The organism is Pseudomonas sp. R25(2017) (genome assembly GCF_002112565.1).
GTDB classification, from domain to species: Bacteria; Pseudomonadota; Gammaproteobacteria; order Pseudomonadales; family Pseudomonadaceae; genus Aquipseudomonas; species Aquipseudomonas ekonensis.
In genome coordinates this window covers 110381-165926 of sequence record NZ_NEHZ01000009.1, presented here as the reverse complement: position 1 = coordinate 165926, position 55546 = coordinate 110381, and the positions used below count along the sequence as shown (strand labels likewise).

Sequence of the window (55546 nt, the reverse complement as noted above, 5' to 3'; positions counted from 1 at the left end):
GGTCGGTTCCGGGCGGCGCAGGTACACCGCCAGCGGCGCGTAATCGCGGCCCAGGCGGTTGCGGCAGGTGCGCACGTAGATCGCGGCGAAGGCGTCGATGGCTTCGAACGCCGGAGCCGGGTTGCCGGCGGGTACGTTCAGGCGGAAGCGGTAGCGGTCCTCGTCGCGGGTGAGCTCCAGCTCCAGGGCATCGCTGACCACCGGGTGATAGCGCACGATCCGCTCGAACACTTCCCGCAGGCTGCCGCTGGCCACCAGCGCATAGCCCAGGGCATGGAACGTCGTGGGGCTGACGAAGCGCGACACCCGCAGGCCGATGGCCGGGTCGCCGCTGACCTGCACGGCGATCTCCCACAGGCGCGTGGTGCCGGACAGCGGGTAGCGGGCGTTCGGATCGTCCATCAACTGCGGGTCGAGCCCCGCCTGCCGGCACAGGTCGGTGCTGTCGAGCCCCAGCGCGTCGAGTTGCTTGCGCAGGGCACGGGTCCAACTGGCGAGGGAGGTCGGTTCCTTCATGTCGATTGGCGCTTCCGGTCAACAGGTTGGCGTTCTCGGCTACCGCGTCCGGCCCCGCCCCAAGGCAGGATGCGGACATCGATAACCAGAGGATGGAAGCATGCACCGTACTTCTGCAAGTCCCCAGCGACACAATGACACCCAGCGCGCGGCGCACATTCGCCAGGTCGTGCTGGCCAGAGGCGCCGAACTGCGCGAGCGCTACCCCGTTCTGAACCGTCAGGACGCCCTCGGCGCCGGGATCCTGGCCTTCGCGCTGGTGGGGATGACCGCGTCGGCGGCGCTGTACATCACCGGCCACCTGGCCTGGTGGGCGTGCCTGCTGCTCAACGGCTTCTTCGCATCGCTGACCCACGAGCTGGAGCACGACCTGATCCACAGCATGTACTTCCGCAAGCGGCGGGTGCCGCACAACCTGATGATGGCGCTGGTCTGGCTGGCGCGGCCGAGCACCATCAACCCGTGGATCCGCCGCCACCTGCACCTCAACCACCACAAGGTGTCCGGCACCGAAACCGACATGGAAGAGCGGGCGATCACCAACGGCGAACCGTGGGGCCCGGCCCGGCTGCTGATGGTGGGCGACAACGTGATGTCGGCGTTCATCCGCATGCTGCGGGCCAAGACCTGGGCGCACAAGGTCAGCATCCTCAAGCGCTCGCTGAAGGTCTACGCGCCGCTGGCGCTGCTGCATTGGGGCGCGTGGTACGTGTTCCTCGGCTTCCACGGAGCCAACGGCGTCGCCTGGCTGCTGGGCTCGACCATCGACTGGTCGGCGACCACGCTGTCGGTGATGCAGGTGATCGACATCGCCGCCGTGGTGATCATTGGCCCGAACGTGCTGCGCACGTTTTGCCTGCATTTCATCAGCTCGAACATGCATTACTACGGCGATGTGGAGCCGGGCAACGTGATCCAGCAGTGCCAGGTGCTGAACCCTTGGTGGCTGTGGCCGCTGCAGGCGTTCTGCTTCAACTTCGGCAGCACCCACGGGATCCATCATTTCGTGGTCAAGGAGCCGTTCTACATCCGTCAGATGACCGCACCGGTGGCGCACAAGGTGATGCGCGAGATGGGGGTGCGGTTCAACGACTTCGGCACGTTCGGGCGGGCGAACCGGTTTGTGCGCAAAGAAGGCGCGGTGGTGCGGGAGGAGGCGGGTACGGCCAGGGCCTGAGGGGAGAACTCACTGGCGCCATCGCCAGCAGGCTGGCTCCCACAGGTACTGCGCAGATACACAGCAACGCAGATCACTCCGGAGCCCTGTGGGAGCGTGTCTGCAAGCGATGGGGCCGGTACGGCCAGCGCTTCCGGCATCTGACCCTCCGCCATCGCCAGCAGTGTGAGAGCGGGCGTGCTCCAGGCGCCCTCAATCCGGCTGGAACGGCGACTCGCTCAGGATCACTCCGGTCTCTTCCACGTAGCGCTGCCAATGGCCGATCAAGGCCTCAAGTTTCTCCGGCCGCTCCTGCGCCAGGTCGTGGATCTCCCCCGGATCCGCCGCCAGGTCATAGAGCTGCCAGGTCGCCGGCCCCACCGGGCCCGGGATGTAGACCGCTTTCCAGTGCCCCTGGCGGATCGCCCGGCGCCCGAACAGCTCCCAGCCGGTGACGGTGTGTTCGTCATGCACCTGCGCCGTCTCGCCGGACAGGAAGCCCAGCCACGATTTGCCCCGCAGCGGCGCCACCGGTTTGCCGCGCCACTGCTTGCCGGGATGGCGCACGCCGGCCAGGTCGAGGATGGTCGGGGCGATGTCCATGACCGTGCCGAAGCCGTGGCTGATCTGCCCGCCGACCGGCAGCGGCGGGTAATGCAGCAGCGCCGGCACGCGGATCCCGCCTTCGGTGGTGAAGGCCTTGAACAGCCGCGACGGCGCCGTGGCCACCTGGGCCCAGCTCGGCCCGTACCAGACGTAGGAGTTGGCGCGGCCGATGTTGTCCAGGCTGTTGTCGTAGTGCCGGTCGAGGAAGGTCAGCAGCTGCGGGCCGAATTTCGGGAAGGCCTCCAGCAGCGCGCCTTCGGCGCCGTTGTCGGACATGAACAGAATGAACGTGTTGTCGAGCTGCCCCTGCTGGCGCAGGTAGTCGACGACCCGGCCGATGTTCCAGTCCATGCGCTCGACCATCGCCGCGTAGACCTCCATGGCCCGGGCGGAGATCTGCCGTTGCCGGTCGCTCAAGGCGTCCCACTGCGCGTTCAGCTGGATCAGCGGATGCGGCTCGACGTCCGTCTCGATCAACCCCAGCGCCTTGAGTTTCTCTAGCCTTTCGAGGCGCAGGGCCTCGGGGCCGGCGTCGTAGCGGCCGCGGTACTTTTCGACGATCTCAGCCGGCGCCTGCAACGGCCAGTGCGGCGCGGAAAACGGCAAGTAGGCGAAGAACGGTCGGGTCTGGTCACGTTCCTTCAGGTAGTGCAGCAGCTTGTCGCCGAACGCATCGGAGGAATAGAAGTCCTTGGGCAACGCGTCGAGGAAGGTATCGTCCTCGATGTACAGCGCCGGGGTGGACTTGAGCAGGCGCGGCGTGTCGTCCTGGTACGGCGGCTCGAAACCGTAGTGGTTGGCCGCGCCCGGCAGCAGCGAGAACGAACGCTCGAAACCCCGGGCGTGGGGGGCCAGCTCGGCGGTCAGGCCCAGGTGCCACTTGCCGCTCATCAGGGTTTGGTAGCCCGCTTCGCGCAGCAGCTCCGGCAGCGCCACCACGCGGTCGTTGAGGTGGCCCTCGTAGCCGGGCTTGCCGATCAGGTCCGGCGTCAGCGCCTCGGCCATGGTGCCGATCCCGGCGATGTGGTGGTCGGTGCCGGTGAGCAGCATCGAACGGGTCGGCGAGCAGGTCGGCGCGGTGTGGAAATCGGTCAGGCGCAGGCCGTTCTCGGCCAGGGCATCGAGGTTCGGCGTGGCGATCTCGCCGCCGAAGGCGCCGATGTCGGAGAAGCCGAGGTCATCGGCCAGGATCACCAGGAAATTGGGGCGTTGCGGCATCGGCAGACTCCTGTTCAGTAGGCAATGAAAGACAGCGGCAGATCGCGGATCTGCACCGCCGGGGCAGGCAGGTAGTGACCGTCGCCGGTCAGTTCGTGCAGCAGTTCCTCGCGCAGTTGGTGGAAGTCGAAGCCGCTGCGCTGGCGCGGACGGGGCAGGGCGATGTCCACCACTTGCTTGATTCGTCCCGGCCGCGGCTCCATCACCACCACCCGGTCGGCCAGGAAGATCGCTTCCTCGACATCGTGGGTGACCAGGATGGTGGTGATCTTCGCCCGGTCGCGGATGGCCAGCAGTTCGTCCTGCATCTGCTGGCGGGTCAGCGCGTCGAGGGCGCCGAAGGGTTCGTCGAGCAGCAGGATCCGCGGGCTCGCCACCAGCCCGCGGGCGATGGCCACGCGCTGCGCCATGCCGCCGGAGAGCTGGTGCGGGTAGGCGCGGGCGAAGTCGCGCAGGCCCACCAGTTCGATGAAACTGTCGATGCGCCGCTGCTTCTCGGCGGCGCCGAGGGGCTCGTTGACCAGGCCCAGGCCGATGTTGTCGGCCACCGTCAGCCACGGGAACAGGCGGTGCTCCTGGAACACGATGCCGCGTTCGCTGCCGACGCCGGTGACGGCCTTGCCGGCCACGGTGATCTGCCCGCGGAACGCGGTGTCCAGGCCCACCAGCAAGCGCAGCAGGGTGGATTTGCCGCAGCCGCTGGAGCCGACGATGGCGACGAACTCGCCCTCGGCGATGTCGAGGTTGAATTCGCGGATCGCCTCCAGTTCGAAGCCGTCGACGTCAAAGGATTTGCCGACGTGGGTGAAGCTGACAATCGGTGCGTTCATGCGTGTCTCCAGCGGGTGGCGCGGATTTCCAGGCGTTGGCCGATGAGGTTGAGGAGGGCGCCGGTGAGGCCGACCAGCAGCATTCCGGCCATGATCAGGTCCATGCGCAGCAGTTGCTGGGCGCCGATCATCTGGCTGCCGATGCCGCCGTTGGACGGCATGAAATATTCGGCGCCGATGGTGCCGAGCCAGGCGTAGATCAGGCTCAGGCGCAGGCCGGCGAAGATGCCCGGAGCCGCGCCCGGCAGCACCAGCCGGCGCAGGCGCTGGCCGAGGTTCAGGCGCAGCGCCTGCGCCGCCTCGTTGAGCTGCGGCGACAGGTTGGCGATGCTGCGTTGGGTGGCGACGAACAGCGGGAAGAACGCGGCGAGGGCCACGAACACCCACTTGGCCAGTTCGCCCAGGCCGAACCACGCGGTGAGCAGCGGCACCCAGGCGAAAATCGCGATCTGCCGCAGGGCAGCGAGGGTCGGGCCGACCAAGCGTTCGGCGCTGTGCGACAGGCCCAGCAGCAAGCCCAGCGCCAGGCCGAGCCCGCCGCCGATCAGCAGGCCGCCCAGGGTGCGGCCCAGGCTCAGGGCCATGCCGCCGATCAGCGTGCCGTCGCGCAGGCCGTTACGGGTGGCCTCCAGCACGGTCAACGGGCTGACCAGGAGGTTGGCGTCGATCCACTGCCCGTCGCTCGCCGCCTGCCACAGCGCCAGCAGGCCCAGGGGCAGCAGCCACGGCTGCAGCCGTTGCCAGCCGCGGTAGCGCGGGCCCCGGCGGATTTCGGCGGTGGCCGGGTGCGGCCAGTGCACCAGCCGGCTGTCGAGCAGGCCGATGCCGCGGTCCATCGCCACGCCGAACAGGCCGATGACCACGATGCAGACGAACACGATGTCGAGCATGAACAGCTGCCGCGCCCAGACCATCAGGTAGCCGATGCCTTCGCTGGAGGCCAGCAGCTCCACCGCCAGCAGCGACGTCCAGCCGGCGGCCAGGGCCAGGCGCACGCCAGCCATGAACGCCGGCAGCGCAGCGGGCAGGATCAGGCGGCGGATCAGCAAGTGCGGCGGCAGGCGCAGCACGGTGGCGGCTTCGCGCAGCTTCGGTTGCGCATCGCGCACGCCGACCAGCGTGTGCAGGGTCACCGGCACCACGATGGCCTTGACCAGCACCACCAGCTTGAGCGTTTCGCCGATGCCGAAGACCACCATGAACAGCGGGATCCACGCCAGCGTCGGCACCTGGGCGAGCCCGGCGAACGTCGGGAATATCAACCGTTCGAGCGGCCGGCTGAAACCCAGTGCCGCGCCCAGCGCCGCGCCTATTGAAACGCCGGCCAGCAGGCCCCAGAGCAACCGCTGCAGGCTGATCCACAAATGGTTCCACAACTCACCCCGGGACAGTTCGAGCGCACTGCTCCAGACCAGCGACGGTGCCGGCAGGATCTGCTCGCTCATCCATTGGCTGCGCGCCGCCAGCCACCAGAGGGCGAACAGGCTGAGCGGCAGCAGCCAGGGCAGCAGGCGTTGGCTCAGCGTCGGCCAGGGCCGCCGGGGTTTGAGCGACGGCGCCGGCAGCGGCAGGCTGAGCAGGGAATCTCGGGCCATGGTTGACCTCCGTTGTCGGGTTGCATGGCAGACCGCTGCGTGTGCGGAAGCGGTGTATGCAAAATCGATATATAAACAACTGATTCAATGCTATCGGGAGATAAGCCAGACCATTTAAGGCCTCCAGCCCTGACGCATCCAATGCATTCGGAGAATATTTTCGATGCTGTTTTTGCATACGGGCCCAGGAGCCCCGACGCCGCCTGCTTAGCTTAAAAAGCTATAAAAATGTGCATTTATAGTATTTATGTGCAGAAGGCCATTGCGCCTACGTTCGGCTCCTCAATGCCCGCCGCAATCAGGAGCCGCGCCCATGAACCTTCCCTTCAAACGTGTCACCCGTCTGTTTGCCGCCTCTGCGCTGGCGGGGTTGTTCGCCTTCACCGCCCACGCCGATGAACTCAAGGAAATCCGCATCGCCGTGCCCGACCTCAGCGCCGGCACCCAGCACAGCGGCGGCGGCATCGTCGACGTGCTGCGCCATCAGCAGGTCTTCGAGAAGGCTTTCGCCGAGCAGGGGATCAAGATTCAGTGGAGCTTCTTCAAGGGGGCGGGCCCTGTGATCAACGAGGCGTTCGCCAACGGCCAGGTGGATCTGGCCTACCTGGGCGACCTGGCGGCGATCATCGGCAAGTCCAACGGTCTCGACACCCGCCTGCTCAGCGCGACCGCCCGTGGCGTGAAGCAGTACCTGGGCGTGGTGCCGGGGTCGGGGATCAAGACGCTGCAGGACCTTAAAGGCAAGCGCGTGGCGATCTTCCGCGGCACCGCGACGCAGCTGTCGTTCGATGCGGCGCTGGCCAGCCAGGGCCTGAGCGAGAAGGACGTGAAAGTCATCAACCTCGACTTCAACGCGGCGGTCGCCGCCCTGGCGGCCAAACAGATCGATGCGTCGTGGGGCAGCTCCGGGCTGACCGCGCTTCAAGCCAAGGGACTGGCCGAACTGCCGCTCAACACCAAGGACTTGGGCGGCGCCGGCAGCGTGCAGGCGGTGCTGGTGGGCACCGGCAAGTTCGTCGATGCCCATCCCGACGTCGTGGCCAAGCTGCTCAAGGCCCAGCAGCAGGCGGTAGACTGGCTGACCCAGGACAGCAACAAGGACGCCTATGTGCAGTTGGTCTCGGGGTTGGCGAGCTATCCGCCGGTGATCCTGACCCAGGACCTGAAGGATCAGAGACTGAGCGAAGTGTTCCCCTCGACGCTGGATCCGGTGTTCCTCGGCAAGCTGCAGGACGCGGTGGATCTGGCGGCGCAGCAGAAGCTGATCCGCAAGCCGTTCAAGGTCAATGACTGGGTAGCGCCGGGGCTGGCGGCTGCCGGGCTCTGAACCGGTGGCGGCAGGGCTGGCCTCATCGCCAGCAGGCTGGCTCCCACAGGGACGTGGATGACAGCCCTAGACCGCGACGCCGAGGGCCTGCCTGTCCAGCGTCACCAGCGTCTCGATCATCGCCCGCGCCGCCGGCGACAGGCGGAAGCCGGTGCGGCTGACGATCCCGCACCGGGCGTTCATGCTTTCCAGGTTCTGCGGCAGGTTGCGCCAGTGCAGCAGTGCCAGCGAGCCTTGGGCGATGTCCTGTTCGAACGCCTCTTCGGTGCCCACGCCGATGGCGTTGGACTGCAGTACCACCTTGACCAGCGCCGGGAAATGCTCGGTCTCGATGGTCGGTGAAAAGTCGACCCGGCCGCTGAGGTTCGCCAGCAGTTTGCGGATGCCCGGCGGGATCAGCGTGGTCGCCAGCGGGTAGTCGAACATGTCGTTGGTCGACAGGCTTTCCTTGGCCAGCAGCGGATGCCCCGGCCGGCAGAAGAATACCCCGCGCTTGGGCGTCAGCGCCTGGGTCTGGAAGTTGGGGTCGGCTTCGAAATGGCGGATGTCGGCGATGAAGAATTCGATCTCCTCGCGGCTCAGGGCGCGGCTGAGCTTTTCCCAGTTGTCCACCTGAAAGCAGGTGCGCACCTTGGGGTGCGAATTGACGAACTGCGCCACCGCATCCGGCACCAGTTTCACCGCCGGCGCAGGGCCGCAGCCGAAGCGCAGTTCGCCGGCGTCGAGCTTGGTCATCTGTGTCACTTCGGCGCTGAGCAGCGCCGCGCCCTGCACCAGGGTGAGGGCGTGCTGCAACACCACTTGGCCTTCCGGGGTGGGGCGCAGATCCTTGTTGCCGCGGTCCACCAGCACGCAGCCGAACTCTTGCTCCAGCCCTTGGATGCTGCGGCTGAACGCCGGTTGGGTGATCCCCATCGCGTCCGCCGCGCGGACGAAGCTGCGGTGTTCGTTGAGGGCGATGAAGTAGCGCAATTGGCGAAGATCCATATGCTTTTCCGGCATCCTAAAAATAGCGCGAAGGCATTTGCGACGAGGGTTGATCGAGGTTTTAAATGCAAGCTCTTATTCCGTCAACGAAGCACGTGAATATCTATTAGATGTAAATGGAATATAGATAGAGCGTTGCTTCGCTGCCGGCCAACCGCAAGCAGATGATGAGGGTCGATCCATGAGCAATGCCGCACTCGCTGTAAAACCCGCTGTCCAGGCGCTGGACATCCATCCGGTGGCCGGCCGCATCGGCGCCGAGATCCGTGGCGTGCAACTGTCCGGTGAGCTGGACGCCGCCACCGTCGAAGCCATCCAGCAGGCGCTGGTGCAATACAAGGTGGTGTTCTTCCGCGAGCAGACCCAGCTCGACGACCAGCGCCAGGAGGCGTTCGCCCACTTGCTCGGCGAACCGGTGGCGCATCCCACCGTGCCGTCCCGCGAGGGCACCCGCTACCTGCTGGAGCTGGACGGCGCCGAGGGCCAGCGCGCCAACTCGTGGCACACCGACGTGACCTTCGTCGAGGCCTACCCCAAGGCCTCCATCCTGCGTTCGGTGGTGGCGCCGGCCTTCGGCGGCGACACCCTGTGGGCCAACACCGCCACCGCCTACAGCGAACTGCCGGCGGAGCTGCGGGAGCTGGCGGACAAACTGGTGGCCGTGCACAGCAACGAGTACGACTACGCGGCGGTGAAGCCGCACGTGTCGGCGGAGAAGCTGGAGCGCTACCGCAAGATCTTCACCTCGACCGTGTACGAGACCGAACACCCGGTAGTGCGGGTGCACCCGGTCAGCGGCGAGAAGAGCTTGCTGCTGGGGCATTTCGTCAAACGCATCAAGGGCTATTCCCAGGCCGATTCGGCGCACCTGTTCGGGTTGCTGCAGAGCCATGTGATCCGCCAGGAGAACACCGTGCGCTGGCGCTGGAAGGCCGGCGACGTGGCGATCTGGGACAACCGTTCGACCCAGCATTACGCGATCGACGACTACGGCACCCAGGACCGGGTGGTGCGCCGCGTGACGCTCAAGGGCGAAGTGCCGGTGGGGGCTTCCGGGCAGCGCAGCCGGACCGTCAAAGGGGCTGAAAGCGTCGGTGCCTGACCCGACCCTTTCGCAGGCAAGTCGATGGGGCGGCCAACGAAGTGGCCGCCTTCACCACACGCCGATCTGCACGGCTTTCTCAGTGCCGGGCTCGCCGTAGCGGAACCGTTGCCCGCGCTCATCGATTTCCCGGTGGCTGATGGTGGTGCGCCGCTTCAGCCCGCGCAGCCACTCGAACAGATACCCCGCATGTTCCTCCCGCACCGCCGCGTACGCCGGATCCTCCCCTAGGTCGCGCAGTTCCTGCGGGTCGTTCGACAGGTCGAAAAGTTGCGGCCGGAAGCCGTCGTAGGCCAGGTATTTCCAGCGTTCGCTGCGCACCATGGTCATGCGGCAGCGGTCGATGGGCCGGCCCAGCCGCTCCCGCGCCGGGGCCTGGAAGGCGTAGTCGTATTCGCTGATCGCGTAACGGCGCCACGCGGGACGCTCGCCGTGCAGCAGGGGAATCAACGAGCGCCCTTCCAGCCGGTGCTCGGCACCCGGCAGGCCCAATGCCTCCAGGAACGTCGGCAGCGCGTCGATGGTTTCCGTCAGTCGTTCGTCCACCGAGCCCCGAGTGATGTCCGCCGCCGCGCGCGGGTCGCGCACGATCAGCGGCACGCCCACCGCCTGCTCCAGCAGGAACTCCTTTTCCCCCAGATAGTGGTCGCCGAGAAAGTCGCCGTGATCGCTGGTGAACACGATCAGCGTGTCCTCCCAGTGCCCGTTGCTTTGCAGGAAATCGAACAATCGGCCGAGGTGGTCATCGATCTGCTTGACCAGGCCCATGTACGCAGGAATGACGTTCTGCCGTACTTCATCCCGGGAGAAGTTCAGGCTTTCTTCGTGTTGGCGGAAGGCGTTGTAAACCGGGTGGTTGCTGGCGTTTTCGGGGGCGGCGCGCACCGGTTCGAGAATCGATTTCGTACTGTACAAGGCGTGGTACGGCGATGGTACGATATAAGGCCAATGAGGCTTTATGAAGGATAGGTGCAAACACCAGGATTGCCCGTTTTGTTCGTTGATGAAGTCGATGGCGCGATCGGTGGTGAAAGCGGTCTCCGAATGCCGTTCGGGGATGCGGGCCGGCAAGTGCGCATGGCGCATGTGCCAGCCGCTGAGGATTGCGCCGCTCTCGCCTTCGGCGGCGTTGGCCCAGTCGTGCCAGGGGTTGCGGCCGCCGAAGCCGTGGCTGCGCAGGTAATGGGTGTAGGGGGCGGATTCGCGCTTGTCGTCGAACAGCGGGTCGTCGGGGTAGATGCCGTCATGCCGCAGGTAAGGCTCGAAGCCGACTTCGTTGAGCGCCCGGGCATGGTCGCCGTCGGGATCGAGCGCCAGCCGCTGCAGGCCGTCCAGGTTCGGCGTCGCGTGGGTCTTGCCCACCAGCGCGGTGCGGATGCCGTGGGGGCGCAGGTAGTCGCCGAGGGTCAGTTCATCCAGCGGCAGCGGCACTGCGTTCCAGGCCACCTGGTGGCTGCTGACGTAGCGCCCGGTGTAGGCCGACATCCGCGACGGGCCGCAGATCGTGCCTTGGGTGTAGGCACGGCTGAAGCGCACGCCGGTGGCGGCGAGGCGGTCGATGTTCGGGGTGTGCAGGTGCGGATGGCCGTAGCAGGACAGGTAATCGCGGCGCAGTTGGTCGCACATGATGTACAGCACGTTGCGCACGGGTTTTGGCGGGTTGGGCATGGGGCTCACCGGTCAGAGGGACAGGCGGCTTTTTTCGCTGCGGTCGGGGCCGTTCGGCAAGTGCATTCGGGGAATGCCGGTCATGCAGGGATTGCATCGGCTCGGCGATCTTGCCCCGATCCTGCGGTGCCTTTACTGACGCCATCGCCTGCCTGCTGGCGATGGCGGCGGATCAGACCGCCAGCCCGTCGAGGGAGCACATCCCTTCGTCCAGCGCATCGATCTCGCGGATCTGCGCCACCATCGCCTCGGCCAGCGGTGACAGGCGATAGCCCGCCCGGCTGACGATCCCGTAGCGGGTGTACAGCTCCTCCAGGTCATCGGCCAACCCTTCGATCTTCAGGCACACCAACTCGTCCCGGGCCCGGTGCAGCGCGTCGGAGTATTCGCCGACGATACCCACCGCATCCGAGCGCAGCACCACGCCGAGCAGGCTGGCGCTGTTTTCGCATTCGACGTTCGGCGTGAAGTCCGGGCGGCCGCTGAGGTCGACGATCACTTTGCGCAGGTTAGGCGGGCGGATGCTCACCGCCATCGGATAACTCATCAACTCGGCGGCGCTGACCCGCTCCCGCGCCGCCAACGGATGCCCGGCGCGGCAGCAGAAATGCCATTTGCGCGGACGCAGGCGGTGGGTCAGGTAGTCCGGATCGGCCTCGAAATGCCGGGTGTCGGCGACGAAGAACTCGAACTCTTCGCTGTGCAGGCGTTTGTTCAGGCTCTGCCAGTCATCGACCTGGTAATGCACACGCGCCTTGGGGTAGCGCCCGATGAAGCGGCCGACGGCCCGGGGGATGAGCCCCGCCGCCGGCGCCGGGCCGCAGCCGAAGCGCAGTTCGCCCGCTTCGAGGCCGTTGAACTGGCTGATCTCGTTGGCCATCTGTTGCGCGCCGCTGACCAGCCGTCGCGCATGCTCCAGCAGCACCAGGCCTTGCTTGGTCGGTGGCAGATCCTTGCGCCCCCGGTCGACCAATTGGCAGCCGACGCTGTGCTCCAGCGCCTGGATGCTGCGGCTGAACGCGGACTGCGACAGGTTCACCGCCTGCGCGCCGGCGACGAAGCTGCGTTGTTCGGCAAGGGCGATGAAGTGACGTAACTGTCGCAAGTCGATATGCATTTTTCACATAAAAAATATCCGGGAAATGCATTGGATATGCATTAGGTCGACTCCTTATAAAGGCAATCTCTTATGCAGTAAAAGTTTGTAAATCAATATACAAATAACTTTGAAGAATATGCAGCGCCGGATCGGCCTGTGCGTTCTTTGACCAGGAGCCGCCTCATGAGTCCGTTGAACCCCGCCACTGCGCTGCCGCCCCGACGGCTCAAACGCTTGCCCTTGGCCTTGTTGCTGGCCGGGAGCGCCAACTGGAGCGCGGGCTACGCCGCCGATCCGCAAACCCCGGCGCCCGTTCCGGCCGGCAAGGGCGCCACTGCCGATTCACAGTTGGAAACCGTGACCGTCACCACCCGCCGCCGCGAGGAAAGCGCCCAGGATGTGCCGACGCCGATGAGCGTGGTCAGCGGCCAGACCCTGGAGACCCAGCGGGTGTACCGGATCCAGGATCTTCAGCAACTGGTGCCCAGCGTCAACGTCGCCTACATGCATGCGCGCCAGTCCAGCGTGTCGATCCGCGGCCTGGGCAACAACCCGGCCAGCGACGGGCTCGAAGGCAGCGTCGGGCTGTACATCGACAACGTGTACCTGGGCCGTCCGGGGATGGCGGTCTTCGACCTGATGGACATCGAGCAGCTCGAAGTGCTGCGCGGGCCCCAGGGCACGCTGTTCGGCAAGAACACCACCGCCGGGGTGATCAACATCGGCACCCGCGCACCGAGCTTCACCCCGGAACGCAGCATCGAGACCTCGGTCGGCGAGGATGGCTACTTCCAGACCAAGGGCACGATTTCGGGGCCGCTCAACGATCAGTTGGCCGGGCGCTTTTCCGCCTACCGCACCCGCAGCGACGGCGACATCAAGAACGAGTTCAACGGGCACGACCTCAACGGCGGTTCCCGCGACGGTTTCCGCGCGCAGTTGCTGTTCAAGCCCAACGAGTCCTTCAACCTGCGCTGGATCGGCGACTACAACGAAGAGGACTCCAGCGCCGGCACCCGCGTGCTCTACAGCACCGGGCCGACCATCAACGGCGTGAACGTCTATTCGGCACGGGCAGCGGCTGCGGGCGCGACCCTGGTCAACGGTTCGCACCGCAAGGTCAACCTGGACAACGACCAGCACGTCACCGTGCACCAGGGCGGCACGTCGGTGGAGGCCAACTGGACGCTGCCGAGCGATTTCACCCTGACCTCGGTCAGCTCCTACCGGTTCTGGAACTTCACCCCGCGCAACGACGACGGTCTCAATGTCCCGGCCACCTACAACGCCGGGGTGTCGGTGGAGGACAAGCAGTATTCCCAGGAATTGCGCCTGGCGTCGCCCAAGGGCGAGTTCTTCGATTACGTGCTTGGCGCCTACTACTTCGGCTCGGACCTGGACAACAAATCCTTCGCCTACTACGGCCCGCAGGCGGACATCTGGAACGGCACGCCGCGCGGTGCGCTGGCCAACGTCGACACGGTCGGCCACGGCCACATCAAGACCGACAGCTTCGCGCTGTTCGCCCAGGGCACCTGGCACCTGACCGAACGCCTGGACTTCACCGCCGGGGTGCGCGGCACCTACGAAGAGAAGAACGCCTGGGTCGACCGCGACGTGCCCCGTGGCGGCGCTGCGGTGACCGGCGCGGCGGCCACGGCGCGGCGCGGGCGGGTCGGCGCCTACGATTCCGGCGACCTCAACCAGTACAGCTCCAGCCCCTCCGGACTGCTCAACCTGAGCTACCGGTTCAGCGATGAACTGCTGGGCTACGCCACGCTGTCCCACGGCGAAAAGTCCGGCGGGGTCAACCTGGTGGTCGGATCGGCGCCGACGGCAGGTGCCGATTCGCTGCTGATCGGCACCGAACGCGCCAACAACGCCGAGCTCGGTTTCAAGAGCACGCTGTGGGATCGCCGCCTGCAACTCAACGCCAACGTGTTCTGGACGCAGGTCAACGCCTACCAGACCAACGCCTACGACGACGTCAACCGCGTGCAGTACCTGACCAACGCCGGTTCCGTGCGCTCGCGCGGGGTCGAGTTCGACAGCACGGTGATCCCGCTGCGCGGCCTGACGCTGAACTTCAACGGCTCCTTCAACGACGTCAGCTACCTCTCGTACAAGGATGCGCCGTGCCCGCCGGAAGTCAGCCTCGCGCCCGGAGCCCCGGCCTCTTGCGACCTCAGCGGCCACCAAGTGGTCGGCGCCTCGAAATGGATCGGCAACGCCAACGGCGAATACAAGTGGAACCTGGACAACGGCTTCGAACCCTATGTCACCGCCAGCTACGCGTTCCGCTCCAAGGCGGTGGGCACGGTGGAGGACTCGGACTTCGGCCAGATCCCGAGCTACGCGGTGGTCAACTTCTCCACCGGCCTGCGCGGCGACTTCAACCAAGGCCAGTGGGACGTGTCGCTGTGGCTGAAGAACGCCTTCGACAAGACCTACTACACGACCCTGTGGACGGGCGGCAACGGTGGCTATGAGGGCCTGCTCGGCACCCCGCGGACGTTGGGTGTGACGGGCCGTTATGACTTTTGACGGGGCGTGTCGATATGACAGTTATGACAGCCGTTATACATCGGCGGCAGGGGTGTAGAGGTTTGTCGGAGGAGGCTTAATACTTTGGTGCAAAGTATGCCGGGTGCTCATAGTTGTTATTGCGAATTCGTTGGTAAATAGCCCGTTATATGCGTGGACAATCGCTCATTCTCGAACCATCCTGAGTGCCGTGAGTTTCCAGGAGGAAACTTGCTCTCATCGGAAGATACTTAACCAACGATTAAGGAAATCTCGTTATGTCGAGCATTAATGGCACTTATGTAAACGCTAACGCTGGCGCCAAACTGACGATTACCGATGGCAACGACTCCAACGGCACCTTCAGCGGCCGGTTCAGCCAGAACGGCGTGAACTACGACATCGCATACGGGCACTACCACTTCCAGAACAGCACCGGGCAGCCTACGATCATCACCTTCGCGGCCCTCAACGACGGCACCGGCTATCAGGCCTGGACACTGTTCTCGCCAGACCACAACTACTCGAAAGTGCGCGCGGTGGGTTCGCGCAACAACTTTGACGGCGACGTGGTCGGCCTGGCCGGGGAGTTCGTGAAACAATAATGACGCCGCAGTAATAAAAGCCGATGCATTAACCTGCATCGGCTTTTTTGTTTTCTTTCATGAAACAGCAACTATTCATTTCGCATTAGTTGTCCCCGCTTCTTGGGTCGCCTGTAAAACACATGCCTTGGATGAATACTTTTCATGCCTCAAAGGCATGCGGTTTTCCATCCTCCGCTACAGCCCTTGCGGGACGTGGTCTTGGCGGAAATGACCGTTTCTTATATTCCATATAAGTCTATTCATAACATCAAAGATTACTTTCGGAGATAAGCGACTGGCCTAATGATGGGGCCGTCGATGGGCCGTGGGGGATTCAACAAGCGGTTGTCGGCAGCTTTGGCAGAACGAGAACGCAAAAGAGACCGCAGGGAGTGAATCAATGGGCAATGTCCAGACCGCCGCCGCACAGGAGGTGCTGTGGCGCCAGGCGCCGAGCGGCGAATTGGTCGGTCTCGGCCGGCCTCACCGGGTGCCGCTGGGGCAGTTGCGTCTGCAGCGCTCGCCCAAAGGCATCCTGAGCCGGCGCGAAACGATCCTGCTCGGCGTGCTGGCCCTGGTGGTGCATGGCGCGGTGATCTACTGGGTCGGCCGGCAGCCGACCCCGGCGCTGCCGGTGGTGCCGCCGCAGGTTCCGCCGATGACCATCGAGTTTTCGCGTCCGGCGCCGCCGGCGCCTCCTGTGGTCGAGCCACCGCCGCCGGCGCCCGTGGTCGAACCGCCTCCGCCGGTGGAAGACGAACTGGCGGTGAAGCCGCCGCCGAAAAAACCGGTGCCGAAGCCGATTCCTAAACCGGTCGCCAAGCCTGTGCCCAAACCTGCGCCCAAGGCGGTCGAGCAACCGCCGGCACCGCCGCAGCCGGCTGCTCCGGTCGCGGCACCTACGCCGCCCGCGCCGCCTGCGCCCGCACCGGTCACACCGGCCTCGGCCAATGCCGCTTACCTGAAGAACCCGGCGCCGGAATACCCGTCGCTGGCCCAGCGCCGCGGCTGGGAAGGCACCGTGCTGCTCAGGGTGCACGTGTTGGCCAGCGGCAAGCCGGGCGAGATCCAGATCCAGAAAAGCAGCGGCCGGCAACAGCTCGACGACGCGGCGCTGGAGGCCGTGAAGCGCTGGAGCTTCGTGCCGGCCAAGCAGGGCGATGTCGCCCAGGACGGCTGGGTCAGCGTCCCCATCGATTTCAAGATTCACTGAACCGAAACCAAATTCGCGCGAAACGTTTATACGAGGGAATGCACCATGACGTTACTGGCCTCTCCACTGGAATCCATCGAAAGCGCAGTGATCTGGCTGCTGGTGGCCTTTTCCGTCGCCACTTGGGGACTGGCGCTGCTCAAGGCTGTGCAGTTCGGCCGCCTGAAGGCCCAGGACCGCAGGTTTCACAAACGGTTCTGGGCGGCGTCGAGCCTGGATTCCGCCGCCGAGCTGAGCGAGACCCAGCCCGGCGCCGCCGCTCGGGTGGCCCAGGCCGGCTATGCGGCGATCCAGGTGGGCGAGGCGCCGGCGGCGGATCTGAGCCAGGCGATCAATCACCAGGATCGCCTGGAGCGTGCCTTGCGCCAGCAGATCGTGCGCGAGCGGCGTTCGCTGGAAACCGGTCTGGCGGTGGTCGCGAGCATCGGCAGCACCTCGCCGTTCATCGGCCTGTTCGGCACGGTGTGGGGGATCATGGAGGCGTTGAAGGGCATCAGCGCGGCGGGGTCGGCGAGCCTGGAAACGGTGGCCGGGCCCATCGGTGCGGCACTGGTCGCCACCGGCGTGGGGATCGCCGTCGCGGTGCCGGCGGTGCTGGTTTACAACTACTTTCTGCGGCGCCTGAAGCTGACCGCGGCGGATCTGGACGACTTCGCCCATGACTTCTACAGCCTGGCGCAGAAGAGCGCGTTCCGCGTGCTGATCCACCCGACCGCCCAGCGCGCCGCGGTGGCCGGCGGTGCGGCGAAAGTGAAGGAGGCGTCCTGAGATGGCCTTCTCCACGCAAGACAGTGACGAGGTGCTGAGTGAGATCAACGTGACGCCGCTGGTGGACGTGATGCTGGTGCTGCTGGTGGTGTTCATCGTCACCGCGCCGCTGCTGACCAACGCGATACCGATCAACCTGCCCAAGACCGAAGCGGTGGCGCCGGTGGAGCAGAAGGATCCGCTGGTGGTGAGCATCGACGGGGCCGGCAAGCTGTTCATCAACAAGGATGAAATCCAGCCGGATCTGCTGGAGTTCAACCTCAAGGCCGCCAAGGCCAAGGATGCGGAAGTCCGCGTGCAGCTGCAGGCGGACGACGGCGTGAACTACGGCGAAGTGGCGCGGGCCATGGCGTCGATCGAGCGGGCCGGCATCACCAAGCTGTCGGTGATCACCGCGCGGTGAACGAATGTCGATTTTTCCGGGGCCGTCTCCTTGGCAGGGTGCGGCCCCTTTTTTATTCCCGTCTTCTTTGCGCCGCCGCTCCCTGCAGGCGCGAGCCTGCTCGCGAAGGGGCGGTGCAGGTCGCCAACGGCGGTATTCGCAAGCAGGGTCGCGCCGGCAAAGTCATCGCTTGATATGTATTTTAGGTATTAATAAATAGTTTCTTATTCCTTAACGAATATAACTCTCGTCCCTATACTCGACCAGGAACAGACACGACGCAGGAGAGCATCCCCATGCGCAACGAACCGATTCGTTACCTGATTGTGCCGGGCTGGCAAGGATCGCCAGAGGATCATTGGCAAACCCATTGGCAGAACAGCCTGCCCAACAGCGCCCGGGTGGAGCAGGCCGACTGGCTGACGCCCCGGCGTGAGGACTGGGTGGCGGCACTGGCCGAGGCGATCGCCGCCGACAGCACGCCGGTGATCCTGATTGCGCACAGCCTGGGCTGCATCACCGTTGCCCATTGGGCGGCCAACGCGCCGTTGCAGGCCCTGCGTCAGGTGCGCGGCGCGCTGCTGGTCGCACCGGCGGATGTCGAGCGTCCGGCGTGTGTGCCGGCCCTGCGCAATTTCGCGCCGATCCCGACCGACCTGCTGCCGTTCCCCAGCCAAGTGGTCAGCTCCGACAACGACGCCGCCGTCAGCGCCACCCGGGCCCTGGAGCTGGCACGCAACTGGGGCGCCGAGGCGGGGATCCTCGCCGGGGCCGGGCACATCAACGTGAAGTCCGGCCATCGGCGCTGGGAACAGGGATTCGCGTACCTGTACCGCCTGCAGAACCGCATGGAACATCACGCCCGGCGGCGCGCTTGAACCCTACTTTCCATTTTTGATCGCCCCCGTCTCCCGGCGGTTCTGGGTGGGAGTCTGCCATGAGTTTCGAGACCTTCGGCCAGCCGTTGCTGACCTTTCCCGATGCGGAAAAAAGCCCCCTGAGCATCCGCGCCAAGGCGCTGGTGTTCGTCGATCCGCGCTCGCGCCGGTTGCGCGAGCACATGAACCAACTGGCCCCGCGGTCGATCTCGGTGCTGATCCGCGGCGAAACCGGCACCGGCAAGGAACTGCTCGCCCGGCACATCCACCGCGCCAGTGACCGCAGCGGTCTGTTCGTGTCGGTCAACTGCGGGGCGATCAGCCCAACCTACGCCGACGCCGAACTGTTCGGCTATGCCGCCGGCAGTTACACGGGCTCGGCCAGCAGCCGCGCCGGCTGGTTCGGCTCGGCCAACGGCGGCACCCTGTACCTGGACGAAATCGGCGATTTGCCGTTGCCGATTCAGATCAAACTGCTCGCCGCCCTGGAAAACCACGAAGTCACCCGGGTCGGCGCCCATCAGCCGAGCCCGGTGGACGTGCGCCTGGTGGCCGCCACCAGCATCGACCTGGCGCAGGCGGTGGCGGCGGGGAAATTCCATGAGCGGCTGTTCCATTACCTCAGCGAAGGCCATCTGGAACTGCCGGCCTTGCGCGAGCGGACCGGCGACATCCTGTCGTTGGCCGAGTACTTCCTCGGCATCTACAGCCAGCGCCTGGACCTGCCGGTGCCGCTGATCAGCGAGGCGGCGCAGGAGGTGCTGGAGCGCCACAGCTGGCCGGGCAACACCCGGGAGCTGGAGAACGTCATTCACTTCGCGTTGCTGGTGAGCACGGGGGACGAAATCCTGCCGGAACACCTCAACCTGCCCGAGGCGTCCGGGCTGCTGGCTCAGTTTGAACGCCATGTGGCGGGCATCGGCATCGGCGGCACGCCCGACGAACGCAAGGCATTGAAAGACTTGCTTTTGCGCCTGGCGGAAGGGTTGTAACCATTTTGTTCAACATGAACAAAATGGAATATGAAGCTGAATAAACGTTATTGTCCGGGAATAAAAAATCCCGGTATTGTCCGCTTCACGCCAGCGATAGCACATCACTGGCACTTGTATTCAATGCCGTCGTCGATGACGACCATGACTTTCGATAAGGACACTGCATGAAAAAGGTTCTGCTGTTCTCCGCATTGGCGGCTGCCCTGACCGCATCCCTGGCCCAGGCCGGCGAGAAACTGGTGGTGGCGGCCACGCCGGTTCCCCACGCCGAGATCCTCGAACTGATCAAGCCGACCCTCGCCAAAGAAGGCGTGGATCTGGAAGTCAAAGTCTTCACCGACTACGTGCAGCCGAACGTGCAGGTGGGCGAGAAGCGCCTGGATGCCAACTACTTCCAGACCAAGCCTTACCTGGACAGCTTCAACGCCGGCAAATACAAGGACGACAAGGCCAAGTACCTGGTGACCGTGGAAGGCGTCCACGTCGAACCGTTCGGCGGCTACTCGAAGAAGTACAAGTCGCTGGCCGACCTGCCGAACGGCGCGACCATCGCGATCCCCAACGAAGGCAGCAACAGCGGCCGCGCCCTGATCCTGCTGCAGAAAGCCGGCCTGATCGAGCTGAAGGATCCGAAGAACGCGCTGGCCACCCCGAAGGACATCGCCAAGAACCCGCACAACTTCAAGTTCAAGGAACTGGAATCGGCCCTGCTGCCGCGGGTGCTGAACGAAGTCGACCTGGACATGATCAACACCAACTACGCGCTGGAAGCCAAGCTGAACCCGACCAAGGACGCCCTGGTGATCGAAGGTGCCGACTCGCCTTACGTGAACTTCCTGGTGGCTCGTGAGGACAACAAGAACAGCGACGCGATCCAGAAGCTGGCCAAGGCCCTGACCAGCCCTGAAGTCAAAACGTTCATCGAGAAGAAGTACAACGGCGCGGTATTGCCGGCGTTCTGATCCGACGCATCCGACGCAACAGCACCCCCCTTCAGGTGTGAAGACGCCGACGGCCAGCGATGGTCGTCGGCGTTTTCGTTTGCGGCGGTGTCGCAGCCTGCGGCGAGGGAGCCCGCTCCGTCACCGCAAGGGCCTAGGCGAGCCCCGTCTTCAGCGCCCTGCGCAACGCCACCAACAGTTTCACGATGTCCTGCGGATCCAGCCGCTGCGGCACTTTTACGTCAGCCATGTTTTCTTCCTTGTAATGGTTTGGCCCAGGGAGTCTGGTCAAAAGCTGTGCGTCCTTGGAGGGGCAATCTGAAAAAAAGATCCTTCCTACAGCGCCGGGGAAAATAGCTTTCTTCTTCCGTCCCGGCAAACCCGGCGATTAGTTTTTTGTGTGATATCCATATGCTTTATCGGTATTTAAATTCTTTTTTTTATACCTATAAAGTCGGTGCCTGCAGGACGGCCACCCGCTGTCCATGGATTGCACCACCGTCGCTTACCGAGCGGCGTCAGGACGTTTCATGACCTTCGATTACGCGTTCATCCTCAGCACCTTGCCGGCCTTCCTCAGCGCCGTGGGCGTGACCTTGCAGGTCGGGCTGATCGCCATCGGCACTTCGTTGGCCGTGGCGCTGTTCAATGCGGCGCTCCTGGTGTTGCGTGTGCCGTACCTGCCGAAGGTCATCGGCCTGTACGTGGAACTGGCCCGCAACACGCCGCTGCTGATCCAGCTGTTTTTCGTCTACTTCGCGTTGCCGACCGTGGGGGTTCAAGTGTCCGGTTTCGCCGCCGCGATCATCACCCTGACGTTCCTGGGCGGCGCCTACCTGACTGAGGTGCTGCGCGCCGGCGTCGAAGCGGTGCCCAAGGGGCAGATCGAATCCGGCCGTTCCCTCGGGCTGTCCGACCTGCAAGTGCTGCGCTACGTGATCCTGCCGCAGGCGGGGATCCTCAGCCTGCCGTCGCTGTTCGCCAATTTCATTTTCCTGCTCAAGGAAACCACGGTGGTGTCGGCCGTGGCGGTGCCGGAACTCCTCTACACCACCAAGAGCTACATCGCCCTGTACTACAAGACCTACGAAATGCTCGCCGTGCTGACGCTGATCTGCGTGCTGCTGTTCCTGCCGCTATCGCTGCTGCTCGGTCGTCTGGAAAGGAGGCTGCAACATGGCCAGTTCGGGTCTTGAGTTGCTGTGGGTGTCGTTGCCGCAACTGGCGGCCGGCGCCGGGCAGACCTTGTCGATCTCGTTGCTGAGCATCGCGGTCAGCACCGTCGGCGGCGTGCTCTACGGCGTGCTGCGCACCCTCGACGTGAAGTGGCTCAACGCGGTGCTGCGGGTCTACCTGGAGCTGTTCCGGGCGATTCCGGTGCTGGTCTGGCTGTACCTGCTGTTCTTCGGCCTGCCGATTTTCTTCGGCCTCAGCGTGCCGAGCTTCTGGTGCGCCGTGACGGTGCTGTCGCTGTGGGGCGCCAGCGAAGTCGGCGAGGCGGCGCGCGGCGCATTGCGCTCGTTGCCCCGCGGGCAGCGCGAGGCCGGGCTGTCGCTCGGCTTCAACGCCGTGCAGCTCTACGCCTACGTGCTGATGCCGCAGGCGCTCAAGCGCATGACGCCGCCGACCATCAATGTCTACACGCGCATTATCAAGACCAGCTCGCTTGCGGTGCTGATCGGCGTGGTGGACGTGATCAAGGTCGGTCAGCAGATCATCGAACGCACCTACGAATCGGTGCTGATCTACGGTGCGCTGTTCCTGTTCTTCTTTTTCATCTGCTACCCGCTCTCTGCCGCCTCCCGCGTGCTGGAGCGGCGCTGGGCCCACGCATGAGCGCCTCGACCGCTTGGCAGGGCCCGCACCCCGCCCGAGATTTTCTTTGCGAACCCGCAGACCGCACGCGCGCAGCCGTTCCTGGAGAAGTTCTCCCCGCCGAAGCCTGGCCTTCGGCGACGTTGCCCAAAACGACTCAGACCAAGGAACCGTCATGAAAACTGCCAAATCGCTGTTCGTTCTGCCCCTGCTCGGCCTCGCGCTGCTGGCCGGCTGCAACAAATCCGAGGAACCGGCCAAGCCCAAGGTCGCCAGCGAAAGCGCTGCGCCCGCAGGCAGCCTGGACAAGATCAAGGCCCGCGACAAGCTGATCGTCGGCGTGTTCACCGACAAGCCGCCGTTCGGCTTCGTCAACGAAACGGGGCGCTACGTCGGCTTCGACACCGACATCGGCCGCCGACTGGCCAAGGACCTGCTGGGCGACGAGAACAAGGTCGAGTTCGTCGCCGTGGAGCCGGCCAGCCGGATCCCGTTCCTGCAAAGCGACAAGGTCGACCTGATCCTGGCCAACATGACCGTCACCCCGGAGCGCAAGGAAGCGGTGGACTTCACCAACCCGAACCTGCGGGTGGCGGTGCAGGCGCTGGTGCCCCAGGGCAGCGCGGTGAAGCGGCTCGACGACCTGGCGACCCGCACCACCATCGTCACCACCGGCACCACCGCCGACATCTGGCTGACCAAGCACCACCCGGACTGGAAACTGCTCAAGTTCGAGAAGAACTCCGAATCGCTGCAGGCCCTGGCCGGCGGCCGCGGCGACGCCTACGCCCAAGACAACCTGGTGCTGTTCAGCTGGGCCAAGCAGAACCCGGGCTACCGCGTGCTGGACGAAAAGCTCGGCGACGAGGCCCCGATCGCACCGGCGGTGAAGAAGGGCAATACCGAACTGCGCGACTGGGTGAATACCGAGCTGGCGAAGCTGGGCGAGGAGAAATACCTGCTCAAGCTGTACGACCAGTACGTGCGCAAGGAACTGAGCGACGACACCCAGCCTGAGAGCGTGATTGTCGAAGGCGGCAAGTGGCAGGGCTGAGCGCCTGACCAAAAGCTGTGGCGAGGGAGCCTCGCCACGGGCTCAATCCGGCCAGTGCCAGGCCGGCTCGTCCAGCATTCGCTGGCCGACGACGCCGGTCTGGCCGAGGGTCTTTTCCAGCACGATGCAGTTGCAGTCTGGATCCTCCTGCAACGCCGAGATCAGCCGCCGGGCGTGGGACACCACCCACACCTGGCAGTCCTGCGATACGCGGATGATCAGGCGCGCCAGCGCCGGCAGCAGGTCCGGGTGCAGGCTGGTCTCCGGTTCGTTCAGCACCATCAGCGACGGCGGTCGCGGCGTCAGCAGCGCCGCGACCAGCAGCAGGTAACGCAAGGTGCCGTCCGACAGCTCCGCCGCCGACAGCGGCCGCAGCAACCCTTCCTGATGGAACTCGATGGCGAAGCGTCCGCCGGCCAGCGGCGCGATCTCCAGGCGTGCGCCGGGAAACGCGTCGCTGACCGCCGCCCGCAGGGCTTCGGGATCGCCGATCTCGATGATGGTGCGCAGCGCCGCCGCCAGATCCCGGCCGTCGTGGTGCAGCACCGGCGTGCGGGTGCCCAGCTGCGGCTGGCGCGCCGGGGCGTCGGCGTCGCTGCGAAAGTGATCGTAGAAGCGCCAGCGGCGGATGAACTCGCGCATCTGGAACACCTCCGGCGAGGTGCGCAGGCTGCCGATCTGATCGAACAGGCTGTCGAAGGTCGGCGTGTGCTGCGCCAGCACGTCCCAGCGGCGGCCTTCGCGGGCTCGGATCATAGGGCCGTCGCGGTCCACCAGCAGGCTGGCCGGGCGATGGAACGGCCCGGCCCAGATGCACTCCCGTTTGATTTCCGGATCCAGGGCAAAGTACGAGCGGGACGGCTCGGGCAGGCCCAGCGCGATCGCATAACCGAAGTCCTCCCCGGCGAACCCCAGGCGCAGGCGTTTGACGCCTTGGCGCACCGTGGGCTCGATGGCCACCTCGCCATTGCGCATCCGTCGGCTGAGGGTTTCCGGTCCGGCCCAGAAGGTCGAGTCCAGCCCGCCTTCGCGGGCCAGGGCGTTGACCACGCCGCCCTGAGCGGTCTCCGCCAGCAGGCGCAGGGCCCGGTAGAGGTTGGACTTGCCGCTGCCGTTGGGGCCGGTGATGAGGTTCAGGCGGCCCAGCGGGATCACCAGTTTGTTGATCGAGCGGTAATTGGCCACCGCCAGGGTCTTGAGCATGGGCGTTTCCTTCTGCCGGAGCCGGCCAGTTTGCCTGAATGCCGTGTCGCCGTGTGCCTGCGCACGCTTCGTGCGGTAAAGCCGTGCAATGGTCAAAGGCTGTTCTAAGCTCTCAGTCGTATCGTCTCTGTCACGTCAGAAAAAGCCAAGGAGTCTGCATGGCGGGTCCCGGATATAAAGTGGCATTGGCCCTGAGCGCCGTCGCTTTGCTGAGCGCCTGCGGCGAAAAGAAAGCCGCCGAGGAGTACCTGCCCAGGGTGCTGGTGCTCGACGTGAAGCCCGCCGACTACGCTGCCGCCGTGACCCTCACCGGCGATGTGCAGGCGCGGGTGCAGACCCAACTCTCGTTCCGCGTCGGCGGCAAGATCATCCAGCGGCTGGTCGAGGTCGGCGACCGGGTGAGCGCCAAGCAGGTGCTGGCCCGGCTCGACCCCAAGGACCTGCAGACCAACGTCGACTCCGCCCAGGCCCAGGTGCTGGCCGAGCAGGCCCGGGTGAAGCAGAGCGCGGCAGCCTTCGTGCGCCAGCAGAAACTGCTGCCCAAGGGCTACACCAGCCAGAGCGAATACGACTCCGCCCAGGCTGCGCTGCGCAGCAGCCAGAGCGCCTTGAGCGCTGCCCAGGCGCAGCTGGCCAACGCCAAGGACCAACTGAGCTACACCGCCCTGGTGGCCGATGCGCCGGGGGTCATCACCGAGCGCCAGGCCGAGGTCGGCCAAGTGGTGCAGGCGACGATGCCGATATTCAGCCTGGCCCGGGACGGCGACCGCGATGCGGTGTTCAACGTCTACGAGTCGCTGCTGGCCGAGCGGCCGTCGAAACGTCCGATCGTGGTGAGCCTGCTCGACAACCCCGCGGTCAAGACCACCGGCACCGTGCGTGAGGTCACCCCGTCGGTGTCGGCGCAGTCCGGCACGGTGCAGGTCAAGATCGCCCTCGACGGCCTGCCGCCGGGGATGCAGCTCGGTTCGGTGGTGAGCGCCACGGCCAAGGGCTCCGGCAAGCCGGCGGTGGAGCTGCCGTGGTCGGCCCTGACCAAGAAGGTCAGCGAACCCGCCGTGTGGCTGGTGGACGGCAAAGGCGAGGCGCAGCTGCAAGCGGTGACGGTGGGCCGCTACCTGACCGGCAAGGTCGTCGTCAGCGAAGGCCTCAATGGCGGGGAGAAGGTCATCATCGCCGGAGGGCAGTTGCTGCATCCGGGCATGAAGGTCGAGATCGCCGACTACACCTACAAGGATCTGAAAATGGAAGCGCAGCCATGAAGCGCCTGGGACTGCTGTCCGTCGGGGTACTGCTCGCTGCGTGTTCCAAGAGCGAAGCGCCGCCGGAGCCGGTGCGTCCGGTGCTGTCGGTCAAGGTGCAGGCGCTCAGCGAAGAGAGTCTGGGCCGGTTCGCCGGCAACATCCAGGCGCGCTACGAGAGCAACACCGGCTTTCGCGTGGGCGGGCGCATCGCCAGCCGCAACGTCGATGTGGGCGCCGAGGTCGGCAAGGGCACGCTGCTGGCGACCCTCGACCCGTCCGATCAGCAGAACCAGCTGCGCTCGGCCCAGGGCGACCTGGCCAAGATCGAGGCGCAACTGATCAACGCCCAGGCCAACGCCCGCCGCCAACAGGCGCTGTTCGACCGCGGGGTCGGCGCCCAGGCGCAGCTGGACATCGCCCAGACCGACCTGAAGACCACCCAGGCTTCGCTGGACCAGGCCCGGGCGGCGGTCAGCCAGAGCAAGGACCAACTCGGCTACACCGAATTGCGTTCGGACCATAAGGCCGTCGTCACCGGCTGGAGCGCCGAGGCCGGCCAGGTGGTGACCGCCGGCCAACAGGTGGTGACGCTGGCGCAGCCGGACATCAAGGAAGCGGTGATCGATCTGCCGGACACCCTGGTCGATCAGTTGCCCAAGGACGTGGTGTTCCAGGTGGCGGCGCAGTTGGATCCCGGCATCAACACCACGGCGGTGATCCGCGAGATCGAACCCCAGGCCCAGAGCGCCACCCGCACCCGCCGCGCGCGCCTGACCCTGGCCGAGACGCCGCCGGGCTTTCGCCTCGGCACGGCGATCAGCGTGACCTTGCGGTCGGCGATCAAGCCGCGCATCGAACTGCCGGCGGCGGCCTTGCAGGAGGTCGACGGCAAGCCGCGCATCTGGGTGATCAACCCCCAGGACAAGACCGTGGCGCCCCGCGACGTCCGCCTGCTCAGCCGCACCGACAGCACCGTGGTGCTGGACGGCGGGGTGCGCAACGGCGAGCGGGTCATCAGCGCCGGGGTCAACAGCCTCAAGCCCGGACAAACCGTGAAATTTGACGAGGACAGTCAATGAAAGGGTCTTTCAACCTCTCCGAATGGGCCCTCAAGCATCAGTCGTTCGTCTGGTACCTGATGTTCGTCGGGTTGCTGATGGGGGTGTTCTCGTACTTCAACCTGGGACGCGAGGAAGACCCGTCCTTCACCATCAAGACCATGGTGATCCAGACCCGGTGGCCCGGAGCGACCCAGGAGGAGACGCTCAAGCAGGTCACCGACCGCATCGAGAAGAAACTCGAAGAGCTCGACTCCCTCGACTACGTGAAGAGCTACACCCGCCCGGGCGAATCGACGGTGTACGTGTACCTGCGCGACACCACCCAGGCCAAGGACATCCCGGAAATCTGGTACCAGGTGCGCAAGAAGATCAGCGACATCCGCGGCCAGTTCCCCCAGGGCATCCAGGGGCCGGGGTTCAACGACGAGTTCGGCGACGTGTACGGCTCGGTGTACGCCTTCACCGCCGACGGCCTGACGATGCGCCAGCTGCGCGACTACGTGGAGCAGGCGCGGGCCGAGATCCGCGGCGTGCCGGGGCTGGGCAAGATCGAGATGATCGGCCAGCAGGACGAGGTGCTGTACCTGAATTTCTCCACCCGCAAACTGGCGGCGCTGGGCATCGACCAGCGTCAGGTCGTGCAGAGCCTGCAGCAGCAGAACGCCGTGACGCCGGCCGGGGTCATCGAGGCCGGGCCCGAGCGGATCTCGGTGCGCACCTCGGGGCAGTTCGCCTCGGAAAAGGACCTGGCCGAGGTCAACCTCAAGCTCAACGACCGCTTCTACCGGCTGGCGGACATCGCCGACATCTCCCGCGGCTACGTCGACCCGGCCACCCCGGAGTTCCGCTTCAACGGCACGCCGGCCATCGGCCTGGCCATCGCGATGCAGACGGGCGGCAACGTCCAGGCCTTCGGCAAGGCCCTGCACGAGCGCATCAACGAAATCATCGCCGACCTGCCAGTGGGCGTCGGCGTACACAACGTGTCCGACCAGGCGGTGGTGGTGGAGGAGGCTGTCGGCGGGTTCACCAGCGCACTGTTCGAAGCCGTGGTGATCGTGCTGGTGGTCAGCTTCGTCAGCCTCGGCATGCGCGCCGGGCTGGTGGTGGCGTGCTCGATTCCCTTGGTGCTGGCGATGGTGTTCGTCTACATGGAGTACAGCGGCATCACCATGCAGCGGATCTCCCTCGGCGCGCTGATCATCGCCCTGGGCCTGTTGGTGGACGACGCGATGATCACGGTGGAGATGATGGTCACGCGTCTGGAGATGGGCGAGACCAAGGAGCAGGCGGCGACGTTCGCCTACACCTCCACGGCGTTCCCGATGCTCACCGGCACGCTGGTGACGGTGGCGGGTTTCGTGCCCATCGGCCTCAACGCCAGTTCCGCCGGCGAATACACCTACACCCTGTTTGCGGTGATCGCCGTGGCGATGCTGGTGTCGTGGGTGGTGGCGGTGCTGTTCGCGCCGGTGATCGGCGTGCACATCCTGAGCACCAACGTGAAGCCCCATGAGGGGGAGCCCGGCCGCATCGGGCGGGCGTTCAACCATGGCCTGCTGTGGTGCATGCGCAACCGCTGGTGGGCCATCGCCATCACCGTGCTGTGCTTCGTCCTGTCGGTGGTCGGCATGCGCTTCGTGCAGAACCAGTTCTTCCCGTCCTCGGACCGCCCGGAAATCCTGGTGGACCTGGACCTGCCGCAGAACGCTTCCATCGACGAGACCCGCAAGGCGGTGGACAAGCTTGAGGCCACGCTCAAGGGTGACCCGGACATCGTGCGCTGGAGCACCTACATCGGCCAGGGCGCGATCCGGTTCTACCTGCCGCTGGACCAGCAGCTGCAGAACCCCTACTACGCCCAGCTGGTGATCGTCAGCAAGGACTTCGAGGCCCGCGAGGCGCTGAGCCAGCGGATCCGCGACCGCCTGCGCAAGGATTTCGTCGGCATCGGCGGCTACGTGCAGGCCCTGGAGATGGGCCCGCCGGTGGGCCGGCCGATCCAGTACCGGGTCAGCGGCAAGGACATCGACCAGGTGCGCAAGCACGCCATCGACCTGGCCACCGAGCTGGACAAGAACGAGCACATCGGCGAGATCATCTACGACTGGAACGAGCCGGGCAAAGTCCTGCGCATCGACATCGCCCAGGACAAGGCGCGCCAGCTCGGGCTGTCGTCCGAAGACGTGGCGAGCCTGATGAACAGCATCGTCAGCGGCTCGACGCTGACCCAGGTCGACGACGACATCTACCTGATCAACGTGGTCGGCCGGGCGGTGGACTCCGAGCGCGGCACGCCGGAGACCCTGCAGAACCTGCAGATCGTCACGCCCAACGGCACCTCGATCCCGCTGCTGGCGTTCGCCACCGTGCGCTACGAACTGGAGCAGCCGCTGGTGTGGCGCCGCGACCGCTTGCCGACCATCACCATCAAGGCGGCGTTGCGCGGCGACATCCAGCCCACGGACCTGGTGAAGGTGCTCAAGCCCTCCGTCGACGCGTTCGCCGCCAAGCTGCCGCCGGGCTACAAGGTCGCCACCGGCGGTACGGTGGAGGAGAGCGGCAAGGCCCAGGGGCCGATCGCCAAGGTCATCCCGCTGATGCTGTTTCTGATGGCGACCTTCCTGATGATCCAGCTGCACAGCGTGCAGAAGCTGTTCCTGGTGGCCAGCGTCGCGCCGCTGGGGCTGATCGGCGTGGTGCTGGCGCTGGTGCCCACCGGCATTCCGATGGGCTTCGTGGCGATCCTGGGGATCCTGGCGCTGATTGGCATCATCATCCGCAACTCGGTGATCCTGGTGACCCAGATCGAAGAGTACGAGCACAAGGGCTATGCGCCGTGGGACGCGGTGGTGGAGGCCACCGAACACCGGCGCCGGCCGATCCTGCTGACGGCGGCGGCCGCGAGCCTGGGCATGATCCCGATCGCCCGCGAAGTGTTCTGGGGGCCGATGGCCTACGCGATGATCGGCGGGATCATCGTGGCGACCTTGCTGACGCTGCTGTTCCTGCCGGCGCTGTATGTGGCGTGGTACAGGATCCGCGAGCCGAAGAAGGACGCGCAGTGACAAGCGGGCGCTGTGCGCCCGTCGCCGGCAGGCTGGCTCCCGCCGGGGGAGTCAGTGCCGTTCAAATGTGGCTGCCGGCGATGGCGTCCTGGCCGATCTTGCGCCAGACGCTGGCCAGCCAAGGCTGCTGCTCCCGCGGCAGGCCCGCCGGCCGGTAGTAGTGCTCCAGCTCCGCGAACCCGGCGGCGGTCAGCAAGCGGCGCCAGGCCTCGAGATCGTGGTACGAGCCGTAGCGCGGGCCGTTCCAGCCCTCGCGGTTGTCCCCGCGGGGGTTGGAGCTGAACAGCACGCCGCCCGGCTTGAGCGTGGCGTGCAGTTGCCCGAGCACACGGGGCAGTTCCTGCAACGGCACATGGAACAGCACCGCGTTGGCGAAGATCCCGTCGAAGCGTCCGGCCGGCAGGTCGAGCTTGAGGAAATCCTGCCGCCAGACTTCGCAGCCGCTGTCCTCCCGGGCCATCCGCACAAACGCTTCCGAGCCGTCGAGGCCGATGGCGACATGGCCCAGGCGGGTGAAGGTCTGCAGGTCGCGGCCCGGTCCGCAGCCGAAGTCCAGGATGCTGAAGGGCGCCGGGCCCTGAATGTGGCGCAGCAGGGCGTCGATGTTCTGGCTGACGTCGTGGTCGCGGGTGCCTTCGCGGAAATCTTCCGCCACCGAGTCGTAGTGGCCCAGGGTGGTGGAGGTGATCTGTTCCAGATCGGAGGGGGTCTGTTTCATGGTCGGCTGCGCGGGCTATGGGATGTGCCGAATATACGCCAACCTGTAGGGCCGCTGCGCAGCCCGTCGCCAGCAGGCTGGCCCCCACCGAAGTCATGAACGCCGCCGTCCACTGTGGGAGCCAGCCTGCTGGCGATGACCGTTTTATTGGCGACGCAAGACTCAGCGCTTGTTCAAGCCCCGCGCCAAGCGGTCGCCGCCCAGCTGGATCACCGCCACCAGCGCCACCAGCAGCACGATCACCGTCAGCATGATCTGGCTGTCGAACCGCTGATAGCCGTAGCGGTAGGCGATGTCGCCCAAGCCCCCGGCGCCGATGGCCCCGGCCATGGCCGAGGAGTTGATCATGGTCACCAGGGTGATGGTGAAGCCGCCGACGATCCCCGGCAGCGCCTCCGGCAACAGCACGTGCCAGACGATGTGCCAGCGCCGGCAGCCCATGGCCTGGGCCGCTTCGATCAGGCCGTGGTCGACCTCGCGCAGGCTCACCTCGGCGATCCGCGCGAAGAACGGCGTGGCGGCGATGGTCAGCGGCACGACCGCCGCCCACACGCCGTAGGTGGTGCCGACGATCAGCCGGGTGAACGGGATCATCGCGACCATCAGGATCAGGAACGGGATCGAGCGGAACAGGTTGACGAACGCCCCCAGCGCCCGGTTCAGCGCCGGGGCCTGGTAGATGCCGCCCTTGTCGCTGGTGACCAGGATCACCGCCATCGGGATTCCCGCCACCAAGGCGATCAGCGACGACACGCCGACCATCAGGAACGTGTCGATGAAACCTTGCAGCAGACGGTCAAACCACATGGCCCAGCACCTCCACCCGTTGCGCCCATTGCCCGGCGCGCGCCTGCAACCGGGCGGCGTCCAGGGACGAGCCGCTCACCGCCAGCAGCAGTTGCCCCAACGCATGGCCCTGGATCCGCTCCACGCCGCCCTGCAGCAGCTTGACCCGCCCGCCGAGGGCGGCGAACAGCGCGGCCAGGTCCGGCTCGTCGGCGTCGCTGCCGGTGAACTGCAGACGCAGCACCACGGCGGCCTCCGGTGATGGCGGCTGGGCGTGCAGACGGCTTTGCAGCTCCTGGGGCAGGGTGTGCTGCAAGGGCGCGAGCAGGGTCTGGCTGACTTCGTGCTGCGGGTCGCCGAACACTTCCCACACCGGGCCCTGCTCGACGATGTGCCCGCGTTCCAGCACCACGACGCGGTCGCAGATGTCGCGGATCACCGCCATTTCGTGGGTGATCAGGACGATGGTCAGGCCCAGGCGGGCGTTGATCTCGCGCAGCAGGCCGAGGATCGACTGGGTGGTTTCCGGGTCGAGCGCCGAGGTGGCCTCGTCGCACAGCAGGATGTCCGGGTCGTGCACCAGGGCCCGGGCGATGCCCACGCGCTGTTTCTGCCCGCCGGACAACTGCGCCGGATAAGCCGCGTGCTTGCCTTGCAGGCCCACCAGATCCAGCAGTTCGCGCACCTTCGCTTCGCGCTGCGCCTTCGGCACGCCGGCGACCTTGAGCGGCAGCTCGACGTTCTGCCACACGGTCTTGGCCGACATCAGGTTGAAGTGCTGGAAGATCATGCCGATCCGCCGGCGCAGGGCGACGAGGCGGTCCTCGTCGAATTCGCCGATGTCCACCTGATCGATCAGCACCCGTCCTGCGGTCGGTTGCTCCAGACGGTTGATGGTGCGGATCAGCGACGACTTGCCGGCGCCGCTGCGGCCGATGATGCCGAACACTTCGCCGCGCCGGATCGACAGGTCGATGCCTTGCAGCGCCGCGACCGGGCCCTGGCGGCCTTCGTAGGTCTTGCCGACGCCGATGAAGCGCACATGGGCGCGGGTCAGTTCGGGGTGCAATTCTGTGCGTTCGGCACTGTGACGGGGCTCTGGAGTCTCCAGTCGCCGTTGGAGGGCGGCCGTCATGTCAGCTTTCCCAGCCGGCCTGGTACAGCTTGCCGTGGGCCTTGTCGAGCGCGGCGCGCACGGCGGGCGAGTGCTGGTAGATGTCGACGAACTTGATCAGGCGCGGATCGTCCTTGCTCTTGGGCCGGATCACGAACTGGATCACGTATTCCTTGTGGTCGAGGCCGTCGAACAGCAGCGCGGAGCCGGCATCGAAGGTCTTGGCCAGGCGGATATAGGCCGGATAGCCCTGCACCAGGTCGGCGTCGTCATAGGCGCGCACCAGTTGCACGGCCTCGACCTGAAGGATCTTGATCTTCTTCGGGTTGGCGACGATGTCGTCCTCGGTGGCCTTGTAGCCGACGCCGGGCTTGAGGGTGATCAGGCCGGCCTTGGCCAGCAGTTGCAGGCCGCGTCCGCTGTTGATCGGGTCGTTGGCGATGGCGACGCTGGCGCCCTCGGGCAGCTCGGCGAAGCTCTTGTACTTCTTCGAGTAGAGGCCGACGTTGTTGATGATCCCCGGCGCGAACGGCACCAGGTCGAAGCCTGAGGCGGCCTTGGCGTTCTCCAGGAACGGGATGTGCTGGAAGTAGTTCACGTCGATGTCGCCGGCGGCGAGGCTGACGTTCGGCGCGATCCAGTCGGTGAACTCCACCAGCTCGACCTTCAGGCCTTGCTTGGAGGCCTCCTCGACGGCGGCCTCCAGGGGAATGGCGAAGGCGGCGGTGGTGCCGATCTTCAGCGGCGCCTCGGCGGCGAACGCCGCCGAGCTGAACAGGCCGAGGGCCAGGGCCAGTGCCTTGACCGGGTTGGGCAGGAGAGTCTTGGTCATGAGGGTTTTCCAGTCAGTGCATGGGTTATGGGGTGTCTGGTCGGGCCTCTTCGCGGGCAAGCCCGCTCCCACAGGTTCTTGTGTACACCGCACACCCCTGTGGGAGCTGGCTTGCCCGCGAAGCTTTTCAGCGGCGAAACGATGATCCGGTGTGCTGTCGCGGTAACTGCGCCCCGGCACGGAACAGCTTTTCCCGCAGGCTGCCGTCGTCGTAGGCGGTCTTGTACGATCCGCGCCGCTGCAGTTCCGGAATCACCAGGTCGATGAAGTCCACATAGCTTTCCGGGGTGACGATGCGCGTCAGGTTGAAGCCGTCGAGGCCGGTTTCGGCGATCCACGATTCCAGCTCGTCCGCCACCTGCTGCGGCGAACCGACCACGGTGATGTAGCGCCCGCCGAGGGCGTGCTGCTCCAGCAGCTTGCGCCGGGTCCAGTCGTTGTTCTGCAGGTTCTTGGTCGCGGACTGGATGGCGTTGCTCTTCACGTACTGGATCGGTTCGTCGAGGGCGTACTCGGAGAAGTCGATGCCGGTGGACGCCGAGAAATGCGCCACGCCGGCCTCGGCGCTGGCGTAGCTCAGGTACTCGGCGTGCTTGGCCCAGGCCGCTTCTTCGGTCTCGCCGACGATCACGTTCAGGCCCATGAACACCTTGATGTCCTCGGGGTTGCGCCCGGCCTTCACGGCGCTGGCGCGCACCTTGTCCACCTGGGCCTTGGTCGACGGCTTGTTTTGGCCGCTGATGAACACGCACTCGGCATGGCGCCCGGCGAACAGCAGGCCGCGGTCCGAACTGCCGGCCTGGAACAGCACCGGCGTGCGCTGCGGCGACGGCTCGCACAGGTGATAACCCTCGACCTGGTAGAACTCGCCCCGGTGTTCGACCTTGTGCACTTTGTCCGGGCGGGCGTAGATCCGCTGCTGCGGGTCGTTGACCACGGCGCTGTCTTCCCAACTGCCTTCCCAGAGTTTGTAGAGGACTTCGAGGTACTCGTCGGCCTGGTCGTAGCGGCGGTCGTGTTCGGCCTGTTCGCGCAGGCCCATGGCCTTGGCGGCGCTGTCCAGGTAGCCGGTGACGATGTTCCAGCCCACCCGCCCGCGGCTCAGGTGGTCGAGGGTCGACAGGCGCCGGGCGAACAGGTACGGCGGCTCGTAGGTGAGGTTGGCGGTGAGGCCGAAGCCCAGGTGTTTGGTCACCGCGGCCATGGCCGAGACCAGCAGCAGCGGATCGTTGACCGGCAGCTGGATCGACTCCTTGAGCGTGACGTCCACCGACTGCTGGTAGACGTCGTACACGCCGACGATGTCGGCGATGAACAGGCCGTCGAACAACCCGCGCTCAAGCAACTGCGCAAGCTCGGTCCAGTACTCAAGGGTGCTGTAGCGGGTCGAGGTGTCGCGCGGGTGCGTCCACAGGCCGTGGTTGATGTGGCCGATGCAGTTCATGTTGAACGCGTTGAGCAGAATCTTCTTTTTCCCGGCGGCCATCAGATCGTCCCCCGCAGCGGAGGCTTTTCGTCGTTGAGGTAATAGTTGCCCACCGCGTGGTACTTCCAGCGCACCGGGTCGTGCAGGGTGTGCACGCGGGCGTTGCGCCAGTGGCGGTCGAGGCCGTGTTCGCTGAGGGTGGCCTGGCTGCCGGCCAGCTCGAACAGGGTGCTGCCGGCGGCCAGGGAAATGTCGGTGCTGATCGCCCGGGCCTCGGCGACGGCGATCGACGCGGCGGCGACGGTGTCGGCGTTGCTGTCGGCCTGGGCGGCGTCGAGGAATTCACCCGCGCGCTCCAGCAGCGCCTCGGTGGCGTGCAGGCGAATGCTCAGGTGGCCGAAGCTCTTGAGGGTCAGCGGGTCTTCCGTGGCCTTATCGTTGCCCGAATCGATCCACGGACGGGTCTTGCTGCGCACGAAATGCAGCGCGTCCTCGAAGGCGGCGCGGGCGATGCCGGTGTCGATGGCCGCATGGAGGATCTGAGCCAGCGGGCCGACCGTGGTCGGGCGCTCGAAGGCGGCCTGGAACGGCACCACGTCTTCGGCGGCGACGTACACGTCTTCGAACACCACCGAACCGCTGCCGGTGGTGCGCTGGCCGAAGCCGCTCCAGTCGTCGATCACGGTCAGGCCCTGGCTGTCGCGGTGGACGAACGCCAGTTGCTGCACACCGTTTTCGTCCACCACCAGGGTCGGGATGCGCTGGGCATAGATCGCGCCGGTGGCGTAGAACTTACGACCGTTGATGCGAAAGCCGTCGCCTTCGCGGGTCAGGCGAGTGACGCGGTCATGGGCGGTCTTGGTGCCCAGTTCCGCCAGGGCGTTTCCGAAGCGGCGGCCGGCCAGCGCCTCGGCGTACAGCCGTTGCTTCTGCGCAGGGCTGCCGTTCACCCGCAGCACTTCGAGGGCGTAGAAATGGTTCTGCGGTATCTGCCCGAGGGAGCCGTCGGCCTGGGCGATCAGGGCGATCACCTTGGCCAGGGTGACGTTGGAGACGCCGGCGCCGCCGTATTCCTTCGGCACGCTGATGCCCCACAGGCCGGAGCGGGAAAACACGTCCAGCTCCGCCAGCGGCAGGCGGCGTTCACGGTCGCGCAGGTGGCTGTCGCGCTTGAAGTCTTCGGCCAGGTCGCTGGCGACGATCAGGGCCTGTTCGTCGCTGGCGATGACCGCGACGGGATGGGAAAGGGTCATGTGCTTCTCCAGAGATCTGGTCAAAAGTGTTCTGGTCGTCAGATCCAGGAATGGCGGGCCGGCAGCTTGCCGTTGAGGCGGTAGGCGCCGACCGCGTGGTACTTCCAGCGCACCGGGTCGTGCAGGGTGTGCACCCGTGCGTTGCGCCAGTGGCGGTCGAGGTTGAACTCGGCGAGGGTCGCGCGGCTGCCGGCCAGCTCGAACAGCTTCTCGCTGGCCAGCAGCGATATTTCGGTGGTCAGCACCTTGGCTTCGGCCACGGCGATCGAGGCGCGGGCGGCGGACTCGGCGGTGACCGGCGCGGCATGCACCTGGTCCAGGACTTGCCCGGCCTTGCGCAGCAGCGCTTCGGCGGCGTGCAGTTCGATCTTCAGCCTGCCGATGTCGGCGATGACGTAAAGGTCATCGCTGGCGCGCTCGACCTTGGCCTCGATCCACGGACGGGCGCGGGTCTTGACGAAGTCGATGGCGTCGTCGAGGGCGCCGCGGGCGATGCCGGCGTCGATCGCGGCCTGGATCAGCTGCGACACCGCACCTTGGGTGTTGGGCTTCTCGTTGATCTTCCAGTTGTCCACCACCAGGCCAGCCTCGACCCGCACGTTGTTCAACAGGATCGTGCCGCTGGCGGTGGTGCGCTGGCCGAAGCCCGACCAGTCGTCGACGATGCGCAGGCCCGGCGTGCCGCGCCGAACGAAAGCCAGCACCTGCCGGCCGTCATCGTTGAGCGCCTTGACCGCGACCCAGTGGGCGAAGAGGGCGCCGGTGGAATAGAACTTCTGGCCGTTGATGACGAAATCGTCGCCGTCGGCGGTGATCCGCGCCTTCAGCTCCAGGGTGTCCTTGGTGCCGCGCTCGGGGCCTGCGTTGCCGATGCGCCAGCCTTCGAGCACGCTCTGGAACAGCTGGCGCTTCTGCGCCTCGGTGGCGCAGCCGAGCACCAGGTTGAGGATGCCGAACTGGTTTTGCGGGATCTGCCCCAGCGCCGGGTCGGCGGCGGAGATGATCGCGAACACTTCGGCCAGGGTGACGAAGGACACCTGCGGCCCACCGTATTCGCGGGGGATGGCGATGCTGCCCAGGCCGCTGCGGGTGAACTGTTCGATCTGCGCCCACGGCAGCTTGCGCTGGCGGTCGCGCCGGGCGGCGTCCACACGGGCGGCCTCGGCCAGTTCATGGGCGGCCTCGATGGCCTGGGCGTCGTTGCGCAGGATCTGCGCGGGCAACAACAACGGGGCGGTGTCCAGATCGGTCTGAACGTTTGCGTCTGCCAGACTGGACATCAGTGCCACTCCTTGGCTGCACGCAATGCCCTGGCGATCCGCACTGGGGTGATTGGGTTCCGGACCATGCTACCTACCTCACATCTCAAAAAATCGCCGCGAAATGCGGCGAACGAAAGAATGTCCGGTGGTCCGGTTCATATACCCTAAACGTGTATAAATATTTTATGAACTAACTTTTAGAAATATGCATAGAAGGGGCCATGGCCTGTCCGGTTAACAGGCTGCCGCCGATCCTCAGCATGCGCGGCGGCGCCCAGCGCGAGTTGTTGCCGACCCGGTCGAGGATGCAGTAGGTCACTTCCAGGCGCAGATCCTCGCCGGCTTCGAGAATCACCGACGGCGGTATCCACACCTGGACCGGCCGTCCGACGCCCTCGGTCGCGACGGGCGGCAGGTCCATCCGCACATCGCCCCAGCGCACCGTGATCGCGTCGCCCTCGGCCATGTTCAGGTAGGGCTGGATGGTCAGCGGCACACCGCGCTTGACCTGCCCCGGGTTCACCCCCTGACGGCAGATGGTGCCGGGCAGCACGGCTTGCGCCAGGTGCTGGTTCTCGTCGTTGCACAACGGCGGCGGCTGCCCGCCGGGACAGTCCAGCTTCACCTGCGCCGACGCGCTGGCCGACAGCGCCGGGCTGCGCCCCACCTGCATGATGCGGTAGTGGGCATGGGCCGGGCCGTTGACCACGAAGCTTTCCGGCACCCGCAGCCTGACCGGTTCGCCGACACAGGCGTCCGTGAGCACATGGGAGGCGACGTAGCAGTCGTTCCAGAACAGTTCGATCAGGTCGCCGGCATCCATCCCGGGATACGGGGCGACTTCGACCAGCAAATGGGCGGCGGCGGCCAAACCGATGCCGCCGTGGCGGGCCGACGTCAGGTTCGGCGCGGCCATTTCGGGGATGTGCGAAGCGAAGGGCATGGGGTTCTCTCCTTGAGACCTTGCAGCGAAGTCCGTTTCTGAAAGTTCGGGCGGTTTGAATGCTCAGGTCATGAAACAGTGTCGGGTTGATCGATGTTTATGTCGCCTTGATGAAGTAACGGGCAACGGTGGCGACTAGATAAAAGTTCGCCGAAAGAGCTGTCAATAGAGGCAATCGGTGATTTTAAAAATTGCGGACTAATCAGAAAGCTCCTACATCAACAGCGCAATTTGCCTGGCCTGCGGAGTGAATTCGGCCACAGGACAGGGCTATTTTGGCGGTTTCAGCGCATGTCTGGCCATGCACCTGTATGGAGGGTGTTTAGCGGATGCCGGGCACGGAATATCTGTTGCAGAACATATATATGTGCCGCATCGGAACAAGTTGATTGCTGTAGGGAGAAAGGAGAGAGAGCGAAACTTCCGTCCATGGAAGTTTGCGGTTGTTGCGGATCGGTGAGGTCAGCCGTTGTTTCTGAACTTGCTGAGGAACTGTCGTGTGCGTTCTTCCTTCGGATCGGCGAACAGGGCCTTGGCCTCACCTTGCTCGACGATCACGCCCTTGTCGAAGAACACCACACGGTTGGCCACGTCACGGGCGAACGCCATTTCGTGGGTGACGATGACCATTGTGCGTTTCTCCTCGGCGAGGCCGCGGATGGTCGCCAGCACTTCGCCCACCAGTTCCGGGTCCAGGGCCGAGGTCGGCTCGTCGAACAGGATCACTTCCGGCTCCATCGCCAGCGCCCGGGCGATCGCCACGCGCTGTTGCTGGCCACCGGACAGGCGCCGCGGATAGGCGTCTTCCTTGCCCGCCAGGCCGACCTTGGCCAGCAGCTTGCGGCCCAGGGCGATGGCATCGGCGCGGGGCGTCTTCTTGACCACGGTCGGGCCTTCGATGACGTTCTCCAGGGCGGTGCGGTGAGGGAACAGGTTGAAGTTCTGGAACACGAAGCCCACGTGCTGGCGCAGGTTGCGCACCAGGCCTTGCTGCTGGTTCAGCGGGCGACCGGTATCGATCTCGATGTCGCCGACCTTGATCCGGCCGCTGGTGGGTTGCTCAAGGAAGTTCAGGCAGCGCAGGAACGTGGTCTTGCCCGAGCCGCTGGGACCGATGATCGCCACGACCTCGCCTTCCTTCACCTTAAGGTCGATGCCGTTGAGCACGGTCTGACCCTTGAACTGCTTTGTCAGTTTTTCCACGACAATCATGGGGTCAGGACTCCTGGTCGTGCCGATTGACCCGCTCTTCCAACTTGTTCTGCAGGTGCGACAGCACCGTGGCCAGAACCCAGTAGATCAGCGCGGCGGCAAGATACATGGTGAACACTTCGAAGGTGCGGGCGGTGATCAGCTGCGCCTGGCGGAACAGCTCCGGCACCTGGATGGTGGCGGCCAGCGCGGTGTCCTTGACCAGCGAAATGAAGCTGTTGCCCAGCGGCGGCAATGCCGTGCGCATCGCCTGCGGCAGGATGGCCCGGCGCAGGGTCTGCGCGCGGGTCATGCCGATGCTGGCCGCCGCTTCCCACTGGCCGCGCTCGATCGAGCCGATGGCGGCACGCAGGATCTCGCAGGCGTAGGCGGCCATGTTCAGCGAGAAGCCGATCAGGGCCGCCGGCAGCGGATCCAGTTCCACACCCAGTTGCGGCAAGCCGTAATAGATCACGAACAGCTGCACCAGCAACGGCGTGCCGCGAAAGAACGACACGTAGATGCGGGCCAGCCAGCTGACCGACTTGAAGCGCGACAGGCGCATCAGTGCCAGGCCGAAGCCCAGCAGCAGACCGAAGAACATGCCGCCCAGGCTAAGGATGACCGTGTAGTACGCGCCCTTGAGCAGGAAGGGCGCGGAGTCCAGCGCGAGTTGGAAAGCTGCTTCCATTATTTCGTGACGTCAGCGTTGAAGTACTTTTCCGAGAGCTTCTGCAGCGTGCCGTCGGCGCGCAGTTCGTCGAGGGCCTTGTTCACCGCCGTCAGCAGTTCCGGCTCGCCCTTGCGCAGCGCGATGCCCGATTCCTGACGGGAGAACGCCTGGCCTGCGGCCACGGTCTTCGGTGCCTTCTTGGCGTATTCCAGAGCAGCCAGACGGTCGATCAGGATGGCGTCGGTGCGGCCGTTGTTCAGGTCGGCGAACTTGGTCGGATCATCGTCGTAGGTGCGCACGTCGGCGCCCGGCACGTTGGCCCGCACCCATTGCTCGTAGTTGGTGCCCAGGCCCACGCCGACCTTCTTGCCGGACAGGTCGGCGGCGGTCTTGATGTTCAGCGCCGCTTCCTTGTCCTTCAGCACCAGCGCCTGGATCCCGGACACGGTGTAGGGCTCGGAGAAGTCGTATTTCTTCTTGCGCTCGTCGGAGATGGTTACCTGGTTGACCACGACGTCCAGACGCTTGGATTCCAGGGCCGCGAGGATGCCGTCCCACTTGGTCGGCTGGATCTTGGCCTTCACGCCCAGCTTTTTCGCCAGGGCTTCGGAGAGTTCGACCTCGAAGCCGGCCAGCTTGCCGTCGGGATCGACGAAGGAGAACGGTGGGTAGGTGCCTTCCAGGCCGACGTTGATGACGCCTTTGTCCTTGATCTGCTTCAGTTGCTCACCGGCGGCTGCGTGGCCGATCAGGCCGGCGCTCAGCGCCAGGCCCAGCGAACCCACCAGCAGGTTGCGACGTAGTGCGGAAAAATTCATGACATGCCCCTGTGTTTTCTTATGGAAGACGCTTAAGGAAAGTTGGCGAATCCGGGAATTGGACGACTGCGCTATCGTGCCCTAAAGCAGCTTATGCGTCTCCCGCGAAATTCGCCTGCGGGGAGACTATATGATTGCTCGCTTAGAATTGAAAATAATGGTTTTTATTTTTGTTATTTCAAATTCGAATATATGCGCAGCCTGCTGCGGCGAGGGATCCGGTTCCCTCGCCGCGGGCCTTACAGGAAGTCCTTATAGGCGAACAGCGCCGGCGCGCCGCCGGTGTGCAGGAAGATCACCGGGCCGTCGTCGAAGCGCCCGCGGCCGATGCCGTCGAGCAAGCCGGCCATGGCCTTGCCGGTGTAGACCGGGTCGAGCAGCACGCCTTCCTGGCTGGCCAAAAGCTTCACCGCCGCCAGGGTGCCGGCGTTCGGTTCGCCGTAGCGCGGGCCGAAGTACTCGTCCCACAGGCGCACCTTGAAACTGTCCGGCAGCGCCACGCCCAGCAGGTCGGCGGTACGTTCGGCCAGGCCCTGCACTTTCGGGCGCTGGTCCTCTTCGCTGCGCGAGACGGTCACGCCGATCACCGGCAGCGCCGGCAATGCTTCGTTCAAGGCCAGGGCCAGGCCGCTGTGGGTGCCGGCGCTGCCGGAGGCCAGCACCACGGCGGCGAAGTCGAGGCCGGTGTCCTTGATCTGTTCGGCCAGTTCCAGGCCGGCCCGCACGTAACCCAACGCGCCGAGGGCGTTGGAGCCGCCGATGGGCACCAGGTACGGCTTCTTGCCGTTGCTGCGCAGGCGCACGGCGAGGGCCGCCAGTTGCTCGTCGGCGTTGTCGAGGTTGTCGACCAGCTCGACCTTGGCGTCGAACAGGTCCAGCAACAGGCGGTTGCCGTTGCCGGTGTAGTCGCCGTCGTCGGTGCCCAGCGGGTTCTCCAGCAGCGCCACGCAGCCCAGGCCCAGCTTGGCGGCGATCGCGGCGGTCTGGCGCACGTGGTTCGATTGCAGGGCGCCGGCGGTGATCAAGGTGTCGGCGCCCTGGGCGAGGGCGTCGGCGGCGAGGTATTCGAGCTTGCGCAGTTTGTTGCCGCCCATGGCCAGCGGGGTCAGGTCGTCGCGCTTGAAGTAGATGTCGCGGCCCAGCCAGGCGGAAAGGCGTTCGAGTTTTTCCAGGGGAGTGGGTTGGCCGAGCAGGTCGAGACGATGGAAGCGGTCCAGCTGTTGTTTGATCATGGGCCTGTACTGGCGGAGGAAGATCACAGGACTATAGGCATGGCGTTTTGGCGGGGCAACCGTCAATCGCTTATAGCCAAACGTGCTTAGGCCAGCACTATCGGTTCTTAATTCGCGCTTGGGGCCATGCCGTAAAGTAGTCGCCGTTGAGGCGGCCCGACAGTCCGGCCGCCGGTGAGGAGTCTTTACCGTGAGCGAGCGTTCCAGCCATTGGCAACTGCAGACCATCGTCAGCCAACTGCGTACCGCGCGGGATCTGTGGCGTACCCAGAACGGCCGGGCCACCGGCGAACAGGGCGGGCGCGAACTGCCCTCCCGCGCAGCGATGGCGGAGATCCTCGAGGCCCTGTGCGGGGCGTTGTTCCCGATGCGGCTGGGGCCTGTGGACCTGCGTGAGGAAAGCGAGGACTTCTATGTCGGCCATACCCTCGACGTCGCCCTGAATGCCTTGCTCGTCCAGGCGCGGCTCGAACTGCGCTACGTCGCCCGCCACAGCGCCCAGGCCGACACCGAGGTCGAGTCCCGCGCGATCCGCATCGTCCAGGACTTCGCCCTGGCCCTGCCGGGCCTGCGCAGCCTGCTCGACACCGACGTGCTGGCGGCCTACCACGGCGATCCGGCGGCGCGCAGCGTCGACGAGGTGCTGCTGTGCTACCCGGGCATCCTGGCGGTGATCCACCATCGCCTGGCCCATCACCTGTACCGCGCGGGCCTGCCGCTGCTGGCGCGGATCAGCTCGGAGATCGCTCACTCGGCCACCGGCATCGACATCCACCCCGGCGCGCAGATCGGCCCGAGCTTCTTCATCGACCACGGCACCGGCGTGGTGATCGGCGAAACCGCGATCATCGGCGAGCGGGTGCGGATCTACCAGGCGGTGACCCTGGGCGCCAAGCGCTTCCCGGCGGACGAGGACGGCCAACTGCAGAAGGGCCATCCGCGCCACCCGATCGTCGAGGACGACGTGGTGATCTACGCCGGGGCGACCATCCTGGGGCGCATCACCATCGGCCAGGGCTCGACCATCGGCGGCAACGTGTGGCTGACCCGCAGCGTACCGGCCGGCAGCAACCTGACCCAGGCCAACCTGCAGCACGACGACGGGACGCAGAAGTGACGGCGCACTCCGCTTGAAGGCCCTGCGGCGCCTTGACCGGCGCCGTCGCGGGCCCGTCGAACGGACTCAGGCCGGCCCGGATAGTGGCACCCGGCCAATTCGCCACTGAACGAATCCCTCCGAACCTGCGTCATAACCCTCCTTGAGCCCGCAGGGGCGAGCGACCGCTCGGCCTTGCGATTAGTCCTTAGCGTGCTATCCATGTTTAACTTGAACGTTCATTCAAGTTAAACCGGCAGTCCGCTGCCCGCTCACAACAGGAGGCTTGCCTTTGCTGAGTCCGATCATTTCAGCCATGTTCCACCCCTTCGAGGTGCACCGTCCATGAGTGCATCGTCCACCCCCGCCAGCGCCCAGGTGCGCATGAACCCGCCGGTGTTCTGGTTCGCCGCGACGGTCATCCTGCTGTTCGGCCTCGTCGTGATTTCCCTGCCGGAGGCGGCCGGCGCCTGGCTGCTGAAGGCCCAGGACTGGGCGGCCAACACGGTCGGCTGGTACTACATGCTGGCGATGACCCTGTATCTGGTCTTCGTGGTGGTCACCGCGCTGTCTGGCTACGGCAAGATCAAGCTCGGTGCCGACCACGACGAACCCGAATTCAGTTACCTGTCCTGGGCCGGCATGCTGTTCGCCGCCGGGATCAGCATCACCCTGTTTTTCTTCTGCGTGTCGGAGCCGTTGACCCACATGCTCCAGCCGCCCCAGGGCGAGGCCGGCACGGCGGACGCCGCGCGCCAGGCGATGCAGATCCTGTTCCTGCACTGGGGCCTGCACGGCTGGGGCGTGTTCGCCTTCGTCGGCATGGCGCTGGCGTACTGCGCGTACCGCCACAACCTGCCGCTGGCGTTGCGCTCGGCGCTCTATCCGCTGATCGGCAAACGCATCAACGGCCCCATCGGCTACGCGGTGGACGGCTTCGGCATCATCGCCACGGTGTTCGGCCTCGGCGCGGACATGGGCTTCGGCGTGCTGCACCTCAACTCCGGCCTGGACTACCTGTTCGGCATCGCCCACACCCAGTGGATCCAGGTCGGCCTGATCGTCCTGATGATGGGCGCGGCGATCACCGTCGCCGTGTCCGGGGTCGACAAGGGCGTGCGGGTGATGTCCGACATCAACATGCTGCTGGCCTGCGCGCTGCTGCTGTTCGTGCTGTTCGCCGGGCCCACCCAGCACCTGCTCAACACCCTGATCCAGAACCTGGGCGATTACCTCGGCGCGCTGCCGACCAAGAGCTTCGACCTCTACGCCTACGACAAGCCCAGCGACTGGCTCGGCGGCTGGACCGTGTTCTACTGGGCCTGGTGGATCGCTTGGTCGCCGTTCGTGGGCCTGTTCATCGCGCGGATCTCCCGGGGCCGCACCATCCGCGAATTCGTCTTCGGCGTGCTGCTGATTCCGTTGGGCTTCACCCTGGCGTGGATGTCGATCTTCGGCAACAGCGCCATCGACCAGGTGCTCAACCACGGCATGGAGGCCCTCGGCCTGTCGGCCATCGACGACCCGTCGATGACCCTCTACCTGCTGCTGGAGACCTACCCGTGGAGCAAGACCGTCATCGCGGTGACGGTGTTCATCAGCTTCGTGTTCTTCGTCACCTCCGCCGACTCCGGCACCGTGGTGCTCTCGACCCTGTCGGCCAAGGGCGGCGGCCCGGACGAGGACGGGCCGAAATGGCTGCGGGTGTTCTGGGGCGCGATGACGGCGCTGATCACCAGCGCGCTGCTGTTCTCCGGCAGCATCGATGCGCTGAAGTCGGCGGTGGTGCTGACCTCACTGCCGTTCTCGTTGATCCTGCTGCTGATGATGTGGGGGCTGCACAAGGCGTTCTACCTGGAGTCGCAGAAGCAGATCGCGCAATTGCATTCGCTGGCGCCGGTGTCCGGTTCGCGGCGCGGCAAGGGTGGCTGGCGGCAGCGCCTGAGCCAGGCGGTGCATTTCCCGTCGCGGGACGAGGTGTACCGGTTCATGGACAGCACCGTGAAGCCGGCCATCGAAGAGGTGACGGCGGTGTTCGTCGAGAAGGGTCTGCATGTGGTCACGCAGCCGGATCCGGCCCACGACAGCGTCAGCCTGGAGATCGGCCACGGCGAACGGCACCCGTTCATCTACCAGGTGCAGATGCGCGGCTATTTCACGCCGTCGTTCGCCCGGGGCGGCATGGGTTCCAAGCAGCTCAACAACCGCCGCTACTACCGCGCCGAAGTGCACTTGAGCGAGGGCAGCCAGGACTACGACCTGGTGGGCTACACCAAGGAGCAGATCATCAACGACATCCTCGACCAGTACGAACGGCACATGCAGTTCCTGCACCTGGTGCGTTGAGCCCGGCGGGCGCCGGGGCGGTCTCAGGCCTCGGCGCTCAGCACCATGAACAGCACCATCGCCGCCACCGGCACGCCGAACACGGCGCTGCCGACCATCAGTTCGGTGCTCAGCGTCTGCTTGCCGTGCACCATGCCGACCGCGCCGTTGATCACCGTCAGCGCCAGCCACAGGGCGGCGAAGCCGTAGGCCAGGGTCTGGCGGGAAAAGCCGATGCGTTCGCCGATGTACAGCATCAGCGCCAGCAGGATCAGGCCGAAGGTGATGATGATGGTGGTGTGCATGAGAGGCTGCCTGTCGGTGTCGTTTCGCCTGGGCGGATCCCATCGCCAGCCAGCCGGCGACGGGGCCGCTGCGGGCCTGTTCAGAGCATAGTCAAACCAGCCCGCCGTTGGCCCGCAGGATCTGTCCGTTGACCCAGTCCGCCGCCGGGCTCGCCAGGAACGACACCACCCGGGCAATGTCCTCCGGCTGCCCCAGGCGTTCCAGCGGCGGCATCTTCGCGTAGGTCTGGATCTGCTCCTCGCTCTTGCCGTGCAGGAACAGCTCGGTGGCCACCGGCCCCGGCGCCACGGCGTTGACCGTGACGTTGCGCCCGCGCATTTCCTTGGCGAACACCTGGGTCAGCGATTCCACTGCCGCCTTGCTGGCGATGTACACCGCGTAGCCCGGCAGGTTGAGGCCGACGGTGCTGCTGGAGAAGTTGATGATCCGTCCGCCGTCGTTCAGCCGAGCCGCCGCCTCGCGCATCGTGTTGAAGGTGCCGCGGGCGTGGATGTTGAAGGTCTGCTCGAACAACTCGTCGCTGTGCTGGGCCAGCGGCAGCACCTTGAGGATGCCGGCGTTGTTCACCAGCACGTCGACCTTGCCCAGGTGCGCTTCGGTCTCGTCGAACAGGCGCCGCACGTCGGCGGCGTCGGCCACGTCGCCCTGGATGGCCATGGCCCGGTGGCCGGCCTGGCGCAGTTCGACGACAAGCCGGGAAGCTTCGTCGGCGCTGTTGGCGTAATTGACGGCGACGGCGAAACCGTCCTCGGCCAATTGCTTGGCGATCACCGCGCCGATGCCGCGGGAGGCGCCGGTCACGAGGGCGACTTTCGAAGTGTGCTGGGTCATGGCTGTGTTCCTGTGTGCGGGGGAAGTGGGAGTCATTTCACCTGTTTGCCTGTGCTGGATAAATGCCGCAAAGTTGCCTTGACTGTTCAACATCCGCCAACAATCGAAGGCCGGGAGCCCGCCGTGGATCAAGTCAAAGCGATGAAGGCGTTCGTGCGGATCTACGAGCGCAGCAGCTTCACCCAGGCCGCCGCCGACCTGAACCTGCCCCGGGCCACCCTGACCCACACCCTCAACCAGTTCGAAGCCTGGCTCGGCACGCGCCTGCTGGAGCGCAGCACGCGCAAGGTGCGTCCGACCCTGGACGGCGAGGCTTATTACCGGCGTTGCGTGCAGTTGCTTGCGGAGCTGGAGGACGCCGAACTGGCGTTCCGCAGCGTGGTGCCGAAGGGGCGGCTGCGGGTCGATATGCAAGGTACGTTGGCCCGGCATTTCGTGATCCCGGCGTTGCCGCAGTTCATGGCGCGCTACCCGGACATCGAACTGTCGATCAGCGAGGCCGACCGCTTCGTCGACCTGATCGCCGAAGGCGTCGATTGCGTGCTGCGCGCCGGCACCCTCGGCGACTCGACGCTGATCGGCAAGCGCGTGGCCAGCCTGCGGCAGATCACCTGCGCCAGCCCCGCCTACCTGCGCAGGTTCGGCGAGCCCCGCAGCCTGGCCGAGCTGAAAGACCATCGCGCGGTGAACTACGTCTCGCGCAGCACCACCCGGGTGTTTCCCTTCGAATTCATGGTCGACGGCGAACGCACGGAGGTCGCCATCGACGGGGCGGTCTCGGTGTCCGGCGCCGAGATCTACGCGGCCTCCGCCATCGCCGGCCTGGGCCTGATCCAGTGCCCGCACTACCGCATGCAGAGCCAGATCGACCAGGGCCTGATACGGGAAGTCCTGCCCGACACGCCGCCGCCACCGATGCCGGTGTCGGTGCTGTACCCGCACAACCGGCACCTGTCGCCGCGGGTACGGGTGTTCGTGGACTGGTTGAGCGAGGTCTTTGCACAGGTTTCCCGTTAGGCCGAAGGTCTTGAGGCGTTTTGGCTGGCGCCATCGTCAGCAGGTCGACAAGGATCTGTGAAGACGGGGTGGCGGCGTCTTTTCCCTTCCTGATGTGAAACGATTCAGCCATAGGTCGAATCCGAGGTGGGCAGGGGCCCGCTTGGGCGTATGCTGAGCAGCTTCGGTCTGTCAAAGCACCGCTGCACCGGCGGTCGCTGCGCAACCGAGCGGGAGCCAGCTCCCTCGCCACAGGAAATGTCCGACCGACGATGGCTGAAACTTAATCTAGAGAGGATTCGATGACTTACACCGCTGCCGAAAACCGCTACGACACCCTCCCTTACCGCCGCGTGGGCCGCAGCGGCCTGGTGTTGCCGGCGCTGTCCCTGGGCCTGTGGCACAACTTCGGCGACAGCACGCCGATCGACACCCAGCGTGCCTTGCTGCGCACGGCGTTCGACCTGGGGATCAACCACTTCGACCTGGCCAACAACTACGGCCCGCCCTACGGCAGCGCTGAGATCAACTTCGGCCGCCTGCTGCGCGAAGACTTCAAGGGCTACCGCGACGAGCTGATCATCTCCAGCAAGGCCGGTTGGGACATGTGGCCGGGCCCTTACGGCCAGGGCGGCGGTTCGCGCAAGTACGTGCTGGCCAGCCTCGACCAGAGCCTGCAACGGCTGGGCGTGGACTACGTGGACATCTTCTATTCCCACCGCTTCGATCCGGACACCCCGCTGGAGGAGACCGCCGGCGCCCTCGCCACCGCCGTGCAGCAGGGCAAGGCGCTGTACGTCGGCATCTCTTCGTATTCCGGGGTGAAGACCCGCGAAATCGCCGCGCTGCTCAAGGAGTGGAAAGTGCCGCTGCTGATCCACCAGCCGGCCTACAACCTGCTCAACCGCTGGGTGGAAAAGGACCTGCTCGACACCACCGACGAGCTCGGCACCGGGGTGATCGCCTTCACCCCGCTGGCGCAGGGCCTGTTGACCGACAAGTACCTCAATGGCGTGCCGGCCGATGCGCGGGTCAACCGTCCGGGCGGCGGTTCGCTGCAGGCGTCGCACCTGTCCGAGGCCAACATCACCCATGTGCGGGCGCTGAACGAGATCGCCAAGCGTCGTGGCCAGAGCCTGGCGCAACTGGCGCTGGCCTGGACGCTGCGCGATCCGCGGGTGACCTCGGCGCTGATCGGCGCGAGCCGGCCGGAGCAGATCATCGAGAACGTCGGGGCGCTGAAGAACCTGAGCTTCAGCGCTGAAGAGCTGGCTGAAATCGATCGGTTCGCCCAGGAGGGCGGGATCAATCTGTGGGAGAAGCCGTCGACGGCCGAGTAAGCGTCAGGCGCCGGATCCTGCGGCGCCTGTCACACCGTCATCGCCAGCAGGCTGGCGATGGGGCCGGAACCGGCGACGCAGCCGTCAGCGAAAGAACGGCACATCCCCCAACACCGTCGCCCGCTGCATCACCCGCCGGGCGGGGCGGTAGTCGTCCACTGCGTAATGCTGGGTCACGCGGTTGTCCCAGAACGCGATGTCGTCCTTCTGCCAGCGCCAGCGGATGGTGAATTCCGGCCGGGTGGCGTGGGCGAACAGGAACTTGAGGATCGCCTCGCTTTCGGTCTCCGACAGTTCATTGATCTTCGAGGTGAAGCCTTCGTTGACGAACAGCGAGCGGCGCCCGCTCACCGGGTGGGTGCGGATCACCGGGTGCGACAGCGGCGGGTTCTTGCGCCGTGCCTCTTCCCACTGCGCCAGCGCTTCGGGCGTGTTGCCGTAGCGCTCCAGCGGAAACGAGCGGGTGAAGTCATGGGTGGCGGTCAGCCCTTCGAGCAGGGCCTTCACCGGCGCCGACAGCGCTTCATAGGCCGCGATGCCGCTGGCCCACAGGGTGTCGCCGCCGTACTCCGGCAGGAGCTTGGCGCTGAGCACCGCGCCCATCGCCGGGGTCGGCAGGAAGGTCACGTCGGTGTGCCAGATTGCGTTGTCGCGCACGTCGGTGACGGCGGTGTCGAGGATCAGCACTTCGGGCTGTTCCGGCACGTTGGGGTAGATCGGGTGGATGTGCAGGTCGCCGAAGTACGCGGCGAAGCGCGCCTGCTGCGCAGGCTCGATGGGCTGGTTGCGGAAGAACAGCACCTGGTGCTTGAGCAGCGCCTGGCCGATGGCGTCGCGCTGCTCCTGGCTCAATGGCTGGCTGATGTCGACGCCGCTGATCTGCGCGCCGAGGGCCGGGCTTAAGGGAACGATGTTCAGGTCGCTCATGGTGTTCTCATCAATATTCGGTGGAGGGCTGTTCAAGCGGTGGGAGCGACTGTCTGCGGTGCCCGGGCTGGCGCCATCGCCAGCAGGCCGGCTCCCGCAAGGGAAAAAGTCAGTGGGCCTGGCCGTGCCACGGCACCAGTCTGCGCTGCAGGGCGCGCAGGCCCATTTCCATGGCGAAGGCGATCAGGGCGATGACCAGGATCCCCAGCACCACCACGTCGGTCACCAGGAACTGCGCCGCCGACTGCACCATGAAACCCAGCCCGCTGGTGGCGGCGATCAGTTCGGCGGCGACCAGGGTCGACCAGCCAACGCCAAGGCCGATGCGGATGCCGGTGAGGATGTCCGGCAGGGCGCTGGGCAGGATCACATGGCGGATCAGTTGCCCGCGGGTGGCGCCCAACGACTGGGCGGCCCGCAGCTTGGCCGGGTCGACCGTGCGCACGCCGGTGGCGGTGGCGATCGCGATCGGCGCGAAGATCGCCAGGTAGATCAGCAGCACTTTCGACACCTCGCCGATGCCGCACCAGATCACGATCAGCGGCAGGTAGGCGAGCGGCGGGATCGGCCGGTAGAACTCGATCAGCGGATCGAGCACGCCGCGGGCGATGCGGTTGGCGCCGATGGCGATGCCCACCGGCACGGCGGTCAGGATGGCGAAGCCCAGACCCAGGCCGATGCGGCTCAGGCTGGCGCCCAGGTGCTGCCACAGGGTCGAGTCCATGTAGCCGCTGGTGGCCAGCAACCAGCCCTTTTGCAGTACGGCGGCGGGCGGCGGCAGGAACAGCGGTTCGATCAGGCCGGTGGCGGTCACCGCCCACCAGGCCAGCAGCAGGGCGAACAGGGTCAGCACACTGATCCAGCGGGTGCTCAGGCTGCGCCGCACCGCAATGGACGTCGAGGGTTTGGAAGGTTTCACCGTGGCGGCGGAAACGTCGTAGCTGCTCATGCGCGCTCCTGTAGCCGGACGGCGTTGCGTTGGGAGAACACTTTGCCGAGCACGTGTTCGCGGGTTTCGATGAAGCGCGGGTCGGACTTGATCGACCGCGCCGGTTCGCCGGCGGCGTAGCGCTGGCCGAAGTCCAGGTGCAGGCGTTCGACGATCTGCCCGGGGTTGGGCGCCAGCAGGATCAGGTCGGTGGCGAGGAACACTGCCTCTTCGATGTCGTGGGTGATCAGGAACACCGGTTTGGCGGTGCGTTGCCAGACTTGCAGCAGCAGTTCCTGCATCTGTTCGCGGGTGAAGGCGTCGAGGGCGCCGAAGGGTTCGTCCATCAGCAGCACGCGCGGATCGGCGGCCAGGGCGCGGGCCAGGCCGACACGCTGCTTCTGGCCGCCGGAGAGTTGCCAGACGCGGCGGCTCTCGAAACCGGCCAGGTCCACCAGCGCGAGCATTTCCCGGGCGCGCCGCTCGCGCTTGTCCCGGGGCACGCCGGCCAGTTCGAGCCCGAAGGCCACATTGGCCAGCACGTCCTGCCAGGGCAGCAGGGCGTCGTCCTGGAACACCACGCCGCGTTCGGCGCCCGGCCCCTTGACCGGCACGCCGTCGAGGGTGATGCGCCCGGCGCTGGGGTCGACGAAACCGGCGATCAGGTTCAACAGCGAAGTCTTGCCGCTGCCGGACGGGCCGAGGGCCACCAGCAGTTGCCGGGGGCCGAGGGTCAGGGAAATATCCGACAGCACCGGTTCCGGGCTGCCGGGGTACTGTGCGCTGATGCGCTCCAGCGAAAGCAAGGCCATCGCGGTCGACTCCCGATCAGTTGGTGATGTACTGGGCGCTGACGTACGGCGCGTAGTCCGGCAGCACGGCCTCGACCTTGCCTTGCTCCTTGAGGAACACGGCGGTGTCGGTGATGGCCTTGGTGGTCGGCGCGCCGAGGTCGTTGACCTGATCCGCCGCCAGCGGGTAGACGTTGCCTTGCAGCAGCAGCGGAATGTCGCTGGCCTTGGCGCCGGACAGCTTCACCAGCTTGTCGACGTTGCTCGTGTCGGCGAGCCAGGCTTTCGGGTCCTTGCGGTAGTCGGCGTAGGCGTCGAGGGTGACCTTGGCGAACGCGGTGACGATCTCCGGATGCTTCTGCGCGAAGTCCTTGCGCACGATCCACGCATCGAAGGTCGGCGCGCCGAACTTGGCCAGCTCGCCGGAGGTGATCAGCACCTTGCCGTTTTCCTTGGCCACGCCCAGGGCAGGATCCCAGACGTAGGTGGCGTCGATGTCACCGCGTTTCCACGCGGCGATGATCGCCGGTGGCGCGAGGTTGAGCACGGTGACTTTCGACGGGTCGATGTTCCAATGCTTCAGGGCGGCCAGCAGGCTGTAGTGGCCGGTGGAAACGAACGGCACGGCGATTTTCTTGCCCACCAGGTCCTGCGGTGTCTTGATGCCGGCGCCGTCGCGGGCGACCAGCGCTTCGGCGGCGCCGATCTGGGTGGCGATGAGGAATGTCTCCACCGGCACCTTGCGGGTGACCGCCGCGGTCAGCGGGCTTGAGCCGAGGTAGCCGATCTGCACGTCGCCGGAGGCGATGGCGGCGATGATGTCGGCGCCGTTGTCGAACTTGCGCCAGCTGATGTCGGCCTTGGTGGCCTTCTCGTAGGCGCCGTCGGCCTGGGCGACTTTCGCCGGGTCGACGGTGGTCTGGTAGGCGACGGTGAGGTCGGCGGCCTGGGCCAGGAAGCTTGCGGCGGCCAGGGTGGCCACCGCCAGCAGGCGAAGCGGGACATTCAGTTTCATGGGAGAGCTCCTTGTCAGGCCACCGGTCGTCGGCGTGAAAGGAGACTAAATGATCTAAGAATCTAAAAATAAATAACTTTTTAGAATTAACTTATGAGCGGAAAAATCTAAAGGGCCGCCAGGATTCCGCCACCGCGAGCAGGTGCGGCGGCATCACCGCCGTCACCTGTGGGAGCGAGCCTGCTCGCGACAGAATCCGCAGGATCCTCGCAGGCTAGTTGCTGATCGCCAGGATGCTCGCCTGGTAGGCCCCGACGAACACGTCGAAATCGCCGACCTCGTTCTGTTCCAGCTCCGCCTGCTGCTCCAGCGACGAGTGCGCCAGCGCTTCGAACCGGGCCTGCTCCTCGGCGGCAAGGGGCTCGCTGCGGAAGAAATCGGCATGGGCCTGGCTCTGGCGCAGGGAGAACTGCGCGAAGCTTTCCTTGTGCGCGGCCATCGCCGCCAGCACCTGGGCCGACGGCGTCAGCGACGGGTCGCTGACCTTGGCCCGCTGCGCGTCCAGCGCCTTGCCGTGGGCATCGCTGCCCTGGCTGCGGTCCAGCAGGGCCGCCAGCGGCGCGATGTGCTCCAGCAGTTCGCTCGCCCATTGCTTCATGTCCACCGGCTGTCCGTCACGCTGCAGCTGCAGGCCGGGACGGCGGCCTTCCTTGACCACGCTGAGGAAGTTCGACGTGGCGTTGCCGCAGCTGGTGCTGGTCAGCAGCGGGCTGTCGTTGAGCGCGCAGTACAGCAGGAACGCGTCGAGGAAACGCGCCTCGGTGACGTCGATGCCCATCGGCAGGAACGGGTTGATGTCCAGGCAGCGCACTTCGACGTACTGGATCCCGCGGGCCATCAGCGCCTGGATCGGCCGTTCGCCGGTGTAGGTCACGCGTTTGGGGCGGATGTTGGAGTAGTACTCGTTTTCGATCTGCAGGATGTTGGTGTTCAGCTGCACCCACTCGCCGTCCTGGTGCGTGCCGATCTCGACGTACGGCGCATACGGCGTGGCGACGGCCTTGCGCAGGCTGTCGGTGTAGCTGGACAGATCGTTGTAGCACGGCGTCAGGCCGGCCTGGGCATTGCTCTGGTAACCCAGGTCGCTCATGCGCAGGCTGGTGGCGTAGGGCAGGTACAGGGTGTCCGGATCGAGCTGTTCGAGCTGGTGCGGGCGGCCGCGCAGGAAGCCTGCGTCCAGCGCAGGCGAGGCGCCGAACAGGTACATCAGCAGCCAGCTGTAGCGGCGGAAATTGCGGATCAGGGCGATGTAGGACGCGGACTGGAAGTCGCGGTCGCTGCCTTCGAAGCCCTCGGTCTGCTTGAGCAGCGGCCAGAGCCCTTCCGGCAGGGAGAAGTTGTAGTGGATCCCGGCAATGCACTGCATGGTCTTGCCGTAGCGCAGCGCCAGGCCCTGACGGTAGACGTACTTGAGCCGACCGATGTTGGAGGTGCCGTAGTACGCGATCGGGATGTCTTCTTCGGCCGGCAGCGGGCACGGCATCGACGGGCTCCACAGGTACTCGTTGCCGAGCTTGCTGTAGGCGAAGCGGTGGATGCGCTCCAGGCTGGCCAGGGTGTCGGCCGGGTCGGGCAGGGCAGGCGTGATGAACTCCAGCAGCGACTCGGAATAGTCGGTGGTGATCTGTTCGTTGGTCAGCGCGGAACCCAGGGCCTCGGGATGCGGCGTCTGCGCCAGGCGGCCCTCGCCGGTCACGCGCAGGCATTCACGTTCGATGCCGTGCAGGCACTGCTCGAGCAGGGAGAGGTTGGCGCGCTCGCCGAGCAGGGCCAGGCGGCGGTTGAGAAGTTCGCTCAATTTGGATTCCTTCACGCGTCAGTCGCCCCAATATGGGGGTGGGCAGGACGGTCTACAAGGGTGAAGTTGAAACTGGCGTTTTCGCCTGGTTTTGGAGCGGCAGGCCGTTTGCCGGTCAGTCAAGAACTGCACATTCCCCGTGGGAGCGAGCCTGCTCGCGAAGGCGGTGTGTCAGCCAGCACTTTCGTTGCTGATGCACCCTCTTCGCGAGCAGGCTCGCTCCCACAGGTTTCGTTGCGCCGAAATTAACCCAAATCGGTGACGGCTAGCTACAGGACAGCGAACGTGCCTTGCGCTTTTGCGACCAGCTTGTCGCCCTGCATCACGTCGGCCTCGACCACCAGCGTGCGCCGGCCCGGGTGGATCACCCGGGCCGTGCACAGCACCTCGCCGTCGGACACGGCGCGGATGTAGTTGATCTTGCACTCGATGGTCGCGCTCTGCTGGTCGAAGCCGTGGGTGCTGGAGCAAGCCAGCCCCATGGCGATGTCGACCAGGCTGAACAGCGCGCCGCCGTGCAGCTTGCCGCCACGGTTGCGCAGCGGCGGCTCCAGCGCCAGGGCGACTTGCGCCACCCCGGTCTCCAGGCTGTGCAGACGGCAGCCCAACAGCTTGAAGAACGCGCTCTCGACGAGCCCGGCGGGAATGTCCATCACTTCTTCTTCAACTGCTTGGCGTTGGCGAACAGGGACGCCATGGCGTTGTTGGCCGGTGCGGCGGTGGCGGTTTCCTTGCGCGGCGCGTTGTTCGAACCCTGGCGCGGCGCCGAGCCCGGACGCGAGCCGCGGGCGCCGTCGATCTTCTCGCCCGGCGTGTCGCTCATGCGCATCGACAGGCCGACGCGTTTGCGCGGGATGTCGACTTCCATGACCTTGACCTTCACCACGTCGCCGGCCTTCACCGCCTCGCGCGGATCCTTGATGAACTTCTCCGACAGGGCCGAGATGTGCACCAGGCCGTCCTGGTGCACGCCGATGTCGACGAACGCACCGAACGCCGTGACGTTGGTCACCACGCCTTCGAGGATCATCCCCGGCTGCAGGTCCTTGAGGTCTTCGACGCCTTCCTGGAACTCGGCGGTCTTGAACTCCGGACGCGGGTCGCGGCCC

General features: G+C 65.8%; 50 protein-coding genes and 1 pseudogene (2 of these 51 cut by a window edge). 22 read left to right on the top strand and 29 right to left on the bottom strand.

Translation table 11 applies throughout. The features are described from left to right. Positions 1 to 516 carry the 5' portion of an AraC family transcriptional regulator gene (locus CAG31_RS14110; protein ID WP_085582065.1) on the bottom strand. Its footprint begins 489 nt before the window's first position, so only the first 516 of its 1005 coding nucleotides appear in the window; it begins with the start codon at positions 514 to 516; its stop codon lies off the left edge, out of view. Positions 517 to 616: 100 nt separating this feature from the next. On the opposite strand from CAG31_RS14110, the gene CAG31_RS14105 reads away from it, so the two are divergent. Next, positions 617 to 1693 (top strand): fatty acid desaturase, encoded by a 1077-nt coding sequence (locus CAG31_RS14105; RefSeq protein ID WP_085582063.1) that lies wholly within the window; start codon positions 617 to 619, stop codon positions 1691 to 1693. A 192-nt stretch (positions 1694 to 1885) separates the two neighbouring features. Here the strand turns inward: CAG31_RS14105 and CAG31_RS14100 are convergent, their stop codons facing one another. From CAG31_RS14100 to CAG31_RS14090, 3 genes are read right to left on the bottom strand one after another with little or no spacing between them, the layout of a single operon-like run. Continuing rightward, positions 1886 to 3496, bottom strand: a complete 1611-nt coding sequence (locus CAG31_RS14100; RefSeq protein ID WP_085582061.1) for an arylsulfatase — start codon at positions 3494 to 3496, stop codon at positions 1886 to 1888. Positions 3497 to 3510: 14 nt separating this feature from the next. After that, complete coding sequence (locus CAG31_RS14095) at positions 3511 to 4326, bottom strand: ABC transporter ATP-binding protein (protein WP_085582059.1); 816 nt, start codon at positions 4324 to 4326, stop codon at positions 3511 to 3513. Further along, the gene (locus CAG31_RS14090; RefSeq protein WP_085582057.1) at positions 4323 to 5921 is read right to left on the bottom strand and encodes an ABC transporter permease; all 1599 of its coding nucleotides are present in this window, start codon (positions 5919 to 5921) and stop codon (positions 4323 to 4325) included. Before CAG31_RS14090 ends, CAG31_RS14095 begins: the two co-directional genes overlap by 4 nt. A gap of 313 nt (positions 5922 to 6234) precedes the next feature. Between CAG31_RS14090 and CAG31_RS14085 the strand changes: the two genes are divergently transcribed. Further along, entirely contained in the window at positions 6235 to 7248 is a 1014-nt protein-coding gene (locus tag CAG31_RS14085; protein WP_085582055.1) for an ABC transporter substrate-binding protein, read from the top strand. A 66-nt stretch (positions 7249 to 7314) separates the two neighbouring features. Here CAG31_RS14085 and CAG31_RS14080 read toward each other — a convergent pair whose 3' ends face one another. Beyond that, the gene (locus CAG31_RS14080) at positions 7315 to 8235 is read right to left on the bottom strand and encodes a LysR family transcriptional regulator (protein ID WP_085582054.1); all 921 of its coding nucleotides are present in this window, start codon (positions 8233 to 8235) and stop codon (positions 7315 to 7317) included. 181 nt (positions 8236 to 8416) lie between these two features. On the opposite strand from CAG31_RS14080, the gene CAG31_RS14075 reads away from it, so the two are divergent. Beyond that, positions 8417 to 9337: a TauD/TfdA family dioxygenase gene (locus CAG31_RS14075; RefSeq protein ID WP_085582053.1), complete on the top strand. Its 921-nt coding sequence runs from the start codon at positions 8417 to 8419 to the stop codon at positions 9335 to 9337. 51 nt (positions 9338 to 9388) lie between these two features. Here the strand turns inward: CAG31_RS14075 and CAG31_RS14070 are convergent, their stop codons facing one another. Both CAG31_RS14070 and CAG31_RS14065 read right to left on the bottom strand, forming a co-directional pair. Beyond that, positions 9389 to 11005 (bottom strand): alkaline phosphatase family protein, encoded by a 1617-nt coding sequence (locus CAG31_RS14070; protein ID WP_085582052.1) that lies wholly within the window; start codon positions 11003 to 11005, stop codon positions 9389 to 9391. A 172-nt stretch (positions 11006 to 11177) separates the two neighbouring features. Next, on the bottom strand, positions 11178 to 12122 hold the full coding sequence (locus CAG31_RS14065) for a LysR family transcriptional regulator (protein WP_085582050.1): 945 nt from the start codon (positions 12120 to 12122) through the stop codon (positions 11178 to 11180). 165 nt (positions 12123 to 12287) lie between these two features. On the opposite strand from CAG31_RS14065, the gene CAG31_RS14060 reads away from it, so the two are divergent. From CAG31_RS14060 to CAG31_RS14010, 12 genes and pseudogenes are all read left to right on the top strand, one after another. After that, complete coding sequence (locus CAG31_RS14060) at positions 12288 to 14648, top strand: TonB-dependent receptor (RefSeq protein ID WP_085582048.1); 2361 nt, start codon at positions 12288 to 12290, stop codon at positions 14646 to 14648. A 257-nt stretch (positions 14649 to 14905) separates the two neighbouring features. Continuing rightward, positions 14906 to 15232, top strand: a complete 327-nt coding sequence (locus CAG31_RS14055) for a hypothetical protein (protein ID WP_085582046.1) — start codon at positions 14906 to 14908, stop codon at positions 15230 to 15232. Between the two features lie 382 nt (positions 15233 to 15614). Continuing rightward, on the top strand, positions 15615 to 16427 hold the full coding sequence (locus tag CAG31_RS14050; protein WP_085582044.1) for an energy transducer TonB: 813 nt from the start codon (positions 15615 to 15617) through the stop codon (positions 16425 to 16427). 45 nt (positions 16428 to 16472) lie between these two features. Continuing rightward, a complete protein-coding gene (locus tag CAG31_RS14045; protein ID WP_085582042.1) occupies positions 16473 to 17195 on the top strand; it encodes a MotA/TolQ/ExbB proton channel family protein in 723 nt (240 codons plus the stop codon). 1 nt (position 17196) lies between these two features. Beyond that, positions 17197 to 17598 carry a biopolymer transporter ExbD gene (locus CAG31_RS14040; RefSeq protein ID WP_085582040.1) on the top strand — a complete coding sequence of 134 codons (402 nt, stop codon included), beginning with the start codon at positions 17197 to 17199 and terminating at the stop codon, positions 17596 to 17598. Positions 17599 to 17873: 275 nt separating this feature from the next. Then, a complete protein-coding gene (locus CAG31_RS14035; protein ID WP_085582038.1) occupies positions 17874 to 18455 on the top strand; it encodes an alpha/beta hydrolase in 582 nt (193 codons plus the stop codon). Between the two features lie 59 nt (positions 18456 to 18514). After that, complete coding sequence (locus CAG31_RS14030) at positions 18515 to 19447, top strand: sigma 54-interacting transcriptional regulator (RefSeq protein ID WP_085582036.1); 933 nt, start codon at positions 18515 to 18517, stop codon at positions 19445 to 19447. A 167-nt stretch (positions 19448 to 19614) separates the two neighbouring features. Next, positions 19615 to 20412, top strand: a complete 798-nt coding sequence (locus CAG31_RS14025; protein ID WP_085582034.1) for a MetQ/NlpA family ABC transporter substrate-binding protein — start codon at positions 19615 to 19617, stop codon at positions 20410 to 20412. A gap of 509 nt (positions 20413 to 20921) precedes the next feature. After that, positions 20922 to 21587 carry an amino acid ABC transporter permease gene (locus CAG31_RS14020; RefSeq protein ID WP_085582032.1) on the top strand — a complete coding sequence of 222 codons (666 nt, stop codon included), beginning with the start codon at positions 20922 to 20924 and terminating at the stop codon, positions 21585 to 21587. Then, positions 21568 to 22227 carry an amino acid ABC transporter permease gene (locus CAG31_RS14015; protein WP_085582030.1) on the top strand — a complete coding sequence of 220 codons (660 nt, stop codon included), beginning with the start codon at positions 21568 to 21570 and terminating at the stop codon, positions 22225 to 22227. Before CAG31_RS14020 ends, CAG31_RS14015 begins: the two co-directional genes overlap by 20 nt. Positions 22228 to 22251: 24 nt before the next feature. Then, a pseudogene (locus CAG31_RS28585) lies at positions 22252 to 22385 on the top strand (amino acid ABC transporter ATP-binding protein); the annotation flags it as partial. Next, complete coding sequence (locus CAG31_RS14010) at positions 22382 to 23260, top strand: transporter substrate-binding domain-containing protein (protein WP_085582028.1); 879 nt, start codon at positions 22382 to 22384, stop codon at positions 23258 to 23260. The pseudogene CAG31_RS28585 and the gene CAG31_RS14010, both read left to right, overlap by 4 nt. A 42-nt stretch (positions 23261 to 23302) precedes the next feature. Here CAG31_RS14010 and CAG31_RS14005 read toward each other — a convergent pair whose 3' ends face one another. Then, positions 23303 to 24463 (bottom strand): AAA family ATPase, encoded by a 1161-nt coding sequence (locus CAG31_RS14005; protein WP_085582026.1) that lies wholly within the window; start codon positions 24461 to 24463, stop codon positions 23303 to 23305. Between the two features lie 158 nt (positions 24464 to 24621). Between CAG31_RS14005 and CAG31_RS14000 the strand changes: the two genes are divergently transcribed. From CAG31_RS14000 to CAG31_RS13990, 3 genes are read left to right on the top strand one after another with little or no spacing between them, the layout of a single operon-like run. Then, positions 24622 to 25725 (top strand): efflux RND transporter periplasmic adaptor subunit, encoded by a 1104-nt coding sequence (locus tag CAG31_RS14000; RefSeq protein ID WP_085582024.1) that lies wholly within the window; start codon positions 24622 to 24624, stop codon positions 25723 to 25725. Further along, a complete protein-coding gene (locus CAG31_RS13995; protein ID WP_085582022.1) occupies positions 25722 to 26786 on the top strand; it encodes an efflux RND transporter periplasmic adaptor subunit in 1065 nt (354 codons plus the stop codon). Before CAG31_RS14000 ends, CAG31_RS13995 begins: the two co-directional genes overlap by 4 nt. Further along, positions 26783 to 29836, top strand: a complete 3054-nt coding sequence (locus tag CAG31_RS13990) for an efflux RND transporter permease subunit (RefSeq protein ID WP_085582020.1) — start codon at positions 26783 to 26785, stop codon at positions 29834 to 29836. Before CAG31_RS13995 ends, CAG31_RS13990 begins: the two co-directional genes overlap by 4 nt. A 61-nt stretch (positions 29837 to 29897) precedes the next feature. On the opposite strand, the gene CAG31_RS13985 is transcribed toward CAG31_RS13990, so the two are convergent. From CAG31_RS13985 to CAG31_RS13930, 12 genes are all read right to left on the bottom strand, one after another. Further along, positions 29898 to 30554 carry a bifunctional 2-polyprenyl-6-hydroxyphenol methylase/3-demethylubiquinol 3-O-methyltransferase UbiG gene (locus CAG31_RS13985; RefSeq protein WP_085582018.1) on the bottom strand — a complete coding sequence of 219 codons (657 nt, stop codon included), beginning with the start codon at positions 30552 to 30554 and terminating at the stop codon, positions 29898 to 29900. Between the two features lie 162 nt (positions 30555 to 30716). Further along, positions 30717 to 31361 (bottom strand): methionine ABC transporter permease, encoded by a 645-nt coding sequence (locus CAG31_RS13980; RefSeq protein WP_085582016.1) that lies wholly within the window; start codon positions 31359 to 31361, stop codon positions 30717 to 30719. Next, complete coding sequence (locus CAG31_RS13975; RefSeq protein ID WP_085582014.1) at positions 31351 to 32475, bottom strand: methionine ABC transporter ATP-binding protein; 1125 nt, start codon at positions 32473 to 32475, stop codon at positions 31351 to 31353. Before CAG31_RS13975 ends, CAG31_RS13980 begins: the two co-directional genes overlap by 11 nt. Position 32476: 1 nt before the next feature. Then, the gene (locus CAG31_RS13970; RefSeq protein ID WP_085582012.1) at positions 32477 to 33286 is read right to left on the bottom strand and encodes a MetQ/NlpA family ABC transporter substrate-binding protein; all 810 of its coding nucleotides are present in this window, start codon (positions 33284 to 33286) and stop codon (positions 32477 to 32479) included. Between the two features lie 127 nt (positions 33287 to 33413). Further along, complete coding sequence (locus CAG31_RS13965) at positions 33414 to 34772, bottom strand: LLM class flavin-dependent oxidoreductase (protein ID WP_085582010.1); 1359 nt, start codon at positions 34770 to 34772, stop codon at positions 33414 to 33416. Further along, entirely contained in the window at positions 34772 to 35965 is a 1194-nt protein-coding gene (locus tag CAG31_RS13960; RefSeq protein WP_085582008.1) for an SfnB family sulfur acquisition oxidoreductase, read from the bottom strand. The genes CAG31_RS13965 and CAG31_RS13960 overlap by 1 nt, the downstream gene beginning before the upstream one ends. 38 nt (positions 35966 to 36003) lie before the next feature. Then, complete coding sequence (locus CAG31_RS13955) at positions 36004 to 37245, bottom strand: SfnB family sulfur acquisition oxidoreductase (RefSeq protein ID WP_085582006.1); 1242 nt, start codon at positions 37243 to 37245, stop codon at positions 36004 to 36006. Between the two features lie 172 nt (positions 37246 to 37417). Beyond that, on the bottom strand, positions 37418 to 38170 hold the full coding sequence (locus tag CAG31_RS13950; RefSeq protein WP_085582004.1) for a hypothetical protein: 753 nt from the start codon (positions 38168 to 38170) through the stop codon (positions 37418 to 37420). Between the two features lie 462 nt (positions 38171 to 38632). Further along, on the bottom strand, positions 38633 to 39382 hold the full coding sequence (gene tcyN / locus CAG31_RS13945) for an L-cystine ABC transporter ATP-binding protein TcyN (RefSeq protein WP_085582002.1): 750 nt from the start codon (positions 39380 to 39382) through the stop codon (positions 38633 to 38635). Between the two features lie 4 nt (positions 39383 to 39386). Continuing rightward, on the bottom strand, positions 39387 to 40052 hold the full coding sequence (gene tcyL, locus CAG31_RS13940) for a cystine ABC transporter permease (RefSeq protein ID WP_085582000.1): 666 nt from the start codon (positions 40050 to 40052) through the stop codon (positions 39387 to 39389). Beyond that, positions 40052 to 40852: a cystine ABC transporter substrate-binding protein gene (gene tcyJ, locus CAG31_RS13935; protein WP_085581998.1), complete on the bottom strand. Its 801-nt coding sequence runs from the start codon at positions 40850 to 40852 to the stop codon at positions 40052 to 40054. Before tcyJ ends, tcyL begins: the two co-directional genes overlap by 1 nt. Before the next feature lie 239 nt (positions 40853 to 41091). Then, positions 41092 to 42084: a D-cysteine desulfhydrase gene (locus CAG31_RS13930; RefSeq protein ID WP_085581996.1), complete on the bottom strand. Its 993-nt coding sequence runs from the start codon at positions 42082 to 42084 to the stop codon at positions 41092 to 41094. A gap of 190 nt (positions 42085 to 42274) precedes the next feature. Here CAG31_RS13930 and epsC point away from each other — a divergent pair, with 190 nt between their 5' ends. Both epsC and betT read left to right on the top strand, forming a co-directional pair. Beyond that, positions 42275 to 43201 carry a serine O-acetyltransferase EpsC gene (epsC, locus tag CAG31_RS13925; RefSeq protein WP_085581994.1) on the top strand — a complete coding sequence of 309 codons (927 nt, stop codon included), beginning with the start codon at positions 42275 to 42277 and terminating at the stop codon, positions 43199 to 43201. Positions 43202 to 43525: 324 nt separating this feature from the next. Next, entirely contained in the window at positions 43526 to 45526 is a 2001-nt protein-coding gene (gene betT, locus CAG31_RS13920) for a choline transporter BetT (RefSeq protein WP_085581992.1), read from the top strand. A gap of 23 nt (positions 45527 to 45549) precedes the next feature. Here betT and CAG31_RS13915 read toward each other — a convergent pair whose 3' ends face one another. Together CAG31_RS13915 and CAG31_RS13910 are read right to left on the bottom strand one after the other, a co-directional pair. Next, on the bottom strand, positions 45550 to 45810 hold the full coding sequence (locus tag CAG31_RS13915; RefSeq protein ID WP_085581990.1) for a hypothetical protein: 261 nt from the start codon (positions 45808 to 45810) through the stop codon (positions 45550 to 45552). A 91-nt stretch (positions 45811 to 45901) separates the two neighbouring features. Beyond that, positions 45902 to 46642 (bottom strand): SDR family oxidoreductase, encoded by a 741-nt coding sequence (locus CAG31_RS13910; protein WP_085581988.1) that lies wholly within the window; start codon positions 46640 to 46642, stop codon positions 45902 to 45904. A gap of 123 nt (positions 46643 to 46765) precedes the next feature. Here CAG31_RS13910 and CAG31_RS13905 point away from each other — a divergent pair, with 123 nt between their 5' ends. Both CAG31_RS13905 and mgrA read left to right on the top strand, forming a co-directional pair. Further along, the gene (locus CAG31_RS13905) at positions 46766 to 47659 is read left to right on the top strand and encodes a LysR family transcriptional regulator (protein ID WP_085581986.1); all 894 of its coding nucleotides are present in this window, start codon (positions 46766 to 46768) and stop codon (positions 47657 to 47659) included. Positions 47660 to 47940: 281 nt separating this feature from the next. Then, entirely contained in the window at positions 47941 to 48978 is a 1038-nt protein-coding gene (gene mgrA, locus CAG31_RS13900; protein ID WP_085581984.1) for an L-glyceraldehyde 3-phosphate reductase, read from the top strand. 84 nt (positions 48979 to 49062) lie between these two features. On the opposite strand, the gene tauD is transcribed toward mgrA, so the two are convergent. From tauD to CAG31_RS13865, 7 genes are all read right to left on the bottom strand, one after another. After that, positions 49063 to 49905: a taurine dioxygenase gene (tauD, locus tag CAG31_RS13895; RefSeq protein WP_085581982.1), complete on the bottom strand. Its 843-nt coding sequence runs from the start codon at positions 49903 to 49905 to the stop codon at positions 49063 to 49065. Between the two features lie 109 nt (positions 49906 to 50014). Further along, a complete protein-coding gene (tauC, locus tag CAG31_RS13890) occupies positions 50015 to 50854 on the bottom strand; it encodes a taurine ABC transporter permease TauC (RefSeq protein WP_085581980.1) in 840 nt (279 codons plus the stop codon). Beyond that, positions 50851 to 51645, bottom strand: coding sequence for a taurine ABC transporter ATP-binding subunit (gene tauB / locus CAG31_RS13885; RefSeq protein ID WP_085581978.1), 795 nt, complete (start codon positions 51643 to 51645; stop codon positions 50851 to 50853). Before tauB ends, tauC begins: the two co-directional genes overlap by 4 nt. 16 nt (positions 51646 to 51661) lie before the next feature. Further along, positions 51662 to 52639: a taurine ABC transporter substrate-binding protein gene (gene tauA / locus CAG31_RS13880; protein WP_085581976.1), complete on the bottom strand. Its 978-nt coding sequence runs from the start codon at positions 52637 to 52639 to the stop codon at positions 51662 to 51664. A gap of 214 nt (positions 52640 to 52853) precedes the next feature. Further along, positions 52854 to 54437 (bottom strand): glutamate--cysteine ligase, encoded by a 1584-nt coding sequence (gene gshA / locus CAG31_RS13875; RefSeq protein ID WP_085581974.1) that lies wholly within the window; start codon positions 54435 to 54437, stop codon positions 52854 to 52856. Between the two features lie 269 nt (positions 54438 to 54706). Beyond that, complete coding sequence (locus CAG31_RS13870; protein ID WP_085581972.1) at positions 54707 to 55090, bottom strand: PaaI family thioesterase; 384 nt, start codon at positions 55088 to 55090, stop codon at positions 54707 to 54709. Next, positions 55090 to 55546, bottom strand: partial view of a Tex family protein gene (locus tag CAG31_RS13865; RefSeq protein ID WP_085581970.1) — the 3' end only. It continues 1868 nt past the right edge of the window; the window shows 457 of its 2325 coding nt (coding positions 1869-2325); its start codon lies beyond the right edge, outside the window; it ends in the stop codon at positions 55090 to 55092. The genes CAG31_RS13870 and CAG31_RS13865 overlap by 1 nt, the downstream gene beginning before the upstream one ends.

What these genes read in the sequence shown, in the direction of transcription:
- CAG31_RS14065 (WP_085582050.1), bottom strand. Translation starts at nt 12,122, where the DNA reads ATGCATATCGACTTGCGACAGTTACGTCACTTCATCGCCCTTGCCGAA.
- CAG31_RS14095 (WP_085582059.1), bottom strand. Translation starts at nt 4,326, where the DNA reads ATGAACGCACCGATTGTCAGCTTCACCCACGTCGGCAAATCCTTTGAC.
- CAG31_RS13990 (WP_085582020.1), top strand. Translation starts at nt 26,783, where the DNA reads ATGAAAGGGTCTTTCAACCTCTCCGAATGGGCCCTCAAGCATCAGTCG.
- tauC (WP_085581980.1), bottom strand. Translation starts at nt 50,854, where the DNA reads ATGAGCAGCTACGACGTTTCCGCCGCCACGGTGAAACCTTCCAAACCC.
- CAG31_RS13995 (WP_085582022.1), top strand. Translation starts at nt 25,722, where the DNA reads ATGAAGCGCCTGGGACTGCTGTCCGTCGGGGTACTGCTCGCTGCGTGT.
- CAG31_RS13870 (WP_085581972.1), bottom strand. Translation starts at nt 55,090, where the DNA reads ATGGACATTCCCGCCGGGCTCGTCGAGAGCGCGTTCTTCAAGCTGTTG.
- CAG31_RS14000 (WP_085582024.1), top strand. Translation starts at nt 24,622, where the DNA reads ATGGCGGGTCCCGGATATAAAGTGGCATTGGCCCTGAGCGCCGTCGCT.
- CAG31_RS13930 (WP_085581996.1), bottom strand. Translation starts at nt 42,084, where the DNA reads ATGATCAAACAACAGCTGGACCGCTTCCATCGTCTCGACCTGCTCGGC.
- CAG31_RS14025 (WP_085582034.1), top strand. Translation starts at nt 19,615, where the DNA reads ATGAAAAAGGTTCTGCTGTTCTCCGCATTGGCGGCTGCCCTGACCGCA.
- CAG31_RS13985 (WP_085582018.1), bottom strand. Translation starts at nt 30,554, where the DNA reads ATGAAACAGACCCCCTCCGATCTGGAACAGATCACCTCCACCACCCTG.
- CAG31_RS14055 (WP_085582046.1), top strand. Translation starts at nt 14,906, where the DNA reads ATGTCGAGCATTAATGGCACTTATGTAAACGCTAACGCTGGCGCCAAA.
- CAG31_RS14070 (WP_085582052.1), bottom strand. Translation starts at nt 11,005, where the DNA reads ATGCCCAACCCGCCAAAACCCGTGCGCAACGTGCTGTACATCATGTGC.
- CAG31_RS14075 (WP_085582053.1), top strand. Translation starts at nt 8,417, where the DNA reads ATGAGCAATGCCGCACTCGCTGTAAAACCCGCTGTCCAGGCGCTGGAC.
- CAG31_RS14045 (WP_085582042.1), top strand. Translation starts at nt 16,473, where the DNA reads ATGACGTTACTGGCCTCTCCACTGGAATCCATCGAAAGCGCAGTGATC.
- CAG31_RS14100 (WP_085582061.1), bottom strand. Translation starts at nt 3,496, where the DNA reads ATGCCGCAACGCCCCAATTTCCTGGTGATCCTGGCCGATGACCTCGGC.
- CAG31_RS14020 (WP_085582032.1), top strand. Translation starts at nt 20,922, where the DNA reads ATGACCTTCGATTACGCGTTCATCCTCAGCACCTTGCCGGCCTTCCTC.
- CAG31_RS13960 (WP_085582008.1), bottom strand. Translation starts at nt 35,965, where the DNA reads ATGACCCTTTCCCATCCCGTCGCGGTCATCGCCAGCGACGAACAGGCC.
- CAG31_RS13980 (WP_085582016.1), bottom strand. Translation starts at nt 31,361, where the DNA reads ATGTGGTTTGACCGTCTGCTGCAAGGTTTCATCGACACGTTCCTGATG.
- CAG31_RS13975 (WP_085582014.1), bottom strand. Translation starts at nt 32,475, where the DNA reads ATGACGGCCGCCCTCCAACGGCGACTGGAGACTCCAGAGCCCCGTCAC.
- CAG31_RS14030 (WP_085582036.1), top strand. Translation starts at nt 18,515, where the DNA reads ATGAGTTTCGAGACCTTCGGCCAGCCGTTGCTGACCTTTCCCGATGCG.
- tcyJ (WP_085581998.1), bottom strand. Translation starts at nt 40,852, where the DNA reads ATGAATTTTTCCGCACTACGTCGCAACCTGCTGGTGGGTTCGCTGGGC.
- tcyN (WP_085582002.1), bottom strand. Translation starts at nt 39,382, where the DNA reads ATGATTGTCGTGGAAAAACTGACAAAGCAGTTCAAGGGTCAGACCGTG.
- CAG31_RS14040 (WP_085582040.1), top strand. Translation starts at nt 17,197, where the DNA reads ATGGCCTTCTCCACGCAAGACAGTGACGAGGTGCTGAGTGAGATCAAC.
- CAG31_RS14005 (WP_085582026.1), bottom strand. Translation starts at nt 24,463, where the DNA reads ATGCTCAAGACCCTGGCGGTGGCCAATTACCGCTCGATCAACAAACTG.
- mgrA (WP_085581984.1), top strand. Translation starts at nt 47,941, where the DNA reads ATGACTTACACCGCTGCCGAAAACCGCTACGACACCCTCCCTTACCGC.
- CAG31_RS13970 (WP_085582012.1), bottom strand. Translation starts at nt 33,286, where the DNA reads ATGACCAAGACTCTCCTGCCCAACCCGGTCAAGGCACTGGCCCTGGCC.
- tauD (WP_085581982.1), bottom strand. Translation starts at nt 49,905, where the DNA reads ATGAGCGACCTGAACATCGTTCCCTTAAGCCCGGCCCTCGGCGCGCAG.
- CAG31_RS14105 (WP_085582063.1), top strand. Translation starts at nt 617, where the DNA reads ATGCACCGTACTTCTGCAAGTCCCCAGCGACACAATGACACCCAGCGC.
- CAG31_RS14010 (WP_085582028.1), top strand. Translation starts at nt 22,382, where the DNA reads ATGAAAACTGCCAAATCGCTGTTCGTTCTGCCCCTGCTCGGCCTCGCG.
- CAG31_RS13950 (WP_085582004.1), bottom strand. Translation starts at nt 38,170, where the DNA reads ATGCCCTTCGCTTCGCACATCCCCGAAATGGCCGCGCCGAACCTGACG.
- CAG31_RS13910 (WP_085581988.1), bottom strand. Translation starts at nt 46,642, where the DNA reads ATGACCCAGCACACTTCGAAAGTCGCCCTCGTGACCGGCGCCTCCCGC.
- tcyL (WP_085582000.1), bottom strand. Translation starts at nt 40,052, where the DNA reads ATGGAAGCAGCTTTCCAACTCGCGCTGGACTCCGCGCCCTTCCTGCTC.
- tauB (WP_085581978.1), bottom strand. Translation starts at nt 51,645, where the DNA reads ATGGCCTTGCTTTCGCTGGAGCGCATCAGCGCACAGTACCCCGGCAGC.
- CAG31_RS14080 (WP_085582054.1), bottom strand. Translation starts at nt 8,235, where the DNA reads ATGGATCTTCGCCAATTGCGCTACTTCATCGCCCTCAACGAACACCGC.
- CAG31_RS14090 (WP_085582057.1), bottom strand. Translation starts at nt 5,921, where the DNA reads ATGGCCCGAGATTCCCTGCTCAGCCTGCCGCTGCCGGCGCCGTCGCTC.
- betT (WP_085581992.1), top strand. Translation starts at nt 43,526, where the DNA reads ATGAGTGCATCGTCCACCCCCGCCAGCGCCCAGGTGCGCATGAACCCG.
- CAG31_RS13965 (WP_085582010.1), bottom strand. Translation starts at nt 34,772, where the DNA reads ATGGCCGCCGGGAAAAAGAAGATTCTGCTCAACGCGTTCAACATGAAC.
- CAG31_RS13955 (WP_085582006.1), bottom strand. Translation starts at nt 37,245, where the DNA reads ATGTCCAGTCTGGCAGACGCAAACGTTCAGACCGATCTGGACACCGCC.
- CAG31_RS14060 (WP_085582048.1), top strand. Translation starts at nt 12,288, where the DNA reads ATGAGTCCGTTGAACCCCGCCACTGCGCTGCCGCCCCGACGGCTCAAA.
- CAG31_RS14085 (WP_085582055.1), top strand. Translation starts at nt 6,235, where the DNA reads ATGAACCTTCCCTTCAAACGTGTCACCCGTCTGTTTGCCGCCTCTGCG.
- CAG31_RS14015 (WP_085582030.1), top strand. Translation starts at nt 21,568, where the DNA reads ATGGCCAGTTCGGGTCTTGAGTTGCTGTGGGTGTCGTTGCCGCAACTG.
- CAG31_RS13915 (WP_085581990.1), bottom strand. Translation starts at nt 45,810, where the DNA reads ATGCACACCACCATCATCATCACCTTCGGCCTGATCCTGCTGGCGCTG.
- CAG31_RS14050 (WP_085582044.1), top strand. Translation starts at nt 15,615, where the DNA reads ATGGGCAATGTCCAGACCGCCGCCGCACAGGAGGTGCTGTGGCGCCAG.
- tauA (WP_085581976.1), bottom strand. Translation starts at nt 52,639, where the DNA reads ATGAAACTGAATGTCCCGCTTCGCCTGCTGGCGGTGGCCACCCTGGCC.
- CAG31_RS14035 (WP_085582038.1), top strand. Translation starts at nt 17,874, where the DNA reads ATGCGCAACGAACCGATTCGTTACCTGATTGTGCCGGGCTGGCAAGGA.